This window comes from Pseudomonas sp. FG6, assembly GCF_057809015.1.
This window is the reverse complement of sequence record NZ_JBMDJD010000004.1, coordinates 1-55043: the sequence shown is the minus strand read 5'-3', so window position 1 is coordinate 55043 and position 55043 is coordinate 1. Positions and strand designations below refer to the sequence as shown.

Here is a 55043-nt window from a genome sequence, read left to right as displayed (position 1 = left end):
GTTCTGCCGCGCCTCGAAGGCTGCGGCGCGATGGGGGAACGTGCCGCGCACCACCGGATCACCGCTTTCGTTCAGTACCTGGACGTCGATGTGATATTGGCGCTTGCGCTGTTGCAGGATGTCCTGGGCGGCGTCTTCGCCCTGGCTTTCATAGGTTTGCGTCCACTCTTCGGCCAGGGTGTTGAGCCCCGGGTGGCGACTGAGAATCCACGCATCCTGGTTCAGCATGTGGCCCAGCAGGATCGAGAGCCCTGCAACCAGGGCAATGGCCAGCCAGAAGCTGGCCAGGACGCGCCAGAACAATGAACGCACGGTCAATCCTCGCAAACAAAGAAAGCCCAACGGCGATGGGCCGTTGGGCTGTGGACGCTTGCGCGCATTATTGCGCTTTTTGCGGTTGTTGCGCTTTCCAGGCCTTGAATTCGGCCCACTCGGCGCGACGTTCGGCCTGCTTTTTCTGGATTGCGTCGAACTCTTTCTGCTGTTCAGGCTTGAGCAGGCTGCGGATCTGGGCATCGACTTTTTCGCGTCGGGCCTCGATCTCGTCGTTCATGGCCTTCTGGTCGGCGGGGGACAGTTTGGCCAGGTACTTCTCTACCAGTTCACGGCGTTCGTGACGCTGTTCGCCCATGATCCGGCGGATCTGCTGACGTTGTTCGTGGGTCAGGTCCAGTTGGCCATAAGGGCCTTTGTCATGCATCTGGCCGCCGTGGTGCGGGCCTTCCATCGGTCCCATCGGCCCCATGGGGCCGGCGCCTTCGGGCATGGCCATGGCGACGGTAGGCAGGGCTGCAGCGAACATCAAGGCGATTAGGGTCTTGCGCATGGGGTGTCTCCTTATCTCATTCCCGGTCAGTTCCGGATGTGTGCAGATTACGGAGATCAAGGTCAGCGGCGGTCAGCGATGGGTAAAGCTTGGGTAAAGACGTTTGGGTGCGATGCTGACAAACAGCCTGCACAAAACCCGTGGTGAGGAAGCTTGCTGTGGTGAAACCACTTTTGTGGCGAGGGAGCTTGCTCCCGCTCGGTTGCGCAGCAACCGCAAAATCTTGGGGCCGCTGCGCAGCCCAGCGGGAGCAAGCTCCCTCGCCACAGGGTTAGCCATGTCCCTGGGGCCAGACAGTGTTCAGAGGCTGTAGTAATAGCCCCGGCTACGCAACGCCACGATCCGTGGGCGACCGTCGGGGTGGGGGCCGATCTTCTTGCGCAGGTTGCTCACGTGCATGTCGAGGCTGCGGTCGTACAGGGTGAGCTTGCGTCCCAGGGCGATCTGCGCCAGTTCCTGCTTGTCCAGCGGCTCGCCCGGTTGCTTGAGCAACGCTTCGAGCAAGCGGCTTTCGGACACGGTGAGGGTCTGTTCTTTTTCATCGATGCTGACCACGCCCCGTACCGGGCTGAAGGTCAGGTCACCCAGTTCGATCTGGGTGGATACCGCCGCCGGATGGCTGCGGCGCAACACGGCGCGCAGGCGGGCGGTCAGTTCCCGCGGGTCGCAGGGCTTGGCCAGGTAATCGTCGGCGCCCAGCTCCAGGCCGAGGATACGGTCCAGGGGCTCGCCACGGGCCGATAGCATCAGCACCGGCAACTCGGGATGATCGTTGCGCAATTGCTTGAGCAGTTCCAGGCCGCTGCCGTCGGGCAGCATCACATCCAGCACCACCGCCGCCGGAGCGGTTTCGGCCAAGGCCTGGCGGGCACCTTGGCCATCGTGGCAAGCACGGACCTGGAAGCCTTCCTGGCCCAGCCAACTGCCGAGGAGCTCACACAGCTCCTGGTCATCATCAATCAGTAACAGCTCGCTCATGACTCACTCAATTTAGCCATTGCCGACGTTGTCTACGTCCACCGCTGGCAAAGATACCGCAGAGCAGGGCCAATAGCGCTACCCCGGCACCGATGACGAACCATTGCTGTTGATCGGTCAGCAGGTGTGGCAGGGGATTTGACTGGGCTTCCTTGAGTTGCAGCTTCAAACGCTGGTTTTCCTGGCGCAACCGTGCCAGCACGGGGCTTTCACGTTCGCCGTCGGCGTTTTGCAATTGCTTGCCCAGCTCTTCGCGCTGGCGCTCGCTGTCCTTCAAGCGTTGCTGCAATTCGGCGATCTGGCTGCCGGCGCTCAGGGACAAGGGGGTCGAATGACCGCCCTCGGTGCTTTCCTCGCCATGGGCGGGAGCCCCGATCGTCAACGTGATCAATAACAGGCACAACGGACCTTTGCGCATTGCAACTCCTGAATTCCAATCGAGATTGGACAGGTTGTCGGCAGGCAAACGAGATAAATTAGCAATTGAATGCAATGAGCCTTGGCGGCTCATCGCACGGCAGGATTTACGGCAGGACTTGCTTGAATGGCTTGACCACGACATTGGCGTAGACGCCAGCTGTCACGTACGGATCGGCGTCGGCCCAGGCTTGCGCGGCGACCAGGGAATCGAATTCGGCCACGACCAGGCTGCCGGAGAAGCCCGCGGCGCCCGGGTCGTTGCTGTCCACCGCCGGGTGCGGACCGGCCAGTACGACGCGGCCTTCGGCCTTGAGCTGCTGCAAGCGCTCCAGGTGCGCGGGGCGAGCGGCCAAGCGTTTTTCCAGGGAGTTGGCGACGTCGGTGGCAATGATTGCGTAGAGCATGTCAGTCCTCGGTTTTGGGCGTAGTAGAGTCGGCATCGTGCAAGTGACGGGACAGGTAGATGCCCTGGCCAATCAGGAACAACAGCGTCATGCCCAGGCTGCCGAAGACTTTGAAGTCGACCCAGTACTCCTGGAACGTGAACGCGACGAACAGGTTGGCGGCGCCGCAGAACAGGAAGAACACGATCCAGGCGATGTTCAGCCGGGTCCAGATCAGGTCCGGCAGGCTGACGGCATGGCCCATGATGCGCTTGATCAGCGGTCGATCACCGACGAAGTGGCTGCCAATGAAGGCCAGGGCAAACAGCCAATTGACCACCGGCGCTTTCCATTTGAGGAAGGTTTCGCTGTGGAAGGCCAGGGTCAGGCTGCCGAACACGAGGCAGGCGACCAGGGTCAGCCACTGGCTTTTCTCCAGCTTGCGCTGGGACACGAACAGCGCGCCGTAGACCACCAGGGAACTGACGATCAGCACCGCGGTGGCGCTGTAGATACCGCCTACAGTCAAGGAATGGCCGGCAATGTCGACGGTGCGCGGGTCAAGTTTGTAGGCGATGAAAAACAGCAGCAGCGGGATGAAGTCGATGAATTGTTTCACAGTGGCAGCCAGAAGCAGGATGTGGCGGCATAATAACAAACATCCTTGGCCGCGATAGGGCCAGCCGATTTGAGGTAACGAACTCTCGTGAATGTTGATTTGCACTGCCATAGCACGGCCTCCGATGGCGCCCTGGCGCCTGCGGTTCTGGTGGCGCGGGCGTTCGAGCACGGCGTGCGAGTCCTGGCTCTGACCGATCACGACACCCTCGAAGGCCTCGACGAGGCCCGCAGCGCCGCCACGGCGCTGGGCATGCAACTGGTCAACGGCGTCGAGCTGTCCTGCACCTGGGGCGGCGCGACCATCCATGTGCTGGGCTATGGCTTCGATGTCGAGGCCGAGCCGTTGGTCCAGGCCATCGCGGCGTTGCGGGATGGCCGCTGGCTGCGCGCCGAAGAGATCAGTCGCAAGCTCGCCCTCAAGGGTATGCCCGGCGCGCTGGAAGGCGCCCGGCAGATCCAGCAGGAACTGGGCGACAGCGGCAACGCCCCGGCCCGCCCGCATTTCGCCGACTGGATGGTGCGCGAAGGTTTCGTCAAGGACCGTGCCGAAGCGTTTCGCAAGTGGCTGGGGGCCGGTAAGCTCGGCGACGTCAAGCAGCACTGGCCGACGCTGGAGGACACCGTCCAGACCCTGCGCGCTGCCGGGGCCTGGGTCAGCCTGGCGCATCCATGGCACTATGATTTCACCCGCAGCAAGCGCCGTCGCCTGGTCGCCGACTATATTCAAGCGGGCGGGCATGCCATCGAAGTGGTCAATGGCCATCAGCCGGCCGAGCAGGTCGGCAGCCTGGCGATCCTGGCCCGCGAATTCGGCCTGCTGGTGACTGCCGGCAGTGATTTCCATGGCCCTGGAGGCTGGTCCGAGATTGGCGAATACCGCCCATTGCCGGACGATCTGCCACCACTATGGTGTAGATTCAAACATGATCCCGTTACCGCCGCCGTCTGAACAGGTAGAACACGTGAGTCAATTTTTCCAGATTCATCCGGAAAACCCGCAAGCGCGCCTGATCAAACAGGCTGTGGAAATCATTCGTGGAGGCGGTGTGGTGGTCTATCCCACCGACTCGTCCTACGCCATCGGTTGCCAGATCGGCGACAAGAATGCCGTGGAGCGGGTCAGACGCCTACGCCAGCTGGACGACAAGCACAACTTTGCGCTGATCTGCAGCGACCTGTCGCAATTGGGGCTGTTCGCCAAGATCGACACCGGCACTTTCCGTCTGCTCAAGGCCCATTTGCCGGGGCCATATACCTTTATTCTCAATGCCACCCGGGAAGTCCCGCGGTTGCTGCTGCACCCCAAGAAACGCACCATCGGTCTGCGGGTGCCGAGCCATCCCATCGCCCTCGCATTGCTGGCCGAGCTGGGTGAGCCATTGATGAGCGTGACGCTGATCATGCCGGGTGAGACCGAACCGTTGACCGACCCCTACGAGATCCGCCAGTTGCTTGAGCATCAGGTCGACTTGATCATCGACGGCGGTTTTGGCGGCATGAAGGCCTCCACGGTCATCAACCTGGCCGACGGCGAACCGCAAGTGGTGCGGGTCGGTTGCGGCGATCCGACGCCGTTCATGGTCGAGGCCTGAATGTCGGCGGTGGAAAACGTGGAGCAAGGTGTCGACAGCCAGGCCGGTGCCCAGCAAGAGCTGCCGTTCGCCATGGTCTACGGCCAGGCGGTCATGGAAATGCCCCTGGACCTGTACATTCCGCCGGATGCGCTGGAAGTGTTCCTTGAAGCATTCGAGGGCCCGCTCGACCTGCTGCTCTACCTGATCCGCAAACAGAACATCAACATCCTCGACATCCCCGTGGCGGAAATCACTCGCCAGTACATGGGCTATGTCGAGCTGATGCAGTCGGTGCGCCTGGAGCTGGCCGCCGAATACCTGGTGATGGCGGCCATGCTCGCCGAGATCAAGTCGCGGATGCTGCTGCCGCGCTCGGCGGAGGTCGAGCAGGAAGAGGACGACCCACGGGCCGAACTGATCCGTCGCTTGCAGGAGTACGAACGCTTCAAGGCTGCGGCCGAAGGCATCGACGGCTTGAGCCGGGTCGGCCGTGAGGTGGTGGTGCCCAAGCTCGATGCTCCCGAGGCGCGAGCACGCAAGTTGCTGCCGGAGGTGAGCCTGGAAGAGCTGTTGATGTCCATGGCCGAGGTCCTGCGTCGGGGCGACATGTTTGAGAGTCACCAGGTCAGTCGCGAAGCGCTGTCCACGCGCGAACGCATGAGCGATGTGCTGGAGCGGCTCAAGGGCGGTGGTTTTGTACCGTTCGTCGAGTTGTTCACCGCCGAGGAAGGGCGTTTGGGCGTGGTCGTGACGTTTATGGCGATCCTGGAATTGGTCAAGGAATCCTTGGTCGAGCTGGTGCAGAATGAGCCGTTCGCAGCGATCCACGTGCGGGCACGAGCCGAATAACGAGCAAATCAATGAATCTGACTGAACCCCGCGAGCTGGCGCCCTTGCTTGAAGCTTTCCTGTTGGCCTCTGGAAAGCCGCAATCGATGGAGCGGTTGTTCGAACTCTTCGAAGAGGGCGAGCGGCCCGAGCCGGCCGTGTTCAAGAAAGCCTTGGCACTGTTGGGCAAGTCCTGCGAGGGGCGGGCCTTTGAGCTCAAGGAAGTGGCGTCCGGGTATCGCCTGCAGATCCGCGAGAAGTTCGCGCCCTGGGTCGGGCGTCTCTGGGAGGAACGGCCCCAGCGCTATTCCCGCGCCTTGCTCGAAACCATGGCCCTGATTGCCTACCGTCAGCCGATCACCCGGGGCGAAATCGAGGACGTGCGGGGCGTGGCGGTCAACAGCAACATCGTCAAGACGCTGCTTGAGCGTGAGTGGATCCGCGTGGTCGGCTATCGCGACGTGCCAGGCAAGCCCGCGATGTTCGCCACCACCAAGGCGTTTCTCGATCATTTCAACCTCAAGAACCTCGATGACTTGCCGCCGCTGGCCGAACTGCGCGAGCTGGAGCCCGAGCCGATGCTGGAGTTCGACGACGCGCCGGTGCCGCCGGGCTTGCAGGAACTGGCCGACGCCAGTGCCGAACCGGAGGAGCCCAAGGAGGAAACCAGTTTCCACTCGTTGCTGCAGGAGCTGGACAGCATGGAGGAGGGGCTCAAGACCGATTTCGACGACTTGCTGCGCGAAGGCCTGGGCGTTGAAGGGGAATCGGATGAGCGGCTGGAGCCTGCCGACAGCGAGGTTGAGCCTGCGCAGGAGCCTGAGGAAGACGTTCTCGGCGTCGCCGAGGCCCGGGAAAAACTGCTGGCCGCCGTCGCCGCCCTCACGCCGCCGGCACCTGAACTGAGCGACGAAGAAGCCGAAGCCCGCGCCCTGGCCGAAGCGATCGAAAATGAACGGCGCGAATACGACGATTGATCCAATGCTCCGCAAATGCCTGACGCTCCTACAGGAGTCATGTGCTTAGCGTCGCATCACCGGTCGGCGGAAAAAGCGCCGGGCGTTCGTCGATCAGCTAGTCTCTGATGCGCAATCACCTCAACGAGCGTATGATTCGCGACCCTTTGGCGATTCCTTCGCCAAACGCCCCTTTTCAAGGAACACACCGGGAGGTGCCCAGCATGAAAGACCAAGACCAGAACGACAGCCAGGAAATCGGCCCAGCCGGCGAGAAACTGCAAAAAGTCCTCGCCCGCATCGGCGTCGGTTCGCGCCGCGACGTGGAAACCTGGATCACCCAGGGCCGGATCAAGGTCAATGGCAAAGACGCCACCTTGGGCCTGCGGGTTGATATGCACGACGCCATCACCATCGATGGCAAGGTGATCAAGCGCGAAGAGGCCGCCGAAACGGTGCGCCGCGTGATCATGTACAACAAACCCGACGGCGAAATCTGCACCCGTGACGACCCGGAAGGCCGTCCGACCGTGTTCGACAAGATGCCGCGTCCCAAAGAGGGCCGCTGGATCAACATCGGTCGCCTGGACATCAACACCACTGGCCTGTTGATGTTCACCACCGACGGTGAGTTGGCCAACCGTTTGATGCACCCTTCCTACGAGATGGACCGTGAATACGCTGTGCGTGTGCGCGGTGAAGTCGACGACGAGATGATCGAGCGTTTGAAGGCCGGCGTTGTGCTGGAAGATGGCCCGGCGCGTTTCACCGACATCAAGCAGGCGCCGGGTGGCGAAGGGTTCAACCACTGGTACCACTGCGTGGTGATGGAAGGCCGTAACCGCGAAGTGCGTCGCCTGTGGGAATCCCAAGGGTTGGTGGTCAGCCGTCTGAAGCGCGTGCGTTTCGGTCCGGTGTTCCTCAATTCCGACTTGCCGATGGGCCGCTGGCGCGAAATGAGCCAGCAGGAAGTGGACATCCTGGCGGCTGAGGTCGGCCTCACGCCGGTGGCGATGCCGCAGATGACCGCCAAGAGCAAGGACAAGCTGGAGCGGATGCAGCGCAAATCCTCGCGTCCGATGGCCAAGACCGAGCGCGTGCGCACGCTGCGTCCGCCGGTTGAGGGTGCGCCTACCGGGCCACGGCCTTCGCGTGAGCCGCAGATCGAAGGCGAACGCCCGGCCCGCAAGCCAGCGCCTCGCCAGGACGGCGAACGCGGTCCACGCACACCGCGTCCGGCCAATGGTCGTACGGAGCGTGGCGAAGGTCGTGGCGCTCCGGCGGGTCGTGGTACCCCGGTAGCCGAACGGCCTGCCGAGGTGAAGCGTCCGGCCAAGCCAACGTCCAAGAAGCGCCCGGGCATCAGCCTGGTCGATCGTGATGCACCGTCGGGCAAGCGCCGCGGCGCCCCGGCAGGTTCGGGACAGCGTCCGGGGTTTGGGCGTCGTAAGCCGGAATGAGGCAGTTGTGAGCTTTTAACTGCAAGCTTCAAGAAAAACGCCAACCGTTGGGTTGGCGTTTTTTGTCGACTGTACTGATGCATCCCCTTCTCAAGGCTGCTCCTCTTTCTTGCAGCTTGGGGCTTGCCGCTTGTAGCTGCCCCTAAAGCACAAACCGCCCATCGAACATCGGCTTCTGATCCAACGCCAGCACGCCGCCTTCGAATATCAGGTCCAGGTGATGACTGCCCTTGGCACCGCCCCCCAGTCCCAGGTGCAGGCCGCAATGGCGCTCCTCGAAACCGGCATTGCGTGCATAGAGGCTCTTGACCCCTTCGTTGGTGCCGATTCCCAGCTCCTCGATACGCCGGTTGGATGGGTTGGCGTCCAGGTACTTGGTGAAGTCCTGTTCCAGGCCCGGCACATCGGTGGCGATTTTCTGGATGGTGGAGTCTTCGATCCACAGCTCCAACGGCGATTGCAGTACGCCATATTTGCGCGCGAACGGAATGGTGCCCAGGAAGGTGCCGACGAATTTCACGTGGCCATTGATGGTGTCGCTGTGGGTGGCGATTTCGCCGGGAGCCAGGTCGTAGTTGCCGATCCCATTGATGTCGGTCCACTTCTTGACATTGTCCAGCGGGGTATCGAAGTACGAGCCATGTTCATCCTGGAAGCTCAGCGTCGTCGCCTGGGACATGCGCTGGATGAGGTGGCTGTTGAGCCCGGCGATACGCTGGGGGATGACGCTGAACGTGTCGTAGAAATAGTCGCCGTAGTCCTTGAACAGCAGGGATTTCCTCCAGTTCTGCGACATCACGCCTTGCAGTGCGCGGACAAATTCCGGGCCGTCGGGACGTGGGTTGGGCAGGGTGGAGGAGTCGTAGAAGAAAATATACAGGTCACTGTCGGCAATCGCCTGGGACAGCCTTTGTGTCGGCTCGAGGTCCAGGCGCATGGCGCTGAACCGAAAGGGCGAGCCGCTGCCGGCCTGTTCGGCGATGGCGCCGGCCAATGCCTCGTAGTCAGCGGTGTGGCCGAGCAACACCTTGGCGGGCTGGACACCGGCCAGGGCGGGATGATGTTCGAGGTAGTAAAGGAAATGCGAGATGGCTCGTTGTGTGTCCATGCTTGTTCCTCCCTGAAATAGGTGGTTTCCCTGAAGACCTGCGAAGTGGCGGAGACGACCGGCCGGATCGCCTCCGCCGGGCAGTGATTACACAGGCCACATCGCCGTGCCGAATGGAACGACGGCGTCGGCTTGCATCATTTCAACGGCGGCTTCATGGGTTGGCGCTTCAAACCATTCGTCCAGTTGCAGTTCGGTTTCCAAGTCTTTGTCCAGTGTTTGCATAGTGAATCTCCTGATGACTTTTCGACTGATAACTACGGCAGTGCACCGCGATCCGGCGGGCGAAAGCTGGCCAGAAGCAGCGCCGCAGGGCTTGCCGGCGTGATGCGTGGCAAGTCGATGAAAACCTAGTCGAGGTTGTTTTGCTGTGCAAAAAAATAATTTTATTTTTTCTATCTGAACTTTTTGTTCCATTTCCAGTGGTCAATTTACTTATTTAAAAACAGCTGTCTGGGTGTTTTTTTAAATAGGTAGCTATCTACCGTCAATTTGCAGTCAGCCTTCGGAAAATTCCTACATGGAAACTTCGCGTTACGGGGTGTAACGGGATGTTGACGTTTTTGCCCGGTTTGGAGGGTCGCAAAGGCTGGAATAGGCCGTTGTAAGAAAAAGCTTCCGCCGGCCCCGCTCAAACAGGCGCGCCAGGGCTCTGGCGTGCTTGTTTCCAACCGGCGGGAAGGGTGAGATGCGCCCCATGCCTGTCGTGCAGGTGAATAATAAGAAGGAGGCGCAATGCACGCCGTAACTCAATTTCATTTCTCCCGTGATGGCGTTTTTTGCGCTACTCACTCCTGCGGCTCGCAAGGGCCTGGACCTGTTTTTGCAGCCGCCCGAGACGTTCGGGGCGGCCCCGTGCGATCCCGGCAAACGACACGCTGATCTGGTGGTGTCTGGCAGCAGGGGGTCGGCGGTGTACAATGCGCCGCGTTTTACTGTGACCCTTTGCGTACCCACGCACTTTCAAGGTTATCCGCCTTGTTCACTCCGCCACGCCATAAGCGTGTCGGGTTCGATTTCGTCACAGATAAAAACAAACAGGTGACGCATGACCGTTGTAGACAACACGCTGCCAGGCGAGCTTAAGCGCGGCCTGAAAAATCGACATATTCAACTGATCGCCCTCGGTGGCGCGATTGGCACCGGCCTGTTCCTCGGCTCGGCCGGGGTGCTGAAATCAGCCGGTCCGTCGATGATCCTGGGCTACGCCATTTGCGGCTTCATCGCCTTCATGATCATGCGCCAGTTGGGCGAAATGATCGTCGAAGAGCCGGTGGCCGGTTCCTTCAGCCATTTTGCCCACAAGTACTGGGGCGGTTTCGCCGGGTTCCTGTCGGGCTGGAACTGCTGGATCCTCTACATCCTGGTGGGCATGTCCGAGCTGACGGCCGTGGGTAAATACATCCACTATTGGGCGCCAGACATCCCGACCTGGGTCTCGGCTGCCGCGTTCTTCATCCTGATCAACGCCATCAACCTGGCCAACGTCAAAGTCTTCGGCGAGGCCGAGTTCTGGTTCGCGATCATCAAGGTTGTGGCGATTGTCGGCATGATTGCCCTGGGCAGCTACCTGCTGGTCAGCGGCCATGGCGGGCCGCAAGCTTCGCTGACCAACCTGTGGTCCCACGGTGGGTTCTTCCCCAACGGCGTGAGCGGTCTGGTGATGGCCATGGCGATCATCATGTTCTCCTTCGGCGGCCTGGAAATGCTCGGCTTCACCGCCGCCGAGGCCGACAAACCGAAAACCGTGATCCCCAAGGCCATCAACCAGGTGATCTACCGGATCCTGATTTTCTACATCGGCGCCCTCGTGGTGCTGTTGTCCCTGACTCCTTGGGACAGCCTGCTGAGCACCCTCAATGCCTCCGGTGATGCCTACAGCGGCAGCCCGTTCGTGCAGGTGTTCTCGATGCTGGGCAGCGACACCGCTGCGCATATCCTCAACTTCGTCGTGCTGACTGCTGCGCTGTCGGTCTACAACAGCGGCACCTACTGCAACAGCCGCATGCTGCTGGGCATGGCCGAACAGGGCGACGCCCCAAGGGCCCTGGCCAAGATCGACAAGCGCGGCGTGCCGGTGCGCTCGATCCTGGCCTCGGCGGCGGTCACCCTGGTGGCGGTGTTGCTGAACTACCTGATGCCGCAGCATGCGCTGGAGCTGCTGATGTCGTTGGTGGTCGCGACCCTGGTGATCAACTGGGCGATGATCAGCTACTCGCACTTCAAGTTCCGCCAGCACATGAACCAGACCCGCCAGACCCCACTGTTCAAGGCCTTGTGGTACCCGTATGGCAACTACTTCTGCCTGGCGTTCGTGGTGTTCATCCTGGGCGTGATGCTGCTGATCCCCGGCATCCAGGTCTCGGTTTATGCGATCCCGGTCTGGCTGGTGTTCATGTGGGTGTGCTATCAGGTCAAGAACAAGCGCAGTGCCCGACATGAACTGGCTGTGGCGGCTGCCAAGTAAGCTTCGTTGAAACATGACAAACCCGGCCAAGTGCCGGGTTTGTTGTTTTAGGCAAGACACAGTTCCTTTGTGGGCGCCGGCCGGGATATTCGGGGTATCCTGAACGTTCTGATAGCGGACTCTTTCCATGCTGGCCATTTCCAACACCGTGCACATCCCTGACGCCGAGATCGAGCTGACGGCCATCCGCGCCCAGGGCGCCGGCGGGCAGAATGTGAACAAGGTGTCCAGCGCCGTGCACCTGCGCTTCGACATTCCGGCCTCATCCTTGCCCGAGTTCTACAAGGAACGGCTGCTGGCCCTGCGCGACAGCCGCATCACCAGCGAAGGTGTGCTGATCATCAAGGCCCAGCAATACCGCACGCAAGAGCAGAACCGTGCCGATGCCTTGGAGCGCCTGGTCGAGCTGATCCTCGGCGCCATCAAGGTGGAGAAGAAGCGCCGCCCTACCAAGCCGACCCTGGGCTCGAAAAAGCGTCGCCTGGAGACCAAGGCCAAGCGTGGCTCGATCAAGGCCGGGCGTGGCAAGGTGGATTTCTAGGGGCTGTACTGACTGTCTGTACTGACTAGTTGTTCTCTCGCGCTTGGCGGTGCTTTGGCGCCTGCCGGTACAGGTAGAGACTCAAGGCCAATCCGCCCAGTGCTGCCAGTGCCGCGAACAGGAAGATCGAGGCAAAACCGAAGCCTGCGGCCACGGCCCCGGCCAGCGGCCCGGTGATCCCCAGCGACAAGTCGATGAACAGCGAATAAGCGCCCACTGCTGCCCCGCGACTTGAAGCCGGCACCAGGTTGACCGCTTCCACACCCAGGGCCGGAAACACCAGGGAAAAGCCAAAGCCGCTCAACGCCGCGCCCGCCAGGGCCCAATGGGCGTCCGGTGCGAGCCACAACAGCAACAGGCCCAGGGTTTCCACCGACAGGCAGGCGATTGCCACGCGAAAGCCGCCCAGACGGTTGATCAGGTTGCCGAACAGCAGGCGCGCGCCGATGAAGCTGCTCCCGAACAGGCTCAGGCACAGCACGGCGTTGTCCCAGTGTTGCGTGGCGTAGTACAGGGTGATGAACGTGGCGATGGTGCCAAAGCCGATGGAGCCCAAGGCCAGGCCACAACCGTGGGGCAGGACGCGCCCCAACACATGCATGAATGGCAACCGTTCGCCGGCGACGATGGGCGCGGCGGTTTTCGGCCACGCCAGGGCCAGCCCCAGCAAGCCCAGCAGGATGATGCTGAGGCCCATGCTCCACAGTCCCAGGTGATTGACCAGCCAGACCCCCAGCGGTGCACCGATTGCCAGTGCGCCGTAGCTGGCGATACCGTTCCAGGAAATCACCTTGGCGGTATTGACCGCACCAACCCGGCCGATGCCCCAACCAATCGAACCGGAGCCCACCAGGCTCTCGGCGCTGCCCAGCACCAGGCGACCAATCAGCAGGCTGATCAGGCTGACGTAGGGCAGATGGGGCGTCCAGGCGGCCAACAGCATGAATACGCCGCTGAACCCGCAACCAGCGAGGCCGAACATGACTGCTCGCTTGCTCCCCAGGTTATCGATGATTCGTCCGGCGTAAGGGCGGCTGAGGAGCGTGGCCAGGTACTGGACGCTGATCACCAGCCCGGCGATCACCGCGCCGAAGCCCAGGTCGCCGTGGACGTAGCCGGGTAACACGGCCAGGGGAATGCCAACGTTCAGGTAACCGATGAACGTGAAGAGGACGATGGAAACGACTTGCAGCGTGACCGCCAAAGGGCGCTCGGAATGCGACATGGGGAAAAGGTCCACGGAACAGCGGGATAGATAGGCTGCTTATGATACCGATGAGCGTAGCGGCGGGGCACGAAAAGTAAAACTATTTGCCGGGTGGTGGCTCAGCTGTCGCTGCGTCCGGCAATCAACTGCGTGGTGACCAAGGCGGCGATGGCATTTTCTTCGCTGCCGAAACGCGCCAGCAGCGCGGCTCGTTTTTCCTCTGGAAGGCGCGTCCAGACATCGACCATTTTTTCGGCGGTGCCAATGAGCACGCTGGCCTGGGCTTCGCTGAAGGGCGGGGTGTCGTCGGTCATGGTCTGGCTCGGGATTCAGGCGGTGTGGAAAGCGCATCTTAGCGCTTTCCACACAGTCTGGTCTGGTGGTGTTGGTGGATCAGTCTTCGCTGTCGGCCTGGCGGCGTTCAGTGGCTTCTTGGGGCTCGGGGTTGCGGGCTTCAGGTTGCCCGGCGGCCTGTAGCGTGGTCGTCTGCTCAGTGTCGTGCAGGCTTGGGAAGGGGAGATTTGGGATCTCGTGCATTTCGCGCTCCTCGCAAAGTCTGTGGATAGATCTGGTAGATCCGCGCTTTTACAAAGCCTGGGCAGGATACAGCAGGAGAAATGACAAAAAGACGTTTAAATCCCGCCGGGCCGACAGATGGGGTTGTCTGGACAGGTCATGTCCGCTGCCCGGCCGAAGTCTACCGTTCGTCGCGAAGGCTCAAGAACGGGGTTTGAGCGCCGATGGCGTGGACATATCCCTGCACTCGGTCGCGACACGGTGCATTACGGACAAGGAGGTCGGAACGTGTCGTTCCGTGAGCTTGGCTTTTTCCCTCCTGAGAGATCTCCTTCCGTGTTTCTACAAAAATCCTTGAGAGCCCAGATCCTTGCCTTGTTGAGCGGCAGCCTGCTGGCCATGCTGCTGATCGCCCTGGCGTCTTTCCACTTCCTTTCCAATGGTGTGCAGAACTATCGCAACCTGATCGATGGGCCAGTGCAAGCCTCGCAACTGATCGACGAGGCCAACCTGCAATTCAAGGTGCAGGTCCAGGAATGGAAGAACGTCCTGCTGCGCGGCAAGCAGCCGGCGGAACTGGATAAATACTGGAAGCAGTTCGAGGAGCGCCAGCACGATGTCCAAGGCATTCTCGGCGAGCTGATTGGCCACCAGGACCTTCCGGCCGCGATCAAGACGCGCATTGAGCGTCTGCGCGACGAGCACCGCCAGTTGGGGGCGGCCTACCAGAAGGGCCGTGACGCCTTCGTGGCCGCCGGTGGCGACGCTGCGGCGGGTGATGCGGCGGTCAAGGGCGTGGACCGTGCGGCCAGTGAGCAGATGAGCGAACTGGTGGTCGATCTGCACAAGCTGGCCAATGAACAGTCGGCGTTGATCAGTGCCGATGCCGATCGCACCATCCTGTTGGGCATCGCCGTGATGCTGGTGTCGGGCCTGTTGATCGGCCTGTTCAGCCTGTGGCTGGTCAACCGCAGCCTGGTGCAACCGATTCGCCACCTGATCGAATACGTGATGCGCCTGAGCCAAGGTCGTTTCGCCGAGCGCGTGGTCAGCCAGCGTCAGGACGAATTGGGCGACCTGGCGCTGGCCGCCAATACCCTGCGTGATTTCCTCGCCGAAACCTTCACGCGCCTGCAACGCAGTGCCACGGAACTGGACAGCGCCAGCGGCGAGCTGAGTTCCATCGCCGGCTTGATGAGCCAGGGCACCAACGAGCAGTTCGAGCGCACTGATCAGGTGGCGACGGCGATGAACGAAATGTCCGCCACCGCCCAGGAAGTGGCGCGTCATGCCGCCGATGCGGCGCGGGCGGCCGACGATGCCGACCACTCGGCGCAACAGGGTGACAAGGTCATGCAAGGGACTATCCACACCATCACCCGCATGCGTGGCGAGATCGCCAACACGGCTACGGTGATCCGTCGTCTGGAAGCCGACAGCGGGCGTATTGGCAAGGTCCTGGAGGTGATCCGCGGCATCGCCGAGCAGACCAACTTGCTGGCGCTCAACGCCGCCATTGAAGCGGCCCGGGCCGGTGAAGCCGGGCGTGGGTTCGCGGTGGTGGCCGATGAAGTACGCAGCCTGGCCCAGCGCACGGCGTCGTCGATCATCGAGATTAACCAGATCATCCAGACCGTACAGACTGGCGCGGTGGACGCGGCCCAGGCCATCGAAAGCGGGCAGTCGCGCAGCGAAGAAAGCGTGGAGCAGGTGACTCAGGCCGGCGTCATGCTCGAACGCATCACCCAGGCTGTCGAAGCGATTCGGGACATGAACCGCCAGATCGCCACGGCAGCAGAAGAACAGACCTCGGTGGCCGAAGACATTTCGCGCAACCTCACTGAAATCACCTGCATCGCCAGCACCAACCTGGAAAACGTGCAGCGCACCGAAGCCGCCAGTCGGGATCTGCACGGCGTGTCGGGGCAGTTGAATGACGTGACGGCGCGGTTGAGCGCTTGATCGCCTGTGGTGGGGGAGCTTGCTCCCTCACCGCACGCTGAACAGGGGCGCCCGGCTAGTAATCGCGCCGTTTGCGGAACGCCCACCGGCCTGCAATCAGGGTGAAGGTTGCCACCAGCGCCACCAGGATCCAGAAACCCTCGGGATCCGTGGCCAGCGGCACGCCGCCGACGTTCATGCCAAAAAAACCGGCGATGATGTTGATGGGCAGCGCCAGCACCGTGACCACCGTCAGGGTGAACAGGGTGCGGTTGCTCTGTTCGTTGAGGTTGGCAGCGATTTCTTCCTGCAACAGCTTGATCCGTTCGCTCAGCGCTGTGAGGTCGTTGATGATCAGGGCGAACTCCTCGGTCGATTTGCGCAGCTCCTTGACGTCTTCTTTCTGCAACCATTGCGGCGGGCGGTTGAGCAGGCGCAGCAACGACCCTGGCTCCAGGGCCAACAAGCGTTGCAGGCGCACCAGTACCCGGCGCTGAGCGCTCAATTCGGCGCGGTTGGTGGACAGCCGCGAGGACAGTAGCTGGTCTTCGATCTGGTCGACGCTGAGGCTGGTCCTGCGCACGATCTGGGTCAGCACTTCACCTTGGTCGCGCAGCAGATGCACCAGCAGTTCCAGCGGTGAGCGAAAGCACTCACCGGCCTTGACCGAGGAGCGCAACTTGTCGACCGAGTGCAAGGGTTGCAGGCGCGCACTGACGATCAGCCGACTGTGCACGCACACCCACAAGGTGGAGACATCCGAGGACACCAGGTTGCTGAGGTTGAACACCACATCGTTCACCACCGCCAGTAACGCCGAGTCCACATGCTCGATGCGGGTCGAGCGCGAGCCCTCGTGCAAGGCTTCGAAGAATTCCTGGGGCAAGGCCAGCTGATTTTTCATCCAGCGCTCGCAGGCGGCATGGGCCAGGTTCAGGTGCAGCCAGAGAAACTCGTCGCCGTCTTGCGGTTGTTGCAGGCATTGCAGGGCCTGGGCCGAATCGATTTCCCGCCCGCGCTCGCCGGGGCGGAAACGAAACCCGTACAGCAGGCCGAACAGGTCCGGATCGCGGTGGCTTTGGTCGATGCTGTGGTTCATGGAGTCTCGCTGGCGGGAAGTGCCTGTCGTTGCTATGACAGGTTCACTTGAGCGGCATCATCGCAAGCTTTCTTGATGGTTTTGTGACAGTTGCGCGACGCTGCCAGGCGGGCAGTGCTGTTCATGCAAAGCAAAAAAAAACGCGCAACTCGAAAGTTGCGCGGCTCTTTTAATCGATGAATCAAGTGTCTTGCTTGTTGGACAGTACTTTGCCAGTCGTTGCGTCGAAATCAACGTCGAACTCTTTGCCGTCGGCAGTTTTCAATTCGACTTCATATTCATAACCGTTGAAGTGATTGTCCAGGTCGGTGTCGGTGATGGTCGCACCCGGGTACAACTGCAAGGCTTGTTCGTTCATCGATTCCAAGGACTTGATCTTGCCTTCCTTGACCAGTTGTGGAATCTGGTCGACGCGCACATCGGCCTGGGCCAGGCCGGCGGTGAGGGTCAGGGCGGCAGCGGTGAACAGGGCAGTCAATGTTTTCATGAGAGTGTTTTCCTTGTGTCATTAAGGGTGATTCGTTCAAGTGGCCTCAGATTAAATGTGGCAACTTAATTCACCCTTAATTCGAAAAGACCTGAAACACGTGCCCGGTCAACCGCCTCCGGTTCAATAGCCGTTCTTTTCCAAAAGTTGCGCCACGCTGCCTGTCTCGGGGCGCTTGAAGTACGCAAGCAGCTCGCTGGCGCGGTTGGTGAAAATGCCATCGACGCCGGCCTCCATCACCTTCTTGAAGTCCACCGCTTCATCCACCGTGTAGACATGCACCAGCAAGCCCTGGTCATGGGTGTACTGGTTCATCCAGGGTTGCACCAGGTCCGCGTAACTCTGGCTGCCCCCGTGGGTCAGGGCTGCGGACGGCCCGGTACCGATGGCGCCCTGGGCCTTGGCGTACTGCACCCATTGTTCGAACTCCGCCTTGTCCTTGGGCGCCTGCTTGGCGTAATAGGCTGCCTTGTCCGTTTCGCCGGACTCGGCAAAAGGCACTTTCGACTTGGGCTCGATGTTGCCTTCGCCCACCCACAGCAGCAGGATCTTCGGAACACTCGGCATTTCTTTGTGCAGCAATTGCAGGCTGCTTTTCTCGAAGGTCTGCAGAACCACTTTGCCCTTGCCCTGGCCCACACCGGTGGCGCGTTTGGCCAGCTTGGACCCGGCGGGGCTCAGCCAGCCACGGTCTTGCAGCTTGTCCTTGAGGTCACGCTCGATGCCGGGAAACAGCTTCGGCTCCTTGGTTTCGATGTAAAGCCCCGGTTTGTGCAACGGGTTGCCTTCGGCAATGTCGATCACCTCATCCAGGGTCAGGATCTTCAAGCCCGTGAAGGAAGGACGCGCGCGGTCCGGGTAACTGGTGTTGAACCAACTGCCGGCGTCGAGGGTTTTGAGTTCTGCCATGGTGAAGGTGTTGGCGCTACTGTCCTTACGCTCGGGGAATTTGACCGCGACGTCCGTGGTGCGCAACAGGCTGTCGTCATGCAGGACGAACAATACGCCGTCCTTGCTGCGTTGCAGGTCCAGTTCCAGGTAGTCGGCACCCAGGTCGCGGGCCAGCCTGTAGGAGGCGGCGGTGGACTCCGGTGCGTCGAACGAGGCGCCGCGATGGGCGATGACCGCCGGGTGCGGGATGCCCTGGAGGGCTGCCAGGGCCTTGGGGCTCGGGGCCTCGGCGGCTTGTGTCTGGCCGAAGCCGAGCAACAGGCTCAGCATCAGGGCACTGCGGGTGAAGGTGACAGGCATGCTCGAAATCCTTTCGTAGGTGTGTGCAACCCCCTATCTTTTAGCAACTGAACGCGGCCGACGCTATCGTCAGGCCGACATAAACATGTGCAAAGAAGATTTTTCCCACGCAATCCCCAGCCGCTTTGCAGTACCCTTGGCCGCATCAGTTTCCCCGGCAGAGGGAAACCTTGAACCCAGTGTTCGCTTGCCCTGCGTGTAAACCATCGATCAGACGTCCCCAGAGACGCATCCATGAGGTTTACCATGAGCACCACTTCGACATTCATCTGCCAGGCCGCTGACCAGCTCAAGGGGTTCGTTGGCTTGAACCGCAAGACCGGCCAGTACATCGTGCGGTTCAGCGAAGACGCCTTCGGCATGGACGTGGCCGACGACGGCATCATCCCCACCTGCGAATTCGTCTGGACCCCGGCCGCAAACGGCACCATGGCCCTCAAGCGCGAGCGTATCCAGCTGTTGCTGGACCAGAACATCGACGACCGTCTCAACCTCACCGAACCTTTGCGGGTGTACATGGCGCGTAGCGACCTGCCGGAGATTCTGGCGATGCGGCAGTTGGTGGCGGGCTGAGTCCTGCTGAGTTGACCACCAGAGACGGCAATACCGTGGCCTACACAAAGCCCTGTGGGAGCAAGGCTTGCCCGCAATGACGATGATATGTTCAGCACAGATGCCAGCCGAACCACCGCTGTCGCGAGCAAGCTTTGCTCCCACAGAGATCGGTGGTGAAACGCGAATAGCATGGCGAGCCCAAAAACCTGTGGGCGAGCTTGCTCGCGATGACGACGGCACATTCAGCACGGATACCCGCTGACCCACCGCTGTCGCGAGCAAACCCTATAACTAGGCTGGACGGTGAAACGCATAATCCCGATCGACCCTGCACACCCGCGTATGGAAGTGGGTATACCAGGTGGAACGGCCACGCTCGCGGATCGCGCTGTGTTCGGGATGTTGCTTCCAGGCCAGGATGGCCGCTTCGCTGTCCCAGTAGGACACGGTGATGCCCAGGCCATCTTCACCGCGGGCCGATTCGATGCCGAGAAATCCGGGCTGCTCCCGGGCAAGGGCCACCATGCGCTCGGCGGCAGCGGCGTAACCCTGGTCCCCGTCGGTGCGCTGTGAGGTAAAAATCACTGCGTAATAATGGGCACTCATGGCGTTTTCCTCGCACAGGCTTGGACAAAGGCATTGACCAGCGGTGGCACACGGCCCTCCAACGCCGCACGTTCCGGTTGGAACAATGTGGCGACAAAGAACGGATGATCACGCAGTTCCACGGCCCGCAGGTCGCCGGCCGAGTCCCGGGCGACGGCGTGCAGGTGCTGGTTGAGCAAATCCTGCTCAAAATCCGGATTGACCGCAAAGCGGCAGTGATAGCCCTCGAAGGCGGTCTGCCGACCGTAGGCCTTGGCAATCAACGAATCCGCATCGAGTCGAAGGCTGTCGAAGGTCTCGATCAAGGCGCAGCTCAACGGCGTCAACAATGCGCGTTCGGCGTGGGGGCTTGTCTCGCCATGGGCCGCGTCGGCCCAGCCCATCATATTGCGGGCATATTCCATCACCGCGTGTTGAAAACCGCCGCAAGTGCCCAGGAAAGGGCGACGCTGTTCGCGGGCAAAACGAATGGCTCGCAAGGCGCCGTCTTCACTTCGATACGGGCTGCCGGGTACACACCAGATGCCATCGAACGCATTCAGTGCAGCGTCATCGATGATGAGGTCCGTCGCCAGCCACTGGAAGTGAACGTCCAGGCCGGTGTGGCTGGCGACCTGTTCAAGGGCGATGGGAATCGCCCGGTGGGCGGTGATGTGTGGGTCGTGATCGCCGACCAGGGCGATGTGCAAGGCACGCTGATTTTCCATGTGAGACTCGCCGCTTGTTGATTCCTGGTCGCCACTATAGATTGGCGTTCACGCAAGCAATATTGGCGTTTACCCAAGTGATCAATGCAGCAACGCACTATCGTCTGGACTACCCCGATCTTTCCCTGATCCTGGCGCTCGTTCGCGGCGGCTCGCTGGCCCGGGCCGCGCGCCTGTTGCATGTGGACGTGTCGACGGTCTTTCGTTCGGTACGCCGGCTGGAGTCGGCCTTGGGCCAGCCCCTGTTCGAAAAAAGCCGTTCCGGGTACTTGCCCACGAGCCTGGCCCAGGCATTGGCCGAACAGGCCGAACGCGCCGAGCAAGCCTTGGAGGCCGCGCGGGTGGGAGTGGAGCAGGGCGGTGCGGTTATCAGCGGGACGGTTCGCCTGACGTGCTCCGACTCAGTCCTGCAAGCGTTGTTGCTGCCGGCACTGGCGCGCTTCATGCCCGCTTATCCGGCGCTGGCCCTCGAACTGAGCACGTCGAACGATTTCGCCAACCTGAGCCGTCGCGACGCCGACATTGCCTTGCGATTGACCCGTACGCCGCCGGAGCACCTGGTCGGGCGAAACCTGGGCAAGGTGGCTTACCGGGTCTGTGCCAGCGCCACGTACCTGCATGCGATGAAGGCGGACGATCTGGCCACCATGGCCTGGATCGCCCCGGACGATTTTCTCCCTGACCACCCCACTGTGACCTGGCGCCGCCAGCATCTCCCCGGCGTCATGCCAGCCTATCGCTGCAACAGCATGCTCTCGGTGACCGAACTGGTGCGGGCTGGTTTGGGAGTGGCGGCGTTGCCGGACTTTCTGCTCGGCGAGCACCAGGGGCTGGTGCCGCTGGGTGAGCCGTTGGCCGGGTATGACACGGCGCTTTGGCTCCTGACCCGCCCGGATTGCCGCGCCTTGCGCTCGGTGGTGACCTTGTTCGATGAGCTGGGGCGCAACCTGCAATTGCGCGAACTTTAATCGAGCGTCGCTCGATGGGAGATGACGTCCCAGCGGTTATAGTGAGCGTCAGCTCCAGTCCAGGCAGAGAACATCACGATGACGAATTCCTCCCAACCCACTTCCGCCGCTCCAGTGGATCACCTGCGTTTTCATCGCCCTCACGCGCATCTGGCGCCGACCTTCGGCAATGATCGCTTCGCGCTGCGCGCGGAGGCGTTCGCGCGGTTCTTCGGGACGCCGACATTCCTCGGCGCCCAAACCCTGATTGTGCTGGTGTGGATGGGCCTGAACCTGGCCGGGGTCGTTCATTTCGATGCGTACCCGTTCATCTTGCTCAACCTGGCTTTCAGCTTGCAGGCGGCCTATGCCGCCCCGCTGATCCTGTTGGCGCAAACCCGCCAGGCAGCCCGGGACAAAGCCCAGGCGGAAGCCGATGCGTAACACCGCGAAGCCTTGGCGATCGCCAACAGTGAGCGGCAGGCCCAGGCGGCGCACAACACGGCGCAGTTGCTCGAATTGCTGGAGCAGAACACTCGCCTGACGGAAATGACCAAGGCATTGACCGAGCGGATCGATACCTTGACCACCGAGATGCACCAGAAGTTTGTCAGCAACCCATCGTCGCAGTGACGCTTTTCTCAGGCCAGATAACGGGCCAGAAACATGTCGAGGGCCGACTCGATCACCTGCGCCTGCTCATCCTGGGTCAGGCTTGGCTGGCCCATGGAAACCTGGGGCCAGAACGCGAACGTCTTGAGCAGCCCCTGCACCTGCTGCGCGGCAAATGCCGGGTCCACGGGTTTCAAACGGCCATCAGCCTGGGCCTGGCGGATCCAGACCGTCAGCCCCTCTTCGCGCTCCCCTATGCGCGCCACCATGTCCTGGGCCCGCTCAGGAGAATGAATCGTAGCGGCGATGGCAATACGCGCCAGGTCGAGGAAATTCTCGTCCGCCAGCATGTGCAGCTTGGCCTGCAGCAACGCCTGCAATTGCTCGCGTAGAGGCGTCTGCGAGCTGTAGGCCTTGTCCTGCTCCGCCGTAATGCTGTTCCACAACCGATTCAAGATCTCGGCAAACAGTTCTTCCTTGCTCGGAAAGTGGTTGTACACCGTACGTTTGGAAACTCCGGCCGTCGCGGCGATCTTGTCCATGCTGGTGATCTCGAAACCGCGACTGCGAAATTCGGCAATGGCGGCCTGGAGAATGGCTTCGCGTTTTCGCTCGGTAAGGCGTTGCGGTACGGTCATGGGCATTCGTCGGGTGAGAAAGGGGAAATTACACTCGGTAGTTTACTTGCTCCAGGCATTGATGCAATCTAGGAAACTACACCGAGTGGTGTAGTTGTATCCGCCCAGCGGCTTAGCGTGCCAACACGGCCATCCAGCGTCCCCTAACGGCGAGGCGCAATGGCGAAGACGTCCTTGGAGTTATCGCACCATGACCATTCCTTCTCTTGCGACCGACAGCTCGTCTGCACCGCGTTCATCCCGGCATGAACAGGGCAAGTATCACAACCACGCCTTTACCCCCCGGGAAGGTTTTGGCACCACCCTGCGGATCATCTGGAACATGATCTTCCACAAGCCGAGCACCACCCGGCCCGCGGGCGCCATCGACGTCCAACCGTTGACTCGCGCTGCGTTGCTGGCTGCGCCGGACCACAGTGTTTTCCGCCTCGGCCATTCCACTGTGTTGCTCAAGTTGCGGGGCAAGTTCTGGCTGACCGACCCGGTTTTTTCCGAGCGCGCATCACCTGTGCAATGGGTAGGTCCGAAGCGTTTTCATCAGCCGCCCATCAGCCTGGACGACTTGCCGCCCATCGAAGCGGTGATTCTTTCCCACGATCATTACGATCATCTCGACTACCAGGCCATCCTCACGCTTGCCGCCAAGGCCAAGCACTTCCTGACGCCCCTGGGCGTGGGCGACACCCTGATCAAGTGGGGTATCGAGGCCAGCAAGGTGCGTCAACTGGACTGGTGGCAGGGCACCGAGGTCGACGGCATCGAGTTCATCGCCACGCCGTCCCAGCACTTTTCCGGCCGTGGCCTGTTCGACAGCAACAGCACCCTGTGGGCCTCTTGGGTGATAATCGACGGCGCGACTCGCATCTTCTTCAGCGGCGACACCGGTTACTTCGACGGTTTCAAACGCATTGGCGAGCGCTATGGGCCCTTTGACCTGACGCTGATGGAAACCGGCGCATATAACGTCGATTGGCCCCATGTCCACATGCAGCCGGAGCAAACCCTGCAAGCCCATATCGATCTCAAGGGCCGTTGGCTGCTACCGATCCACAACGGCACGTTCGACCTGGCGATGCATGCCTGGTACGAACCTTTCGATCGCATTCTGGCCTTGGCCTGGGAGCGCAACGTTTGCATCACCACGCCACAGATGGGTGAAGCATTCACCCTGGCGCAACCGCAACGCGGACGCGCCTGGTGGTTGGATGTTGAGCCCTCGGCCTATCAGAACCAGACCGGCGTGGCCTGACACCGCAGGTGCGAAAACGCTTATTCGATCATCGCGTAATCGGGCCGCTCCATCGGATTTGGCGTCGCGCCCTTGATGTTCATGCCGCGCCCCGGTGCAAAGCCGGGGAAGAACACCAAGCCTTCGGCCTCCAGGCGAAAGGCCAGGGCCAGGCGGGTCACGTCGAGCAGCTCGCCACCGGCCTCGAAGCGCCGGATCGCCTGGACCGACACACCGGACTGACGGGACAACTCTTCGATGCTCCAGCCCAGCATGGCTCGGGCCTGTGTGCTGTGGGCAGGGGTGAATTGATAGACAGCGATGCGTTCCAGGGTGGTTTTGATTGCGAGAGAGGCCATGGGGTGCTCCAAAGCTGTGGGATTAAAAATATACTGTGTTTTTGTACAGTTGTTTTGAATCCCAATCAATCTCATTTTTTTGATTAATGACCGGCGGTTTTCTCCAGCCAGGCGCTCGGTGCGTGACCCAATATCCGACGGAACATAGTGGAAAACGCAGCGGGGCTGTCATAGCCCATATCCAGGGCTATGCGCGTTACCGAATCCCCTTCGGCTAGACGGGCCAGCGCGGCCATGACACACGCCTGCTGTCGCCACTGGCTGAAACTCAGCGTGGTCTGCCGGCTGAACAGGCGATTGAACGAGCGCAGGCTGATATGCAAATGCGCCGCCCATCCCATGGGCGAGGCATGGGCGTCGGGGTGTTCCAGAAACGCCTGGCACAGGCCGAGCAGGCGCGGATTCTTGGGCAGTGGAAGGTCCAGTGGTAGATGGGCGCTGCGCAGCAGCTCATGCAGCAGCAGTTCGATCAGCGCTCCATCGCGTCCAGCCTCGTCATAGTCCGGCGCAACCATCGGCGTCGTCGCCACATTCCTGGGAGTAGGCGGCAGCGTCATGACCGTGCCGTTGCTGCGTCGCTGCGGATTGAACATGTCCCAGGCACTTCAATGGCTAACCCGCTGAGCCTGCCGGTAGCCCTGGTCGGAACTGCTACCTACATGGCCTTGGCGAGCTTCACCGGGATAGACTTCGGCCCGTGGTTTGTCGGTTACGTCGACTTGACGGCCTTCGCTGCACTGATACTCGGCGCGCTAGCGGGGATTCGCCTGGCAACGCCGTGGATCGGACGGATACCGGATAGGCTTCATGCTTGGGTCTATATTGGGCTGTTGGTCGTTGTGATGCTGGACATATCGATACACTAGAATCCCCGTGCAGCGTTGCTTGGTGTCTTGTTGAAGGAGGGTGGCATGGCGATATCCGACAGTGACTGGAAGCATTACAACGAACTTAGCGATCTGGCGTTGGAGCGCTTTTGCCAAGGCGTTCTTTCGGATGCCCAGACGGTGGCTCAGAACGGAGCTTTATCAGCTCACGCTCGATATCGCACGCTCTACCGCCTCATGCGAGATCGAGATAAGAGCTTGGCGATGGCGTTCAACGTAGGTCGACGTCGAGACATCTCTTTATCTCTGAGATTGCTGATTGCGTACGACCTGCTGAGTGATCAGGAATTGACGATTCTGAGTGAAGAGTTACGTGAAAGGGTCTCTGACGCTGTTCGCCAACCCTTCGAGATTGAATGGGCCGACGACGCCTAGCGCCTCTCTAATTTTTTCCGAGAATTTGAATGCTGATTTTCAACTGCACCGAAGCGGCCAGCAATTTTTTCAGCCGCGTGAGCAAAGGCAAGAAAATTACCCCAGTGGGGAAACCACCATCACCTGTTATCGAGGACGATGATCCTGGTGAGTTCGACGAACAATGGTTGGTTCACGTGATCACTGTGCAACGTAAGCACGTGTTGTTCGTCATCCACGTGCAAACCCGTTACTGCATGATTTTCGCCGGTGCTAAAAAAGCCGACGTCGAAGGTTTTGTTCAGCGATTTTCCGAACGATGGATCAATGGCCTGATGCGCCACGCGGGGCAGCATGATCTTCTTCGCTGGGTCGATGACGAGCCGATGATGATGCGCTTTGAGAAAAGTTGCGGTGAGTACGTTTTTTACAAGCGTGGTCATCGCGGTGCGCAAAAGCATCTCAACGAGATTTCCTGGGTTTTTGAGGGCTGCGCCGCCGAATGGGGCACGTTACCCTCTGATGAGTTCTCTGCAGGCCGCTTCGACGGCAATATGAACGACACCCCGAGAAACAGTAAGGGACATAAGGACTATTACTACCCGGACGAAGAAATGATCGTCCACTGGTTGCGGCGTTATGGTGGCTTGGATGACTCGGCCGCCGAGGCGGCGCGTGAGCGGCGCATGGAAGTGAAACGGGAGATTTGGGCGTTTGAGCGGCAACTCGCTCAAGAGACGCAATGAAAAGGCGTAGTGCTACAGTAGGTCACTTCTCGCCCAACCCCGGCGCTTCCCGGACAATGAAGTGATCCAGGTTCTCGATATCGGCACTGAACACCCCGAACGTCTGCTCGGGTTTTTTCTTGCTCGGCACCTGCTTGAACTCCGGCGTGACGCCATAAAAGAAGCAATACAACGGCGCGTCGCTGTCGATCGCGTGCTTGATCTCTGCCAGGAACGCTTTGCGCTTGCGGTAGTTATCGATCAACTTCTTGCTCAGGTAAACGTTGACCAAGTAAGGCTTTTTCTTCGCCTCGTCCGGTTGCTTGAACCAGACCTTTGCTTCGAAATCGATGCGAAAGCTCTGGGTGTAATCCTTGATCTCCTTGATCTTGCCCCAGTAGATCAAGCCCTTGTTGTCCAGCAGGTACTCGATCTTCTTGAAGAACGATCCATAAGGCGCCGTGTGCTCGCCGATCTTCAGCGGTACGCGCTTGAGCAGGTCCTTGTCCGCGAAGTTAGACACGAAACACTCCACCGGATGGGCGAAGACGCTGGTCTTGTCGGGTGTCGAATCCTGGGCGCCATGGGCGTCATCACGGTGGGACGATAGGGTGGGCGACGTAGGCCGAGTCGCTGCTCCAGCGTCCTTCGACGGATTGGATGGCTTGCGCACGTACTGACGCCGGGTCAGCAACAATTCCGATGGAAAATGCTCCTCGCGGTCGTCATCCGTTTCCGTCTCTACACTCTCCGCACCCAACCCCGGCGTTTTCGGACTGACATAAGGACAGCCCTCGATATGCTGGGTCGTTGGCTGATTCTTGAAATGTGGCGTGCGGATGTAATTGACGTTCTTGGCGTTGAGCGTCGTCAGCCGATTGTCCTCATCAAACGCCGTCCGACAGGCGTCGTTGGGGCACTGAAAGCGCTCCTTGGCCGAATCGAATGCCATGGTCTCGTCGAAATTCAGATCCCGCACGTCATAGATCGAAAGCTTGGTGTCGAGGCTGAGGCAATAGGCGGTATCGAATTTCATCGGGGCTCGTGTCCTTGAGGGGAGGTGTATTAATACCGAAGGACGCGGCGGGCTGCACCCCTTGTTTCAACTCACCGCAAAACCTGGGGCATCGATGTTGACTGTGCCGGCCTCATCGCGAGCAGGCTCGCACCACCCTGGTCGTGGGTGTTCATCGAGCTTGTGTACAACCCAGTCTCCTGTGGCAGCGAGCCTGCTCAAGCCGGCCATCCCCTTGTGGCCTAACACCAACCCGTGGCGAGGGAGCTTGCTCCCGCTGGGCTGCGAAGCGGCCCCGGTTTTACGGACCAAACTTGGATCAGTCGGTATCATAATACCGGTTATAGTCCGATCCTCCAGATAACCGGCAATATACTGCCGGAAACAGAGAGTGGAAAACTTCGATGAGAGAGAACACCGGTGAACGGCGCAGGGAAATCATTGACGACATCGTCATGCAGCATGTGACAGGGATCGAAACCCTGGGAACCGCTATTCGCCGGCTACGGCTTGAGGTGACGGGCCTGGATCAGGAAACCTTTGCGGTCATGTGTAAGATGTCGACCAAGGCCCTGTACCAGATCGAGAAGGACAAGGGTAACCCGACCCTCAGCACCCTCGAATCCATCCTGAGGAAGTTCGGGCTGCGACTGGGGCTGACCACGGCGGCCACCAACGTTTCCGCGCCACCACTCGGGCAGCAAGCGCCTGCCTCAAAAGGGCCAGTGCGCGGCGCCAGCCCGAAACGTCAGTCCGCAAGGCGGCTCAATGGCGTGGCTATTCCGCGAGCTACTGAAAAGGCCAAGAATGACGGCAAGGGGGCGACCGAATGAGTGATGGCGCAAAGTCCCAGCGCTCTCAACCTCCTAAGCGTGCAGGGCGGGGCGAAAGGTGGTGATCACCAAAACCGGCAAGCCTTATCAGGATGTCGATACACCGCAAGTTCGCAAGCCTGGACGGTTGAAGGAGGTCATTCCGATGTCGGCGGATTCTGACAGCACCCCCGAGGACCTCATTGAGGGTTTTGAGGGCAAGCTATAACTGCCAACAAATCTTCTTGATCCGAGATTTCAGCAGGCACTTCAGCCATGCAGGTCTCGTCGAACTCCCGCATATCGACCTGGTCGATAGCGCCGATTTTCAGCAGCGCTTCGGCCGAGCTGTGAATCGACTCGAAGGCTTCACTTTTTATTTTTTCGTCATTACATATCCCCATATTTTCTTTTCCGTCCAAAAAAAGATGTTTGTCACTCAATGACCAGCCGACCAACCTTCTGATACAGCGACAAAGTGAAGGCCTCTCTGTCACTGGCAAGATGACAACGTCGATGGCAATTCGGGCAAAGCGCAACCGCGTTAGTAATGCTGTCCGAGCCTTTCTGAGCCAGATGCTTTACATGATGCACTTCAAGAAATGGCAACCCGTCCACCTCGAACGGTGCGTTCTGACCGCATCCTTCGCAAACACCTTTAGCCAACTCAGCAACCCATGCGCGGACTTTAGGATCCCGGACGTAAGACGTCGTGGTGGTACTGACTTGCTGCGGATTCGAGTTGCCTGATGGCTCGATCTTGAGCCCATTCTTTTGCAACTTGACGGTCCGGCTGATCAACGTCTTGTGGTCAGCGGTCGGAGCAGTCTCTCCGGTCCCAGGTATCACTTTATTAGCCAGCACCTTGCGGATCCGCTGAGCCACACCCGTACCAATGTTCTTGGCAGGCATGTAGCCGCTGATTCGCCGCAACCCCATCTGCTCCAACACCGCCGAGATGTTTTGCATGCGATATTCAACCGACGAGGAGCTGCGCTTGCTCAGCGGTCCGTCACGCAAAAGTTGGTTTTCCACCGACTTCCTAAAGGTCTGGCCGTTTAACTCGCGGTCCAGCATCTTCAAGTACGCATCAACCGAAGCCTCAAGCTCTTCGTCGCTCCAGCCGCTTTTTTCCTTTGGGGTATCCATACAATCGCCGAGGGTTTAAACCCTCGGACGATACTGACTGGCCATTAGCGCTGTCTACGAAAATTCCTACAGAAGAGGTGGAGCCTTCGTTCGGTGGCGTCCTACGACATTGAATGCCTAGAAACGCGAAATACCTCAAGCAACCTACGCCACCAAGGCTTGGCCGCCAATGCCCGGCCTCGGGTCCGATTGAGCAACAGATACGGCATGTCCCGAAGCCGAATCCAACCATCGTTTTGCCAATGCAGCAGACTTAAGGACATCTCCGGCCAATCCAAGATGCTTAACATCGGACGTTCAGTGTCTCTGGATGCTTGTGCGTCCCGTAATGCTGGAACCACCTGATGTGTTAGCCACTCGCGCAACAACCGATTCCCCGGAGCGTAGTGATAGACCAACAGGGCATACACACCTGATTCGCTGAGCATCAATTGCTTTTCAGGTTGGCCGTGGTAACAAATCAACAACTCGTGCCGCTGGTCTTCGTCCAGCTTGCTGACCAAACGGTCGCTCAGGTGAACGCCCATCAATTGGCCGATATCCCGAGCACAGAACCAGGGTTGGTTTTCCAAAAGAAGGCCATGGAGGTGGACGTTCAGGCGGGTGAATACTGCCGGAATGTAAGCATCAGGCATGATCGTTCTCCGACGTGTACGGAGAGCTGGCTGGTTCTTTTTTGAGCATAACGACCTCTACGTATGAAGTTAGCGGCGCGAGCCCGACGTAGAGGATGTAAGAAAAATCCCAACAAACTGTTGCCCTCCACGGAATGACGAATGTCCTTGGACAATCGCGCTCCTATGTTCGGCGATCAGCTACTACGTTGGGCGTTTCTTAGGCACCTGCGAATACGATAGGTAACGAGGCGATACAGCGTCAATGCGGACGATTCTGAGTTTCTCGTAAGGCAAAGGTAACCTGGCGGCTCCAGAGTTAAACGCAGTTTGATTCTGTAGAAAAACTAAAAACCCCGTTTTCACGGGGTTTTTAGTTAAGTCGCGGGTAGTTCAGCCCAGGATTGTTCCTTCGGAATCAATCCCAGCTCAGCGCACCACCGGTCTGATACTCAATCACCCGAGTCTCAAAGAAATTCTTCTCTTTCTTCAAGTCCATGATCTCGCTCATCCACGGGAACGGGTTCGTGGTGCCTGGGTATTCTTCTTTAAGACCAATCTGCGACAGGCGACGGTTGGCGATGAACTTGAGGTAGTCCTCCATCATTGCCGCGTTCATGCCCAGCACGCCACGAGGCATGGTGTCGCGAGCGTATTCGATCTCCAGCTGAGTGCCTTGCAGGATCATCTGGGTCGCTTCTTCCTTCATTTCAGCATCCCACAGGTGCGGGTTTTCGATCTTGATCTGGTTGATCACGTCGATGCCGAAGTTCAGGTGCATGGATTCGTCGCGCAGGATGTACTGGAACTGCTCGGCGACGCCGGTCATTTTGTTGCGGCGGCCCATGGAGAGGATCTGGGTGAAGCCGCAATAGAAGAAGATGCCTTCCAGGACGCAGTAGTAGGCGATCAGGTTGCGCAGCAGCTCTTTGTCGGTGTCCGGGGTGCCGGTTTCGAACTTCGGATCGGAGATCGAACGGGTGTATTTCAGGCCCCAGGCGGCTTTTTTCGCGACCGATGGGATCTCGTGGTACATGTTGAAGATTTCGCCTTCATCCATGGCCAGCGATTCGATGCAGTACTGGTAGGCGTGGGTGTGGATCGCCTCTTCGAAAGCCTGGCGCAGGATGTACTGGCGGCATTCCGGGTTGGTGATCAGGCGGTACACGGCCAGGACCAGGTTGTTGGCAACCAGGGAGTCGGCGGTGGAGAAGAAGCCCAGGTTGCGCATGACGATGCGGCGCTCGTCGTCGGTCAGGCCTTCCGGATCTTTCCAGAGGGCGATGTCGGCGGTCATGTTGACTTCTTGCGGCATCCAGTGGTTTGCGCAGCCGTCCAGGTACTTCTGCCAGGCCCAGTCGTATTTGAACGGCACGAGCTGGTTGAGGTCGGCGCGGCAGTTGATCATGCGCTTTTCATCGACGGCGACGCGGGCGGAAGCGCCTTCGAGTTCGGCAAGGCCTTCGGCGATGTCGAGTTTGTCGAGGGCGGCCTTGGCGCGAATGATCGCGGCCGAGTCGCTGGCCGTCACGGCGCGGGCTTCGAGGGCGGCGGCACCGCCGGCGCTGTCGAGGCGGTCCATGTTGGCTTCAGAAGCGTGGCCGGCGTTGGCGCCTTTTACGGCGACTTCGCCGTCTTCTTTGTCGAATTCGTCCCAGCTCAGCATGACGTGTCGTCTCCTGCGTGAGGGCCAGATGCCCGGTGAAGGCCTACTGGCCGCGGTGGATCTTGGAAAATCGTTTCTTGCAGCTGTCGCAGGCAACAAACAGAAAAATGTACGGACGTCCTGAAGCAGCGGCGAGCGCGAGGAGGCAAGGGCCTCTGCGTGGCTTCAGGCTGGCGTGATCCCTGTAAAGGAATATTGCAGGCCCGTTTAGGGCGGCATTATAAGGAGTTTTTTGCCTACGTGGTGCGGCGAAATAGCTCACGAAGAGGGTGGCACGTGGCATAGCCGCATGGGAACGCGGGTTTACAGGGCTTTGGCCGCTGAAGATTTTTTTTGCATGAATCGGACGGCTGGCTGTTTTGATCAAAAAACGAGCGTTTTTTGTGTTTCTACACTACATGTTGTGTTTGCTGGCGGTTTTCGGTGGCTTCAGACACAACCAGGCCCGATCGAAATCGGGCCGTGGAAAATACCAGTAATGATCAATCGGTACTGGCCGAACGGGTGTGATCGCTGCCATCGCTGGCGACTGCCGTCGGGTCGGTGTGGTCGTGACCGTTAGTGACGGGCGGGGTGCTATCCGCGATGTCCTGGCGGTGGATCGCGGCAGCGGACCCGGTGCGGTCAAAACCGTCAGCGGCGAAGGCCTGGGCGGCCAGTACGGACAGCGCAAGGGTGAGAATCAGCTTGGTTTTCATGGGGTGTGCTCCAGGTTCGTTCGGGGGGTGATCAGCCGTTGGAGCAGCCGTTGCCCATGACGCTGTAGCGCAGGATGTGGCGCTGTCCCTTGGAGTCGTCGTACTCCATTTTGGCCGGGACCACTTCGCAGACATTGGGGATTTCGCTCATGGAGATGACTTTGGCGATGTCCAGGTGAGTGGAGTAGGTGTACTCCTCAATGGCTGGTTGTTGCTGCGCAGCATCGGTCGGGGCTTCGTCTGCCATTGCGGTTGCGCAAAGGCTGCCGAGGACCAGAACCCATAAAGCTTTCATCTATTTCACCTTTCTTGAGGTCGAGTGGGGTCACGCAACCTTTTTTCGGGTTGCGTGGGGAGCAGGTTTTGGAAGTTGGATTAACGGCCTTTCGTGGGGGCTGTTGCGTTAATCATGTTTGCCGGTTGGCGGGGTGGATTTTAGGGACAGGGGCTGGGCGCAAAAAGCCGTGGTTTTGATAAACACTGTTGGTTGATCTGGTAATAATCGTTGTTGGGGGCGGTTACCACAGAGTGGGCAGTGTGGGAATGACCCTGCTTCCACAGGGTAAATGCCCGCACGCAGGGGCTTGCACGCTAGTACCGACATTTTGTAGGGACTTGTTACTACCATCGTCGAATGGTTCTATAGGCCCGCCCCGGGCTACAACGGGACCATACAAAAACAACTATTGTCACCGAGGTAAGAAAGATGAGTGCGGCTTCTGTGTATCCCGTTCGTCCCGAGGTTGCGGCCAATACGCTGACTGACGAGGCGACCTACAAGGCCATGTACCAGCAGTCGGTCGTCAACCCGGACGGCTTCTGGCGTGAGCAGGCCAAGCGCCTCGATTGGATCAAGCCTTTCACCACGGTGAAACAGACTTCCTTCGACGATCACCACGTCGACATCAAGTGGTTCGCCGACGGCACCTTGAACGTATCCTACAACTGCCTCGACCGTCACCTGGCCGAGCGTGGCGACCAGGTTGCGATCATCTGGGAAGGCGATGACCCGTCCGAGAGTCGCAACATCACTTATCGCGAACTGCACGAAGAAGTCTGCAAGTTCGCCAACGCCCTGCGCGGCCAGGACGTGCACCGCGGCGACGTGGTGACCATCTACATGCCGATGATCCCTGAAGCCGTGGTCGCCATGCTGGCCTGCGCCCGGATCGGTGCGATTCACTCGGTGGTGTTCGGTGGTTTCTCCCCTGAAGCCCTGGCCGGTCGGATCATCGACTGCAAGTCCAAAGTGGTGATCACCGCCGACGAAGGCGTGCGCGCCGGCAAGAAGATCCCGCTCAAGGCCAACGTCGACGATGCGTTGACCAACCCGGAAACCAACAGCATCCAGAAAGTCATCGTGTGCAAGCGCACCGCGGGCAACATCAAGTGGAACCAGCACCGCGACATCTGGTACGAAGACCTGATGAAAGTGGCCGGCACCGTTTGCGCGCCGAAGGAAATGGGCGCCGAGGAAGCGCTGTTCATCCTCTACACCTCCGGCTCCACCGGCAAGCCCAAGGGCGTGCAGCACACCACGGCCGGCTACCTGCTGTACGCGGCGCTGACCCATGAGCGCGTGTTCGACTACAAGCCGGGCGAGGTCTACTGGTGCACCGCCGACGTGGGTTGGGTCACCGGCCACAGTTATATCGTCTATGGCCCGCTGGCCAATGGCGCGACCACGCTGCTGTTCGAAGGCGTGCCGAACTACCCGGACATCACCCGGGTGGCGAAGGTCGTCGACAAGCACAAGGTCAGCATTCTCTACACCGCCCCGACCGCAATCCGCGCAATGATGGCTTCGGGCACCGCCGCCGTCGAAGGCGCCGACGGCAGCAGCCTGCGCCTGTTGGGTTCGGTGGGCGAGCCGATCAACCCGGAAGCCTGGGACTGGTACTACAAGAATGTCGGCAAGGAACGTTGCCCGATCGTCGACACCTGGTGGCAGACCGAAACCGGTGGCGTGCTGATCAGCCCGTTGCCGGGGGCCACGGCGTTGAAGCCGGGCTCTGCGACTCGCCCATTCTTCGGCGTGGTGCCGGCGTTGGTGGACAACCTGGGCAACCTGATCGAAGGCGCCGCCGAAGGCAACCTGGTAATCCTCGACTCGTGGCCAGGCCAGGCGCGTACCCTGTACGGCGACCACGACCGGTTTGTCGACACCTACTTCAAGACCTTCAGCGGCATGTACTTCACCGGTGACGGTGCCCGTCGCGACGAGGACGGCTACTACTGGATCACCGGCCGGGTGGATGACGTGCTCAACGTGTCCGGCCACCGCATGGGCACCGCCGAGATCGAAAGCGCCATGGTTGCCCACCCGAAAGTCGCCGAAGCGGCGGTGGTGGGTGTGCCGCACGACATCAAGGGGCAGGGCATCTATGTCTACGTCACCCTCAATGCCGGCGAAGAAACCAGCGAAGCGCTGCGCCTGGAACTGAAGAACTGGGTGCGCAAGGAGATCGGTCCGATCGCCTCGCCAGACGTCATCCAGTGGGCGCCGGGGCTGCCGAAAACCCGTTCCGGCAAGATCATGCGCCGCATTCTGCGCAAGATCGCCACGGCGGAGTACGACGGCTTGGGTGACATCTCCACCCTGGCCGACCCAGGTGTGGTGGCGCACTTGATCGAGACGCACAAGACCATGAACGTCGCCTGACGGCAGCGTGTAGCACCGAAAAGCCCCGCCCGGTATTTGCCGGGCGGGGCTTTTTCATGGGCATGTGGCACTCACTTTGTGGCGAGGGGGTTTATCTGTGGGAGCAAAGCTTGCTCGCGATGAACGATGACGCGGTTGGCCTGCACAGACGTGGCGCCTGCATCGCGGGCAAGCCTTGCTCCCACAGACCCTGCTCCACAGGTCTGGTGTTCGAATAAATATCGAGCTTCAAAGTCAGACGCTTCCGAGCGTTACCCCTGTTTCGAAATGTGTAACCAAAGGCGCCACAACGAGGCAATGGGAAACGCGAAGCGCCATTTCAGGGCTTTTTCCGGACGTTTGTGAAATAAGCCGACACGCTGTGCTTGCCGGATTAGAAGGGTTTGCGAATAATGGGCCCGCAATTTGCAGCATAGATCGGTTCCCTTTCTTTTGCTCTTGCATGAATTTGCGGGGCTGTCAATGTGCTCGGGCGGCTTTCTCGGTGCTTCTGTAATTTGTTGTCGCATTGAGGAAATATCGGCTTCGGAGCTGTCGTTAGAATGCCGATCACTCGCTCGTCGTGGCCCGTGTTGAATTGAGCATGGGCTTCCTAGGACGCAGCACCAAAAGTTCGTTTCACTCATTCGCATATTGGGCTGTTGCTCACTCTGCCGTTTTGCCCTTTACCGATGGAGTCCCAAGATGAAGAAACTTGTGCTGCTTGGCGCCCTGGCACTGTCCGTGCTGTCCCTGCCGACATTCGCTGATGAAAAGCCTCTGAAGATCGGTATCGAAGCGGCTTACCCTCCGTTCGCCTCGAAGGCGCCGGATGGCAGCATCGTCGGTTTCGACTACGACATCGGCAATGCGCTGTGTGAAGAAATGAAGGTCAAGTGCCAGTGGGTCGAGCAGGAGTTCGACGGCTTGATCCCGGCGCTCAAGGTTCGCAAGATCGACGCGATCCTGTCGTCCATGTCGATCACCGAAGATCGCAAGAAGTCTGTTGATTTCACCAACAAGTACTACAACACCCCGGCGCGCCTGGTGATGAAGGCCGGCACGCAGGTTGGCGACAGCCTGGGCGAGCTCAAGGGCAAGAACATCGGCGTGCAGCGTGGTTCGATCCACGAGCGTTTCGCCCGTGAAGTCCTGGCGCCAAAAGGTGTCGAGATCAAGCCATACGGTTCGCAGAACGAGATCTACCTGGATGTGGCCGCTGGCCGCCTCGACGGTACCGTGGCAGACGCCACGCTGCTCGATGATGGCTTCCTGAAGACCGATGCCGGCAAAGGCTTCGCATTCGTCGGCCCGGCCTTCACCGACCCGGCCTACTTTGGCGACGGCATCGGCATTGCGGTGCGCAAGGGTGATGCGCTGAAGGACAAGATCAACAGCGCGATCACCGCGATTCGTGCCAATGGCAAGTACAAGCAAATCCAGGACAAATACTTCGCCTTCGATATCTACGGCCAGTAACGACGTTCCGTCATTCCTGCGAAATGGCGCAAGCAACAGGATCCCTGCGGTTTGCGCCATTTTTTCATCCCACTTTCGAGGACCTGAATCATGTTGAAAGGCTATGGGGCCGTCATCCTCGATGGCGCATGGTTGACGCTTCAGCTCGCCTTGTCGTCCATGGCTCTGGCTATCGTCCTGGGTTTGATCGGCGTCGCGTTGCGCCTGTCGCCGGTGCGTTGGCTGGCGTGGCTCGGTGATCTGTACTCCACGGTCATTCGCGGTATTCCCGACCTGGTGCTGATCCTGTTGATCTTCTACGGCGGCCAGGACTTGCTCAACCGCGTGGCACCGATGCTCGGGTATGACGACTACATCGACCTGAATCCGCTGGCGGCCGGTATCGGCACCCTGGGGTTCATCTTCGGCGCGTACCTGTCGGAAACCTTTCGCGGTGCGTTCATGGCAATCCCCAAGGGGCAGGCCGAGGCGGGCATGGCGTATGGCATGAGTGGGTTCCAGGTGTTTTTCCGGGTGCTGGTGCCACAGATGATTCGCCTGGCCATTCCGGGCTTCACCAACAACTGGCTGGTGTTGACCAAGGCCACCGCGCTGATTTCGGTGGTGGGCCTGCAAGACATGATGTTCAAGGCCAAGCAGGCGGCTGATGCCACCCGCGAGCCTTTCACCTTCTTCCTGGCAGTGGCGGCGATGTACCTGGTGATCACCAGTGTCTCGTTGCTGGCACTGCGTCACCTTGAGAAGCGCTACTCGGTAGGCGTAAGGGCGGCTGATCTATGATCTTCGACTACAACGTCATCTATGAAGCCTTGCCGCTGTACTTCGGTGGCTTGCTGACCACCCTGAAGCTGCTGGCCTTGTCGCTGTTCTTCGGCCTGCTGGCGGCATTGCCCCTGGCGCTGATGCGGGTGTCCAAGCAGCCGGTCGTCAACATGACCGCCTGGCTCTACACCTACGTCATTCGCGGCACGCCGATGCTGGTGCAGCTGTTCCTGATCTACTACGGATTGGCACAGTTCCAGATGGTGCGCGAGAGCTTCCTCTGGCCGTGGCTGTCCAGCGCGACGTTCTGCGCGTGCCTGGCCTTCGCCATCAACACCAGCGCCTACACCGCCGAAATCATCGCCGGCAGCCTGCGCGCCACGCCCAACGGTGAGATCGAGGCGGCCAAGGCCATGGGCATGTCCCGCGCCAAACTGTACCGGCGGATCCTGCTGCCATCGGCCCTGCGCCGGGCGCTGCCGCAATACAGCAACGAAGTGATCATGATGCTGCAGACCACCAGTCTGGCGTCCATCGTGACCCTGATCGACATCACCGGCGCCGCGCGTACGGTAAACGCGCAGTATTACCTGCCGTTCGAGGCTTACATCACGGCCGGTGTTTTCTACCTGTGCCTGACCTTCATCCTGGTGCGCCTGTTCAAGTTGGCCGAGCGCCGCTGGCTGGGTTACCTGGCCCCGCGCAAGCACTGATAACGCATCGACCCGATCGACTGCTCAACGACTGACGTTTTGTGAGAACCGACCGCATGTACAAGCTTGAAGTCCAAGACCTGCATAAACGCTATGGCAGTCATGAAGTGCTCAAGGGCGTGTCCCTGAAAGCCGCCGCTGGCGATGTGATCAGCATCATCGGCTCCAGTGGCTCCGGCAAGAGTACGTTCTTGCGTTGCATCAACCTGCTCGAACAACCCCATGCCGGCAAGATCCTGCTCAACAACGAAGAGCTGAAGCTGGTGGCTGGCAAGGACGGCGCCTTGAAGGCCGCCGACCCCAAGCAACTGCAACGCATGCGTTCGCGCTTGTCGATGGTGTTCCAGCATTTCAACCTGTGGTCCCACATGACTGCGCTGGAAAACATCATGGAAGCGCCGGTGCATGTGCTGGGCGTGACCAAGGCCGAGGCGCGCGAGAAGGCCGAGCACTACCTGAACAAGGTTGGCGTGGCGCATCGCAAGGACGCTTACCCGGGCCACATGTCCGGCGGCGAGCAGCAACGCGTGGCGATTGCCCGTGCGCTGGCGATGGAGCCGGAAGTGATGCTGTTCGATGAGCCGACGTCGGCACTCGACCCGGAGTTGGTGGGCGATGTGCTCAAGGTCATGCAGGCCCTGGCCCAGGAAGGCCGGACCATGGTGGTGGTGACCCACGAAATGGGCTTTGCCCGTGAGGTGTCGAACCAGTTGGTGTTCCTGCACAAGGGCATCGTCGAGGAAAGCGGTAACCCGCGCGAAGTGCTGGTCAATCCGCAGTCAGAACGCTTGCAACAATTTTTGTCGGGCAGCCTGAAGTAATCGCTCCCGTTCAAACCTGATTCAGGTCATTCTGCGCGGCGTGCGCCAGATGGTCTAATTTGGTTGCAGCCGCTTTTGGCTTTAACACTGTTTTCGCTTCGGATTGCCCGCCATGACTGCCCATCGAATTGGTTTCCTGATTTGGCCCAGCACTAAAGCCCTGACGCTGGCGCTGGCCGAGGAGGCCTTGCGTGTCGCTCAGCGCGTGCATCCGGACGTGGTTTACGAGTTGTCGTTCTTGCAGGCTGAGCCGCCCGCCGAAGGCACCTGGCAATTGCCGGGCGAGCCCTGGGCCGGCAAGCTCGAAGGCTTGCAGAAGGTGTTCCTGTTGGCTGATGAGCCACCGACAACACTGGCGTCGCCGCTCAGCAGTGCGCTCAAGCAACTGGTGCGTGCCGGCTGTGTGATTGGTGGTTTGTCCGCTGGTGTCTATCCGCTGGCCCAGTTGGGTTTGCTCGACGGTTACCGTGCCGCCGTGCACTGGCGCTGGCAGGACGATTTCGCAGAGCGCTTTCCCAAGGTCATCGCCACCAGCCACTTGTTCGATTGGGATCGCGATCGTCTGACCGCGTGTGGCGGCATGTCGGTGCTCGACCTGTTGCTGGCGGTGCTGGCTCGCGATCACGGCGCGGAGTTGTCCGGCGCGGTGTCGGAAGAGTTGGTGGTCGAGCGTATTCGCGAGGGTGGCGAGCGTCAGCGCATCCCGCTGCAAAACCGTCTCGGCTCCAGCCACCCGAAGCTCACCCAGGCGGTGCTGTTGATGGAAGCCAACATCGAAGAGCCGCTGACCACCGATGAAATCGCCCAGCACGTATGCGTGTCGCGCCGGCAGCTGGAGCGGATCTTCAAGCAATACCTCAACCGCGTGCCCAGCCAGTATTACCTCGAGCTGCGCCTGAACAAGGCCCGGCAGATGCTGATGCAGACCAGCAAATCCATCATCCAGATCGGCCTGTCCTGCGGTTTCTCCTCGGGGCCGCACTTCTCCAGCGCCTACCGCAACTTCTTCGGCGCCACGCCGCGCGAAGACCGCAACCAGCGACGCAGCAGCAGCCCGTTTGAGCTGTCCTCGGTGCCGTCCGAGCGCGGCTAGGATTGGCGCAATACCGTTCCTGCAATACGGGAGTCCGAGGGGCGGAGCTGTGGAGCTAGATTTGTGGCGCGGGGTCTGTGGGAGCAAGGCTTGCCCGCGACGCAGGCGCCACGTTTGTGCAGGCTAACCGCGTTATCGTTCATCGCGAGCAAGCTTTGCTCCCACAGATAAATCCCCTGCCACAAGTGATAGGTCTGGCCAGGGAAATGTAGAAGCTGCTGCCTTAAACCCCTTGCCAACGTTTAAACTGCGCCTTTGCGACGGTATTTGTCGCATTGCCGTAAACCCGCGCAAAACGTGGGTTGGCGCTATAAGAAGTTGTCGCTTGGCGACAAGGCCAGGCTGAAAACTGTCCTTACAATCCCCCCATCGCTCGCCAGTTTCAGGCGGGTGTTCCTCTTCAGGAGACTCCGATGTCCGTTGAGCAAGCCGCGGTACAACGCGCCGATTTCGACCAGGTTATGGTTCCCAACTATGCGCCTGCAGCCTTCATTCCAGTGCGTGGCGCCGGGTCCCGCGTGTGGGACCAGTCCGGTCGTGAACTGATCGATTTCGCCGGCGGCATCGCAGTCAACGTACTGGGCCACGCCCATCCGGCACTGGTGGGTGCGCTGACCGAACAGGCCAACAAGCTGTGGCATGTGTCCAACGTGTTCACCAACGAACCGGCCCTGCGCCTGGCCCATAAGCTGGTCAACGCCACCTTCGCCGAGCGCGCATTCTTCTGCAACTCCGGCGCCGAAGCCAACGAGGCCGCCTTCAAGCTGGCCCGTCGTGTCGCGTTCGACCGTTTCGGCAGCGAGAAATACGAAATCATTGCCGCGCTCAACAGCTTCCACGGGCGCACCCTGTTCACCGTCAACGTCGGCGGGCAATCGAAATACTCCGACGGTTTCGGTCCTAAAATTACCGGCATCACCCACGTTCCCTATAACGACCTGGCAGCATTGAAAGCGGCGATCTCGGACAAGACCTGCGCCGTGGTGCTGGAACCGATCCAGGGCGAGGGCGGTGTGTTGCCGGCCGAGAAGAGCTACCTGCAAGGCGCCCGCGACCTGTGCGATGCGCACAACGCGCTGCTGGTGTTCGACGAAGTGCAGACCGGCATGGGCCGCAGCGGTGAGTTGTTCGCCTACATGCACTACGGCGTGGTCCCGGACATCCTCACCAGCGCCAAGAGCCTGGGCGGCGGTTTCCCGATTGCCGCGATGCTCACCACCGAAGCGCTGGCCAAGCACCTGGTGGTCGGCACCCACGGCACCACGTACGGCGGCAACCCGCTGGCCTGCGCGGTGGGCGAGGCGGTGATCGACGTGGTCAACACTCCTGAAGTGCTCGGTGGGGTCAAGGCCAAGCATCACAAATTCAAGGCGCGCCTGGAGCAGATCGGCGAGAAGTACGGCCTGTTCACCCAAGTGCGGGGCATGGGGCTGTTGCTCGGTTGCGTGCTGAACGACGCCTGGAAAGGCAAGGCCAAGGACATCTTCAACGCCGCCGAGCAGGAAGGCCTGATGATCCTGCAAGCCGGTCCGGACGTGGTTCGTTTCGCCCCGAGCCTGGTGGTGGAAGACGCTGACATCGACGCCGGCCTGGACCGCTTCGAGCGGGCAGTGGCGAAGCTGACCCAAGCCTGATTTCAGGCTTGCCTGGCTCTCCTGTGGGAGCCGGGCTTGTGTGGGAGCAAAGCTTGCTCGCGATGGATCGCCTCGGTCTTGCAGGTAGAAATCATTGCCTGCATCGCGAGCAAGCTTTGCTCCCACATTGATATTTTTTTTGTGTATCGACCCAACGGTCGACCCCTTTATTTCAAGTTAAGGAGTGACACCATGCTGGTGATGCGCCCCGCGCAAATGGCTGATCTGGGCGAGGTACAGCGTCTGGCTGCGGACAGTCCGATCGGTGTCACCTCCTTGCCGGATGACGTGGAACGCTTGAGCGACAAGATCGCCGCGAGCGAAGCCTCGTTTGCCGCCGAAGTCAGCTTCAACGGCGAAGAGAGCTATTTCTTTGTTCTCGAAGACACCGAGACCGGCAAATTGGCGGGCTGTTCGGCCATCGTCGCGTCGGCCGGTTATTCCGAACCGTTCTACAGCTTTCGCAACGAGACCTTCGTTCACGCCTCTCGCGAGCTGAAGATCCACAACAAGATCCACGTGCTCTCCCAGTGCCACGACCTGACGGGCAACAGCCTGCTGACCAGTTTCTATGTGGTGCCGGAGCTGGTGGGTTCGCCATGGTCGGAACTCAATTCCCGCGGACGCCTGCTGTTCGTCGCCAGCCATCCGGAGCGTTTCGCCGATTCGGTGGTGACCGAGATCGTCGGCTACAGCGATGAACACGGCGACTCGCCGTTCTGGGACGCCATCGGTCGCAACTTTTTCGACCTCAACTACGCCGCCGCCGAGCGCTTGTGCGGGTTGAAAAGCCGTACGTTCCTCGCTGAGCTGATGCCGCATTACCCGATCTACGTGCCGCTGCTGCCGGACGCCGCGCAAGAAGCTATGGGCCAGGTCCATCCGCGTGCGCAGATCACCTTCGACATCCTGATGCGCGAAGGCTTCGAGACCGATCACTACATCGACATTTTCGACGGTGGTCCGACTCTGCATGCCCGGGTCTCGGGCATCCGCTCGATTGCCCAGAGCCGCGTGGTGCCGGTGAAAATCGGTGAACCGGTCAAGGGGGCCGGTCGGCAATACCTGGTGTCCAACGGCTTGTTGCAGGATTACCGCGCCGTGCTGCTGGAGCTCGATTACGCGCCCGGCAAGCCGGTGACCCTGGACATGGAAGCGGCCGAGGCCCTGGGCGTCGGCGAAGGCGCCAGCGTTCGCCTGGTTGCGGTTTAACGGCCCCGCCTTACAGCTGAGTTTCGCGGGTGGCGTGAGCGACCCGTTTGAGGAGATAGCATGATCGTTCGTCCCGTACGCAGCAGCGACTTACCCGCTCTGATCGACCTGGCCCGCAGCACCGGCACCGGCTTGACCACCCTGCCGGCCAACGAGCAGCGCCTGGCCCATCGGGTCGGCTGGGCCGAGAAGACCTTTCGTGGCGAAGCCGGGCGCGCCGATGCGGACTACCTGTTCGTGCTCGAAGACGACGACGGTCGCGTGGTGGGCATCTCGGCCATCGCCGGCGCCGTGGGGCTGCGTGAGCCTTGGTACAACTTCCGGGTTGGCCTGACGGTCAGCGCCTCCCAGGAACTGAACATCTACCGGGAAATCCCGACCCTGTTCCTGGCCAACGACCTGACCGGCAATTCCGAGCTGTGTTCGTTGTTCCTGCACGCCGACTACCGCACCGGCCTCAACGGCCGCATGCTGGCCAAGGCGCGGTTGCTGTTCATCGCCGAGTTTGCGCAGTTGTTCGGCAACAAGATCATTGCCGAAATGCGCGGCATGTCTGACGACAAGGGCCGTTCGCCTTTCTGGGAAAGCCTGGGCCGGCATTTTTTCAAGATGGAATTCAGCCAGGCCGACTACCTGACCGGCGTGGGCAACAAGGCCTTCATTGCCGAACTGATGCCCAAGTTCCCGCTGTACACCTGCTTCTTGTCCGAAGATGCCCGCGCGGTGATTGGCCAGGTGCACACCGATACCGAGCCGGCGCTGGCGATGCTCAAGAGCGAAGGCTTCAGCTACCAGGGTTACGTCGACATCTTCGACGCCGGCCCGGCCGTGGAGTGCGAAACCAGCAAGATCCGCGCAGTGCGTGACAGCCAGGCGCTGGTGTTGGCCATCGGCACGCCGGGTGACGACGCCACGCCGTTCCTCATCCACAACCGCAAGTGCCTGGATTGCCGCATCACCGCAGCACCGGCACGCCTCGCCGCAGGCACCCTGGTGGTCGATCCGCTGACCGCCAAACGTCTTCAACTCAATGCTGGCGACCAAGTGCGCGCCGTCGCGTTGTCCCCCGCTCGGGAGTCGAAATAATGAAGTCGCTGTACATCGCAGGAAGCTGGCTGGAAGGTCAGGGCGACGCCTTCGAGTCGTTGAACCCGGTGACCCAGCACGTGCTGTGGTCGGGCAAAGGCGCGACAGCGACACAAGTCGAGTCGGCGGTGCAGGCCGCGCGCCAGGCATTCCCGGACTGGGCGCGGCGCTCGCTGGATGAGCGCATCCAGGTGCTGGAAGCCTTCGCTGCAACCCTGAAGAACCATGCTGACGAATTGGCCCATTGCATCGGTGAGGAAACCGGCAAGCCGTTGTGGGAAGCGGCCACCGAAGTCACCAGCATGATCAACAAGGTGGCGATCTCGGTGCAGAGCTACCGCGAGCGGACCGGCGAAAAGAGCGGCCCCCTGGGCGACGCCACCGCCGTGCTGCGCCACAAGCCCCACGGTGTGGTGGCGGTGTTCGGCCCCTACAATTTCCCCGGCCACCTGCCCAACGGCCACATCGTACCGGCGCTGTTGGCGGGCAACAGTGTGCTGTTCAAGCCGAGTGAACTGACGCCCAAAGTCGCCGAGCTGACGGTCAAGTGCTGGGTCGAAGCCGGCCTGCCGGCGGGCGTGCTGAACCTGCTGCAAGGGGCACGGGAAACCGGCATCGCCCTGGCGGCGAACCCGGGGATCGACGGCCTGTTCTTCACCGGCTCCAGCCGCACTGGCAACCTGTTGCATCAACAATTCTCCGGTCGCCCGGACAAGATCCTGGCGCTGGAAATGGGCGGTAACAATCCGCTGGTGGTGGACGAGGTGGCGGACGTCGACGCGGCGGTCTACACCATTATCCAGTCCGCGTTCATTTCGGCCGGCCAGCGTTGCACGTGCGCACGCCGCCTTCTGGTGCCGGAAGGTGCGTGGGGCGATGCCTTGCTGGCGCGCCTGGTGGCGGTCAGCTCGACCCTGGAGGTCGGTGCCTTCGACCAGCAACCGGCGCCGTTCATGGGCTCGGTGATTTCCCTGGGCGCGGCCAAGGCATTGATGGACGCGCAGAACCATTTGCTTGGCCTGGGCGCGGTGGCGCTGCTGGCCATGACCCAGCCCCTGGCCCAGGCAGCGTTGCTGACGCCGGGCATCCTGGACGTGACGGCGGTGACCGAGCGTCCCGACGAGGAATTGTTCGGGCCATTGCTGCAAGTGATCCGCTACTCGGATTTCCCGGCGGCCATCGCCGAAGCCAACAACACCCAATATGGCCTGGCTGCCGGGTTGCTGTCGGATTCGCAAGCGCGTTACCAGCAGTTCTGGCTGCAAAGCCGTGCCGGTATCGTCAACTGGAACAAGCAACTGACCGGCGCCGCCAGCAGCGCGCCGTTCGGCGGTGTCGGGGCTTCGGGCAACCATCGCGCCAGCGCCTACTACGCGGCCGACTACTGCGCGTACCCGGTGGCGTCCCTGGAAACCCCGAGCCTTGTCATGCCGGCTAGCCTGACCCCGGGCGTGAGAATGGTGTAAACCCAATCGCGGGCAAGCCTTGCTCCCACAGATGCTATGCAACTCCTGTGGGAGCAAGGCTTGTCCGCGATGGCCGCGATGCGGTTGTTACTTGATGCCTATAAAAACAGATCCTCGTGGAGCCTCGCTGATGAAATCCTTTGAAGTCAACTTTGACGGTCTAGTGGGGCCGACCCATAACTACGGCGGGCTCTCCTACGGCAACGTCGCCTCCCAGAGCAACAGCCAGCAGTCCTCCAATCCCAAGGAAGCGGCGCTGCAAGGCCTGGCGAAAATGAAAGCGCTGATGGACATGGGCTTCCAGCAAGGTGTACTGGCGCCACAGGAGCGCCCGGACGTGGCGGCGCTGCGTCGGTTGGGCTTTGCCGGCAGCGATGCCCAGGTCATCCAGCAAGCGGCGAAAGAAGCGATGCCGCTGCTGGTCGCCAGTTGCTCGGCTTCCAGCATGTGGGTAGCCAACGCCGCCACCGTCAGCCCGAGCGCCGACACTGCCGACGGTCGCGTGCATTTCACCGCCGCCAACCTGAACTGCAAATACCACCGCAGCATCGAACACCCGACCACCAGCCGCGTGCTGGGCGCGATGTTTGCCGATCAGCAACACTTTGCCCACCACGCGGCGTTGCCGGCCGTGGCGCAATTTGGCGACGAAGGGGCGGCCAACCACACCCGTTTCTGCCGCAGCTACGGCGAGGTCGGCGTGGAATTCTTCGTGTTCGGTCGCAGCGCCTTCGACACCCGCTACCCGTCGCCGCAGAAGTACCCGGCGCGTCAGACCCTCGAAGCCTCCCAGGCCGTTGCCCGGCTGCATGGGTTGAAGGAGGAGGGCGTGGTGTACGCCCAGCAGAATCCGTCGGTGATCGACCAGGGCGTGTTCCATAACGATGTGATCGCGGTGGGCAACGGCGAAGTGCTGTTCTACCACGAGGATGCCTTCCTTGAGACCGACAAGATGCTGGCCGAGCTGAGCAGCAAGCTCGCCAAGGTCGGCGGCAAATTCCAGGCGGTTTGCGTGCCGCGTTCGGCAGTGACCGTGGACGACGCGGTGCGCTCCTACCTGTTCAATAGCCAGTTGCTGTCGCGTCCCGACGGCTCGATGCTGTTGATCGTGCCGCAAGAGTGCCGCGCCAACGAGCGCGTCTGGCAATACCTGCAAGGCCTGACGAGTTCCGGCGGGGTGATTCGCGAAGTGAAGGTCTTCGACCTCAAGCAAAGCATGCAGAACGGTGGCGGCCCGGCGTGCCTGCGGTTGCGCGTGGCCCTCAATGAAACCGAACTGGCGGCCGTCAACCCAGGGGTTATCATGACCGCGCCGTTGTACGATTCGCTGACCCATTGGGTTGAGCGGCATTACCGCGACCGCATGACCGAAAATGACCTGGCGGACCCGCAATTGCTGCTCGAATGCCGCACGGCACTGGATGAACTGACACAAATCCTTAAACTTGGCGCGGTTTATCCTTTCCAGATCAATTGAAAGCGCGCGCGACCTGACTACAGTCAATGCAGGGCGCGTTGCCTTATTTCCAGACGAGAACGTAAAGACATGAGCGATACCCTGCAACTGATCCTCGAAGACAGTGACGGCACCCAGCTGGAAACCTCCTGCACCCGCGTCGCGGTGATGTGGCAAGGCAAGGAGTTGTGGATCCAGCAAGACGGCCGTGGCCAGTTGCTGATCGGTGTCGACGTCGAGGAAGACGACGAGGAATACGCCAACCTGCTGCTGCGTCCATTGGCCACCAACCTGGTCAGCCTGCAACTGGAAATGGAACCGGCCGACCTCGGCGACGACGGTCACGTCCATGGCCCGGATTGCGACCACGACCATTAAGGAACCGCCCTATGCTCGCCCTCGGCAAACTGCTTGAACTGACCCTCGCCGGTCGTGAACCGGCGGAGAAGACTCAACTGACTGTCGAAGGCGTACGGATGCGCTGGCTGAGCGAGGGCGCGCTGGAGGTCAAGCCGCCCGAGTCCCGGGACAATGGCCTGGACCTGTTGCTGTCAGCCGGTATCCACGGCAACGAAACCGCACCGATCGAGTTGCTCGATCGCCTGCTGCATGACATCGCCCGTGGGGATTTGAAGCCACGGGCACGCATCCTGTTCCTGTTCGGCAACCCCGAGGCCATACGCCGTGGGGAGCGTTTCGTCGAACAGGACGTCAATCGTTTGTTCAATGGTCGCCACGAGCTGAGCGGCGGCCCCGAGGCGCTGCGGGCATGCGAGCTGGAGCGACTGGCCGCCAGTTTCTTCAGCCTGCCGGATCGCAGCCGCTTGCACTACGACCTGCACACCGCCATCCGTGGTTCGAAGATCGAGCAGTTCGCCCTCTACCCGTGGAAGGAGGACCGTCCGCATTCACGCCGTGAACTGGCGCGCCTGCGGGCTGCCGGCATGGAGGCGGTGCTGTTGCAGAACAAGCCGTCCATCGTGTTCAGCGCTTACACCTACGAGCAGCTCGGCGCCGAGTCCTTCACGCTGGAACTGGGCAAGGCCCGGCCGTTCGGGCAGAACGACGGTGTCAATGTCAGCCGGTTGGAAAAGCGCCTGCAACAGATCATCGAAGGCAGCGAGCCGGAACTGGACGAAGGGCTGGATGGCTTGCAGCTGTTCAGTGTGGCGCGGGAAATCATCAAGCATAGCGACAGCTTCCGCCTGAACCTGCCGGCGGACATCGAGAACTTCTCGGAGCTTGGAAAAGGCTACGTTCTGGCCGAAGACATCGCCCAGACCCGCTGGGTGATCGAAGAGGAGGGCGCCCGGATCATCTTTCCGAATCCCAAGGTCAAGAATGGCTTGCGGGCCGGCATTCTGATTGTGCCGGCGACGGATGAGCACCTGATCTAAATCCCACACACAGGACCATTGTGGGAGCGAGCAAGCCCGCTCCCACAGGCGCTTTGGGCTACTTTTAGACCGCTACCGCCCGCTGCTCACCCTGACGCAACGCCCGGGTCTTGTGCAGCGTATCGGCGCAGGTCTTCGCCGCTTCCTGGCCCTTGTGCACGAAGTGATCGAAGAAAAATTTCTGGTGCTCTTCCCCCGCATGGAAGTGATGGGGCGTGAGCACCACGGAGAACACCGGCACTTCGGTTTCCAGTTGGACCTGCATCAGGCCGCTGATTACCGATTGGGCGACGAACTCGTGACGGTAGATGCCGCCGTCCACCACCAGGCCGGCGGCGACGATGCCCGCGTAGCGGCCTGACTTGGCCAGCAGCTTGGCGTGCAGCGGGATCTCGAAGGCGCCGCCGACTTCGAAGAAGTCGATATCGCTTGGCTGATAACCCTGGGCGATCATTTCGGCGACGAAACCTTTACGGCTCTGGTCGACGATTTCCTTGTGCCAGCAGGCCTGGATGAACGCGACGCGCTCGTTCGGGTGGTGTTTGGTCTTGCTGTCGATTGCAGTGGGTTGCATGTTCTGGTTCCTGTTTGTGTGAAAAACAGGGCGTCATGAATCGAAGGGGATTCGAGGGTACGCCGCGCACAAGACAGTCGCAGGCGGCCCTTGGGTGTCAATCCCGTTCTCTCTTCATCCGGACTATGACCGTCGGCCCCGGAATCACACCGGGTCTGCTGACCTTGCCGCTACACCGCAACAGCCGTGTACCGCCAAGCGCTCGCGGGCTATGCACGTTGCGTGCAATTACCGCCGGTGGGGAATTACACCCCGCCCTGAGAACGTTTTTGCCGCCACATTTCGTGATGGCGGACGATTTTTAACACACAACCCCCTGTGGGAGCGAGCCGTGGGAGCAAAGCTTGCTCGCGATAGCTGTGGGTCAGTCAACATCAACACAACCTGACCCGACGCCATCGCGAGCAAGCTTTGCTCCCACAGCACAAGGGTTTTGTTGTCCTTTTCTTCGCCCCGTCTTGATTATTCCTCGCCATGACCGCAGTAATGACCTTCGAAACGGAATTCCCGCCACCCGAACCCGAGGCCAGATGCATGAGTGTTATCGATCTTCGCAGCGACACGGTCACCCAACCTTCCTCCGGCATGCTCGATGCCATGGCCTGCGCACCGACCGGCGACGACGTGTATGGCGAGGACCCGACGGTCAATCGTCTCGAAGCCGAGTTGGCCGCGCGCCTGGGGTTTGCCGCTGCACTGTTCGTGCCCTCGGGCACCATGAGTAACCTGCTGGGGTTGATGGCCCACTGCGAACGCGGCGATGAATACATCGTCGGCCAGCAAGCCCACACCTACAAATACGAAGGCGGTGGGGCGGCGGTGCTTGGCTCGATCCAGCCCCAGCCCCTTGAAGTTCAGGCGGACGGTTCCCTGGACCTGGCGCAGGTTGCGGCGGCAATCAAACCCGATGACGTCCACTTCGCCCGCACCCGCCTGCTGGCCCTGGAAAACACCATGCAAGGCAAGGTGCTGCCGCTGGACTACCTGGCCCGGGCCCGGCGCTTTACCCAGGAACATGGCCTGGCCCTGCACCTGGACGGCGCGCGGTTGTACAACGCGGCGGTCAAGTTGAATGTCGATGCCCGGGAGATCACGCAACATTTCGACTCGGTCTCGGTGTGCCTGTCCAAGGGGCTGGGCGCGCCGGTGGGCTCGGTGCTGTGTGGCAGCGCGCCATTGATCGCCAAGGCCCGCCGATTGCGCAAGATGGTGGGCGGCGGCATGCGCCAGGCCGGGATCCTCGCGGCGGCGGGGCTGTATGCCCTGGAGCATCAGGTCCGGCGCCTGGCCGATGACCACGCCAACGCCCTGCGGCTCGCCGACGGCTTGCGGGCGGCGGGCTACGAGGTCGAGCCGGTGCAGACCAACATGGTCTATGTGCAAATCGGCGAGCGGGCCGAGGCAATCAAGGCGTTTGCCGACGAACGGGGCATCAAGCTCAGCGCGGCGTCACGCCTGCGAATGGTGACGCACATGGACGTGAGCGCGGCGCAAATAGACCAGGTGATCGCCGCTTTCGTCGAATTTTCCCGTCAATGACCCACCATCCGGGCCAATTGACAGTTTCTATCGCATAAACACGCTGTACCCCGCGCGCAGGGCCGATATAATGCGGCCCTTTGCCGTTGCTTCGTCTGTTGACGTTTTGCACAGGCCTTTGGCCGCAGCCTCCGTGGAAGAACCTAATGAAAAGCGCAGAAATCCGTGAAGCCTTCCTTCGCTTCTTCGAAGAGCAAGGCCACACCCGAGTAGCCTCCAGCTCTTTGATCCCGGGCAACGACCCGACCCTGCTGTTCACCAATGCGGGGATGAACCAGTTCAAGGACTGCTTCCTGGGCCAGGAAAAACGTGCCTACACCCGTGCGGTGAGCAGCCAGAAATGCGTGCGTGCCGGTGGCAAGCACAACGACCTGGAAAACGTCGGCTATACCGCACGTCACCACACCTTCTTCGAAATGCTGGGTAACTTCAGCTTCGGTGACTATTTCAAGCGTGACGCGATCACCTTCGCCTGGACCTTCCTGACGTCCGACAAGTGGCTGAACCTGCCCAAGGAAAAACTCTGGGTCACGGTCTACGCCTCCGACGACGAAGCCTATGACATCTGGACCAAGGAAGTCGGTGTCCCGGCCGAGCGCATGGTGCGCATTGGCGATAACAAGGGCGCACCCTACGCCTCCGATAACTTCTGGACCATGGGCGATACCGGCCCGTGCGGCCCTTGCACCGAGATCTTCTACGACCACGGCGCCGACATCTGGGGCGGCCCACCCGGCTCGCCGGAAGAAGACGGTGACCGCTACATCGAGATCTGGAACAACGTGTTCATGCAGTTCAACCGCACCGCCGATGGCGTGTTGCATCCGCTGCCAGCACCGTCGGTGGACACCGGCATGGGCCTGGAGCGGATCAGTGCGGTGTTGCAGCACGTTCACTCCAACTACGAAATCGACCTGTTCCAGAGCCTGCTGAGCGCGTCCGCCAAGGCCATTGGTTGCACCAACGACAACCAGGCTTCGCTGAAAGTGGTGGCCGACCATATCCGTTCGTGCGGCTTCCTGATTGCCGACGGTGTGCTGCCGTCCAACGAAGGCCGCGGCTATGTGCTGCGCCGGATCATCCGTCGCGCTTGCCGCCACGGCAACAAGCTGGGTGCCAAGGGCAGTTTCTTCTATCAGATCGTCGCTGCATTGGCGGCCGAGATGGGCGATGCGTTCCCGGAACTCAAATCCCAGCAGGCGCACATCGAGCGTGTGCTCAAGGCTGAAGAAGAGCAGTTCGCCAAGACCCTGGAGCAGGGCCTGAAGATCCTCGAGCAGGACCTGGCCGAGCTCAAGGGCAACGTGGTTCCCGGCGACGTGGTGTTCAAGCTCTACGACACCTACGGTTTCCCGATGGACCTGACCGGTGACATCGCCCGCGAACGCAACCTGACCCTCGACGAGGAAGGTTTCGAGCGTGAGATGGAAGCCCAGCGGGTACGCGCGCGCTCCGCCAGCTCCTTCGGCATGGACTACAACAGCCTGGTCAAGGTTGACGTGGCCACCGAATTCACCGGTTACGCCGGCACCAGCGGTTCGGCCAAGATCGTTGCCATCTATAAGGACGGGCAATCGGTCGACATCCTGAGCGAAGGCCAGGAAGGTGTGATCGTGCTGGACACGACGCCGTTCTACGCCGAGTCCGGTGGCCAGGTCGGTGACTGTGGCTATCTGCAGGCCGGCAATTCGCGCTTCGACGTGCGCGACACCACCAAGACCGGTGGCGCGTTCCTGCACCATGGCGTGCTGGCCTCGGGCAGCCTGATGATCGCCGCGCCGGTGGCGGCGCATGTCGACGCCGACGTTCGTCATGCCACGTCGCTGAACCACTCCGCCACGCACTTGCTGCATGAAGCGTTGCGCCGTGTGTTGGGCGAGCACGTCCAGCAGAAGGGCTCGCTGGTGGACAGTCAGCGCCTGCGCTTCGACTTCAGCCACTTCGAAGCCATCAAGCCTGAGCAGATCAAGGCGCTGGAAGACATCGTCAACGCCGAGATCCGCAAGAACTCCGCGGTCGAGACTGAAGAAACCGACATCGAGACGGCCAAGCGCAAAGGCGCAATGGCGCTGTTCGGCGAGAAGTACGGCGACAGCGTGCGCGTGTTGAGCATGGGCGACTTCTCCGTGGAACTGTGCGGTGGCATCCACGCCAACCGTACCGGTGACATCGGCTTGCTCAAGATCATCAGCGAAGGTGGCGTGGCCTCCGGCGTGCGCCGCATCGAAGCGGTCACCGGCGCGGCGGCCCTGGCATACCTCAATGCCGCTGAAGAACAACTCAAGGAAGCGGCCAGCCTGATCAAGGGCAGCCGCGACAATCTGATCGACAAGTTGTCGGCTGTGCTGGAACGCAACCGCCTGCTGGAAAAACAACTGGAACAGTTGCAGGCCAAGGCCGCCAGCGCAGCGGGTGACGATCTGTCGGCCCAGGCCGTGGACGTCAAGGGCGTGAAGGTGCTGGCCGCTCGCCTGGATGGCCAGGACGGCAAGGCGCTGCTGGCGCTGGTCGATCAACTGAAAAACAAACTCGGCCGCGCAGTGATCCTGCTCGGCAGTGTCCATGAGGAAAAGGTCGTTCTCGTCGCAGGCGTGACCAAAGACCTGACTGGCCAACTCAAAGCCGGTGATTTGATGAAGCAGGCTGCTGCTGCAGTGGGCGGCAAGGGCGGTGGTCGTCCGGACATGGCGCAAGGCGGCGGTACCGACGCCGGCGCACTGGACGCGGCGCTGGCCCAGACCGTGGCATTTGTGGAGCAGGGTATTTAAGGCAGTGTTCCGGGCGCGCAGTCTAGTGGCGGGCCCGGTTGCCGTTGATTGATTATTGGGCGCCCTTCATGGGCAGAGGCGGCTTTGAAATGGCTTTGATCGTACAGAAATTTGGAGGCACCTCGGTCGGCACTGTCGAGAGAATCGAACAAGTCGCCGACAAGGTTAAGAAATTCCGTGATGCGGGCGATGACCTGGTGGTTGTGCTGTCGGCAATGAGCGGCGAGACCAACCGTCTGATCGATCTGGCCAAGCAAATCAGTGGCGACCAGCAACCGGTTCCCCGTGAACTGGACGTGATCGTTTCCACTGGCGAGCAGGTGACCATTGCCTTGCTGGCCATGGCACTGATCAAGCGTGGCGTGCCGGCGGTCTCCTACACCGGTAACCAGGTTCGTATCCTGACGGACAGCGCGCACAACAAAGCGCGTATCCTGCAGATCGACGACCAGAAGATCCGCGGCGACCTGAAGGCCGGTCGCGTGGTGGTGGTCGCCGGTTTCCAGGGTGTCGACGAGCACGGCAACATCACGACCCTCGGCCGCGGAGGTTCCGACACGACGGGTGTGGCACTGGCTGCAGCCCTCAAGGCGGACGAATGCCAGATCTACACCGATGTGGACGGTGTCTACACCACCGACCCGCGCGTGGTGTCCGTGGCCCAGCGCCTGGACAAGATCACCTTCGAAGAAATGCTGGAAATGGCCAGCCTCGGTTCGAAAGTGTTGCAGATCCGCGCCGTCGAGTTTGCCGGCAAGTACAACGTTCCGCTGCGCGTCCTGCACAGCTTCAAAGAGGGTCCGGGCACCCTCATTACTATTGATGAAGAGGAATCCATGGAACAGCCGATCATTTCCGGCATCGCTTTCAACCGCGATGAAGCCAAGCTGACCATCCGTGGCGTGCCAGACACCCCCGGCGTGGCGTTCAAGATTCTCGGCCCGATCAGTGCCGCGAACATCGAAGTCGACATGATCGTGCAGAACGTCGCGCACGATAACACCACCGACTTCACCTTCACCGTGCACCGCAACGACTATCCGGCGGCTGAAGCCGTGCTGAAAAAGACCGCTGGCGAAATCGGCGCCCGGGAAGTGGTTGGCGATACCAAGATTGCCAAGGTCTCGATCGTCGGTGTCGGCATGCGCTCCCACGCAGGCGTGGCCAGCCGCATGTTCGAAGCCCTGGCCAAGGAGGGTATCAACATCCAGATGATCTCCACGTCCGAAATCAAGGTTTCCGTGGTGATCGAAGAGAAGTATCTGGAACTGGCCGTGCGCGCCCTGCACACGGCTTTCGAACTCGACGCAGCTGCCCGACAGGGCGAGTAAGCGTTGTCTGAAGGGCGCGGCTGGACCGCGCCCTTCGTTTTTTTGAATGGCGCGCCCCAAAACTGTTCTTTTGCCCGCGCTGGTCAATACTTAGGCGTGTAGGCTTCGACCGTTCCGGTTGTAGGTCCAATGCCTTTTTTTTGCAGACTTGTTGTCCCTGAACTGTATTGCGTGAGGAGAAAGGTATGCTGATTCTGACTCGTCGGTGCGCGGAAAGCCTGATTATTGGCGATGGCGAAATCACCGTGACCGTGCTCGGCGTCAAAGGAAACCAAGTGCGTATCGGCGTCAACGCACCGAAAGAGGTTGCTGTGCATCGGGAAGAAATTTACCTGCGTATCAAGAAAGAGAAGGACGACGAACCAAGCCATTAATTTTTATCGATTTTTATGTTTGCAAACGGGGATGAAGCTGGTTAATATACGCCCCGTGTTGCGGAGAGCTGGCCGAGTGGCCGAAGGCGCTCCCCTGCTAAGGGAGTACACCTCACAAGGGTGTCGGGGGTTCGAATCCCCCGTTCTCCGCCATTATTTATTTAGTGCGTCAAATCTGGCTTGTTCGGTAAGTGATTGAAATTACTGAAAAAAGCGCTTTACAAAAAGATTCGACGACCTATAATGCGCGGCAACAAATGCACTCGTAGCTCAGCTGGATAGAGTACTCGGCTACGAACCGAGCGGTCACAGGTTCGAATCCTGTCGAGTGCACCATTTAAGAGTTGTTTGCAGCAATGCAAATAACTTGGCTTCAACCAGTTGTGATCTGGTATAAAACCACAACCTGCACTCGTAGCTCAGCTGGATAGAGTACTCGGCTACGAACCGAGCGGTCACAGG

The 55043-nt window shown here is 60.5% G+C and carries 57 protein-coding genes, 2 tRNA genes, 4 pseudogenes and 1 riboswitch (1 of these 64 running past the window's edge); of the genes and pseudogenes, 36 read left to right on the top strand and 27 right to left on the bottom strand.

The annotated features are described in order from the left end of the window. The 6 genes from ACODSJ_RS03810 to ACODSJ_RS03785 form a co-directional block, all read right to left on the bottom strand. On the bottom strand, positions 1–312 hold the 5' portion of the coding sequence (locus ACODSJ_RS03810; protein WP_489100456.1) for a sensor histidine kinase. 1029 nt of this gene lie to the left of the window's left edge; the window shows 312 of its 1341 coding nt (coding positions 1–312); it begins with the start codon at positions 310–312; the stop codon falls past the left edge of the window. A 67-nt stretch (positions 313–379) separates the two neighbouring features. Then, positions 380–826, bottom strand: a complete 447-nt coding sequence (locus ACODSJ_RS03805; RefSeq protein WP_489100455.1) for a Spy/CpxP family protein refolding chaperone — start codon at positions 824–826, stop codon at positions 380–382. 300 nt (positions 827–1126) lie between these two features. After that, on the bottom strand, positions 1127–1804 hold the full coding sequence (locus ACODSJ_RS03800) for a response regulator transcription factor (protein WP_489100454.1): 678 nt from the start codon (positions 1802–1804) through the stop codon (positions 1127–1129). Positions 1805–1811: 7 nt separating this feature from the next. Further along, positions 1812–2222 carry an SH3 domain-containing protein gene (locus ACODSJ_RS03795; protein WP_489100453.1) on the bottom strand — a complete coding sequence of 137 codons (411 nt, stop codon included), beginning with the start codon at positions 2220–2222 and terminating at the stop codon, positions 1812–1814. A gap of 106 nt (positions 2223–2328) precedes the next feature. Further along, positions 2329–2628, bottom strand: a complete 300-nt coding sequence (locus ACODSJ_RS03790; RefSeq protein ID WP_489100452.1) for a YciI family protein — start codon at positions 2626–2628, stop codon at positions 2329–2331. A gap of 1 nt (position 2629) precedes the next feature. Beyond that, positions 2630–3226, bottom strand: coding sequence for a septation protein A (locus ACODSJ_RS03785; protein WP_489100451.1), 597 nt, complete (start codon positions 3224–3226; stop codon positions 2630–2632). Between the two features lie 87 nt (positions 3227–3313). Between ACODSJ_RS03785 and ACODSJ_RS03780 the strand changes: the two genes are divergently transcribed. From ACODSJ_RS03780 to rluB, 5 genes are all read left to right on the top strand, one after another. Further along, a complete protein-coding gene (locus ACODSJ_RS03780; RefSeq protein WP_489100450.1) occupies positions 3314–4177 on the top strand; it encodes a PHP domain-containing protein in 864 nt (287 codons plus the stop codon). A 13-nt stretch (positions 4178–4190) separates the two neighbouring features. Continuing rightward, on the top strand, positions 4191–4820 hold the full coding sequence (locus ACODSJ_RS03775) for an L-threonylcarbamoyladenylate synthase (RefSeq protein ID WP_489100449.1): 630 nt from the start codon (positions 4191–4193) through the stop codon (positions 4818–4820). Then, complete coding sequence (locus ACODSJ_RS03770; RefSeq protein WP_489100448.1) at positions 4821–5651, top strand: segregation and condensation protein A; 831 nt, start codon at positions 4821–4823, stop codon at positions 5649–5651. Positions 5652–5662: 11 nt separating this feature from the next. After that, positions 5663–6607, top strand: coding sequence for an SMC-Scp complex subunit ScpB (scpB, locus tag ACODSJ_RS03765; RefSeq protein ID WP_489100447.1), 945 nt, complete (start codon positions 5663–5665; stop codon positions 6605–6607). 203 nt (positions 6608–6810) lie between these two features. Further along, the gene (rluB, locus tag ACODSJ_RS03760; RefSeq protein ID WP_489100446.1) at positions 6811–8046 is read left to right on the top strand and encodes a 23S rRNA pseudouridine(2605) synthase RluB; all 1236 of its coding nucleotides are present in this window, start codon (positions 6811–6813) and stop codon (positions 8044–8046) included. Positions 8047–8188: 142 nt separating this feature from the next. On the opposite strand, the gene ACODSJ_RS03755 is transcribed toward rluB, so the two are convergent. Both ACODSJ_RS03755 and ACODSJ_RS03750 read right to left on the bottom strand, forming a co-directional pair. Continuing rightward, positions 8189–9154, bottom strand: a complete 966-nt coding sequence (locus ACODSJ_RS03755) for a CgnE/CgnB domain-containing protein (protein WP_489100445.1) — start codon at positions 9152–9154, stop codon at positions 8189–8191. 87 nt (positions 9155–9241) lie between these two features. Further along, on the bottom strand, positions 9242–9379 hold the full coding sequence (locus ACODSJ_RS03750; RefSeq protein ID WP_489100444.1) for a hypothetical protein: 138 nt from the start codon (positions 9377–9379) through the stop codon (positions 9242–9244). A gap of 823 nt (positions 9380–10202) precedes the next feature. Between ACODSJ_RS03750 and ACODSJ_RS03745 the strand changes: the two genes are divergently transcribed. After that, complete coding sequence (locus ACODSJ_RS03745) at positions 10203–11621, top strand: amino acid permease (protein ID WP_489100443.1); 1419 nt, start codon at positions 10203–10205, stop codon at positions 11619–11621. A gap of 127 nt (positions 11622–11748) precedes the next feature. Then, positions 11749–12162, top strand: coding sequence for an alternative ribosome rescue aminoacyl-tRNA hydrolase ArfB (gene arfB, locus ACODSJ_RS03740; protein ID WP_489100442.1), 414 nt, complete (start codon positions 11749–11751; stop codon positions 12160–12162). Positions 12163–12187: 25 nt separating this feature from the next. On the opposite strand, the gene ACODSJ_RS03735 is transcribed toward arfB, so the two are convergent. The 3 genes from ACODSJ_RS03735 to ACODSJ_RS03725 form a co-directional block, all read right to left on the bottom strand. Then, positions 12188–13387: an MFS transporter gene (locus ACODSJ_RS03735; protein WP_489100441.1), complete on the bottom strand. Its 1200-nt coding sequence runs from the start codon at positions 13385–13387 to the stop codon at positions 12188–12190. A 101-nt stretch (positions 13388–13488) separates the two neighbouring features. Beyond that, positions 13489–13683 carry a hypothetical protein gene (locus ACODSJ_RS03730; protein WP_489100440.1) on the bottom strand — a complete coding sequence of 65 codons (195 nt, stop codon included), beginning with the start codon at positions 13681–13683 and terminating at the stop codon, positions 13489–13491. Positions 13684–13762: 79 nt separating this feature from the next. Beyond that, complete coding sequence (locus ACODSJ_RS03725) at positions 13763–13906, bottom strand: hypothetical protein (protein WP_489100439.1); 144 nt, start codon at positions 13904–13906, stop codon at positions 13763–13765. Between the two features lie 117 nt (positions 13907–14023). Between ACODSJ_RS03725 and ACODSJ_RS03720 the strand changes: the two are divergent. Both ACODSJ_RS03720 and ACODSJ_RS03715 read left to right on the top strand, forming a co-directional pair. Further along, a pseudogene (locus ACODSJ_RS03720) lies at positions 14024–14962 on the top strand (methyl-accepting chemotaxis protein); the annotation flags it as partial. Positions 14963–15079: 117 nt separating this feature from the next. Then, positions 15080–15847: a methyl-accepting chemotaxis protein gene (locus tag ACODSJ_RS03715; protein ID WP_489100594.1), complete on the top strand. Its 768-nt coding sequence runs from the start codon at positions 15080–15082 to the stop codon at positions 15845–15847. Between the two features lie 55 nt (positions 15848–15902). On the opposite strand, the gene ACODSJ_RS03710 is transcribed toward ACODSJ_RS03715, so the two are convergent. The 3 genes from ACODSJ_RS03710 to ACODSJ_RS03700 all read right to left on the bottom strand — a co-directional run bounded on the left by ACODSJ_RS03710 (position 15903) and on the right by ACODSJ_RS03700 (position 18663). Then, complete coding sequence (locus tag ACODSJ_RS03710; RefSeq protein ID WP_489100438.1) at positions 15903–16925, bottom strand: transporter; 1023 nt, start codon at positions 16923–16925, stop codon at positions 15903–15905. A 181-nt stretch (positions 16926–17106) separates the two neighbouring features. Beyond that, a complete protein-coding gene (locus ACODSJ_RS03705) occupies positions 17107–17412 on the bottom strand; it encodes a PepSY domain-containing protein (protein ID WP_489100437.1) in 306 nt (101 codons plus the stop codon). A gap of 123 nt (positions 17413–17535) precedes the next feature. Then, positions 17536–18663, bottom strand: coding sequence for a glycerophosphodiester phosphodiesterase (locus ACODSJ_RS03700; protein ID WP_489100436.1), 1128 nt, complete (start codon positions 18661–18663; stop codon positions 17536–17538). Between the two features lie 246 nt (positions 18664–18909). On the opposite strand from ACODSJ_RS03700, the gene ACODSJ_RS03695 reads away from it, so the two are divergent. Continuing rightward, a complete protein-coding gene (locus tag ACODSJ_RS03695) occupies positions 18910–19236 on the top strand; it encodes a DUF2025 family protein (protein WP_489100435.1) in 327 nt (108 codons plus the stop codon). A 273-nt stretch (positions 19237–19509) separates the two neighbouring features. On the opposite strand, the gene ACODSJ_RS03690 is transcribed toward ACODSJ_RS03695, so the two are convergent. Beyond that, on the bottom strand, positions 19510–19824 hold the full coding sequence (locus tag ACODSJ_RS03690) for an antibiotic biosynthesis monooxygenase family protein (RefSeq protein ID WP_489100434.1): 315 nt from the start codon (positions 19822–19824) through the stop codon (positions 19510–19512). Further along, positions 19821–20531 carry a CTP synthase C-terminal region-related (seleno)protein gene (locus ACODSJ_RS03685; protein WP_489100433.1) on the bottom strand — a complete coding sequence of 237 codons (711 nt, stop codon included), beginning with the start codon at positions 20529–20531 and terminating at the stop codon, positions 19821–19823. Before ACODSJ_RS03685 ends, ACODSJ_RS03690 begins: the two co-directional genes overlap by 4 nt. A 14-nt stretch (positions 20532–20545) precedes the next feature. Between ACODSJ_RS03685 and ACODSJ_RS03680 the strand changes: the two genes are divergently transcribed. Further along, complete coding sequence (locus ACODSJ_RS03680) at positions 20546–21499, top strand: LysR family transcriptional regulator (RefSeq protein WP_489100432.1); 954 nt, start codon at positions 20546–20548, stop codon at positions 21497–21499. A 78-nt stretch (positions 21500–21577) separates the two neighbouring features. Next, a pseudogene (locus ACODSJ_RS03675) lies at positions 21578–22111 on the top strand (DUF1003 domain-containing protein). A gap of 8 nt (positions 22112–22119) precedes the next feature. Here the strand turns inward: ACODSJ_RS03675 and ACODSJ_RS03670 are convergent. Continuing rightward, positions 22120–22728 (bottom strand): TetR/AcrR family transcriptional regulator, encoded by a 609-nt coding sequence (locus ACODSJ_RS03670; RefSeq protein WP_489100431.1) that lies wholly within the window; start codon positions 22726–22728, stop codon positions 22120–22122. A 190-nt stretch (positions 22729–22918) separates the two neighbouring features. Here ACODSJ_RS03670 and ACODSJ_RS03665 point away from each other — a divergent pair, with 190 nt between their 5' ends. Next, the gene (locus tag ACODSJ_RS03665; protein WP_489100430.1) at positions 22919–23977 is read left to right on the top strand and encodes an MBL fold metallo-hydrolase; all 1059 of its coding nucleotides are present in this window, start codon (positions 22919–22921) and stop codon (positions 23975–23977) included. Positions 23978–23997: 20 nt separating this feature from the next. On the opposite strand, the gene ACODSJ_RS03660 is transcribed toward ACODSJ_RS03665, so the two are convergent. Further along, positions 23998–24315, bottom strand: coding sequence for a helix-turn-helix domain-containing protein (locus ACODSJ_RS03660; protein ID WP_489100429.1), 318 nt, complete (start codon positions 24313–24315; stop codon positions 23998–24000). A gap of 83 nt (positions 24316–24398) precedes the next feature. Further along, a pseudogene (locus tag ACODSJ_RS03655) lies at positions 24399–24827 on the bottom strand (helix-turn-helix domain-containing protein); the annotation flags it as partial. Between ACODSJ_RS03655 and ACODSJ_RS03650 the strand changes: the two are divergent. The 3 genes and pseudogenes from ACODSJ_RS03650 to ACODSJ_RS03640 all read left to right on the top strand — a co-directional run. Next, positions 24820–25181 (top strand): annotated as a pseudogene (locus ACODSJ_RS03650) (TSUP family transporter); the annotation flags it as partial. The pseudogenes ACODSJ_RS03655 and ACODSJ_RS03650 sit on opposite strands and share 8 nt — an antisense overlap. Before the next feature lie 45 nt (positions 25182–25226). Then, complete coding sequence (locus ACODSJ_RS03645) at positions 25227–25577, top strand: hypothetical protein (protein ID WP_489100428.1); 351 nt, start codon at positions 25227–25229, stop codon at positions 25575–25577. A gap of 29 nt (positions 25578–25606) precedes the next feature. Continuing rightward, entirely contained in the window at positions 25607–26302 is a 696-nt protein-coding gene (locus tag ACODSJ_RS03640) for a DUF6933 domain-containing protein (RefSeq protein WP_489100427.1), read from the top strand. Positions 26303–26324: 22 nt separating this feature from the next. Here ACODSJ_RS03640 and ACODSJ_RS03635 read toward each other — a convergent pair whose 3' ends face one another. Continuing rightward, complete coding sequence (locus tag ACODSJ_RS03635; protein ID WP_489100426.1) at positions 26325–27317, bottom strand: hypothetical protein; 993 nt, start codon at positions 27315–27317, stop codon at positions 26325–26327. A 383-nt stretch (positions 27318–27700) separates the two neighbouring features. Here ACODSJ_RS03635 and ACODSJ_RS03630 point away from each other — a divergent pair, with 383 nt between their 5' ends. Then, positions 27701–28129: a helix-turn-helix domain-containing protein gene (locus tag ACODSJ_RS03630; protein WP_489100425.1), complete on the top strand. Its 429-nt coding sequence runs from the start codon at positions 27701–27703 to the stop codon at positions 28127–28129. Between the two features lie 179 nt (positions 28130–28308). Here ACODSJ_RS03630 and ACODSJ_RS03625 read toward each other — a convergent pair whose 3' ends face one another. The 6 genes from ACODSJ_RS03625 to ACODSJ_RS03600 all read right to left on the bottom strand — a co-directional run bounded on the left by ACODSJ_RS03625 (position 28309) and on the right by ACODSJ_RS03600 (position 32530). Beyond that, a complete protein-coding gene (locus ACODSJ_RS03625) occupies positions 28309–28551 on the bottom strand; it encodes a DNA-binding protein (RefSeq protein ID WP_489100424.1) in 243 nt (80 codons plus the stop codon). After that, on the bottom strand, positions 28544–29257 hold the full coding sequence (locus ACODSJ_RS03620) for an HNH endonuclease (protein ID WP_489100423.1): 714 nt from the start codon (positions 29255–29257) through the stop codon (positions 28544–28546). Before ACODSJ_RS03620 ends, ACODSJ_RS03625 begins: the two co-directional genes overlap by 8 nt. Before the next feature lie 101 nt (positions 29258–29358). Continuing rightward, positions 29359–29892 (bottom strand): BRO-N domain-containing protein, encoded by a 534-nt coding sequence (locus ACODSJ_RS03615; protein WP_489100422.1) that lies wholly within the window; start codon positions 29890–29892, stop codon positions 29359–29361. A gap of 397 nt (positions 29893–30289) precedes the next feature. Further along, the gene (locus ACODSJ_RS03610; RefSeq protein ID WP_489100421.1) at positions 30290–31537 is read right to left on the bottom strand and encodes a ribonucleotide-diphosphate reductase subunit beta; all 1248 of its coding nucleotides are present in this window, start codon (positions 31535–31537) and stop codon (positions 30290–30292) included. Positions 31538–32019: 482 nt separating this feature from the next. Then, positions 32020–32235 carry a hypothetical protein gene (locus tag ACODSJ_RS03605; RefSeq protein ID WP_489100420.1) on the bottom strand — a complete coding sequence of 72 codons (216 nt, stop codon included), beginning with the start codon at positions 32233–32235 and terminating at the stop codon, positions 32020–32022. A gap of 31 nt (positions 32236–32266) precedes the next feature. Then, the gene (locus ACODSJ_RS03600) at positions 32267–32530 is read right to left on the bottom strand and encodes a DUF2790 domain-containing protein (protein ID WP_489100419.1); all 264 of its coding nucleotides are present in this window, start codon (positions 32528–32530) and stop codon (positions 32267–32269) included. Positions 32531–32941: 411 nt separating this feature from the next. Here ACODSJ_RS03600 and acs point away from each other — a divergent pair, with 411 nt between their 5' ends. The 13 genes from acs to astE all read left to right on the top strand — a co-directional run bounded on the left by acs (position 32942) and on the right by astE (position 47995). Further along, positions 32942–34897, top strand: coding sequence for an acetate--CoA ligase (gene acs, locus ACODSJ_RS03595; protein ID WP_489100418.1), 1956 nt, complete (start codon positions 32942–32944; stop codon positions 34895–34897). 684 nt (positions 34898–35581) lie between these two features. Beyond that, positions 35582–36355 (top strand): ABC transporter substrate-binding protein, encoded by a 774-nt coding sequence (locus ACODSJ_RS03590; protein WP_489100417.1) that lies wholly within the window; start codon positions 35582–35584, stop codon positions 36353–36355. Between the two features lie 90 nt (positions 36356–36445). Then, on the top strand, positions 36446–37135 hold the full coding sequence (locus ACODSJ_RS03585) for an ABC transporter permease (protein ID WP_025215109.1): 690 nt from the start codon (positions 36446–36448) through the stop codon (positions 37133–37135). After that, entirely contained in the window at positions 37132–37830 is a 699-nt protein-coding gene (locus ACODSJ_RS03580) for an ABC transporter permease (protein ID WP_489100416.1), read from the top strand. Before ACODSJ_RS03585 ends, ACODSJ_RS03580 begins: the two co-directional genes overlap by 4 nt. A 56-nt stretch (positions 37831–37886) precedes the next feature. Next, complete coding sequence (locus tag ACODSJ_RS03575) at positions 37887–38651, top strand: ABC transporter ATP-binding protein (protein ID WP_489100415.1); 765 nt, start codon at positions 37887–37889, stop codon at positions 38649–38651. A 112-nt stretch (positions 38652–38763) separates the two neighbouring features. Then, the gene (locus ACODSJ_RS03570) at positions 38764–39744 is read left to right on the top strand and encodes a GlxA family transcriptional regulator (RefSeq protein ID WP_489100414.1); all 981 of its coding nucleotides are present in this window, start codon (positions 38764–38766) and stop codon (positions 39742–39744) included. Positions 39745–40157: 413 nt separating this feature from the next. After that, positions 40158–41378, top strand: coding sequence for an aspartate aminotransferase family protein (locus ACODSJ_RS03565; protein ID WP_489100413.1), 1221 nt, complete (start codon positions 40158–40160; stop codon positions 41376–41378). A gap of 192 nt (positions 41379–41570) precedes the next feature. After that, positions 41571–42590 (top strand): arginine/ornithine succinyltransferase subunit alpha, encoded by a 1020-nt coding sequence (gene aruF / locus ACODSJ_RS03560; RefSeq protein ID WP_489100412.1) that lies wholly within the window; start codon positions 41571–41573, stop codon positions 42588–42590. A 60-nt stretch (positions 42591–42650) separates the two neighbouring features. Further along, on the top strand, positions 42651–43676 hold the full coding sequence (astA, locus tag ACODSJ_RS03555; RefSeq protein ID WP_489100411.1) for an arginine N-succinyltransferase: 1026 nt from the start codon (positions 42651–42653) through the stop codon (positions 43674–43676). Next, complete coding sequence (gene astD, locus ACODSJ_RS03550; protein ID WP_489100593.1) at positions 43673–45142, top strand: succinylglutamate-semialdehyde dehydrogenase; 1470 nt, start codon at positions 43673–43675, stop codon at positions 45140–45142. Before astA ends, astD begins: the two co-directional genes overlap by 4 nt. A gap of 130 nt (positions 45143–45272) precedes the next feature. Next, positions 45273–46619 (top strand): N-succinylarginine dihydrolase, encoded by a 1347-nt coding sequence (astB, locus tag ACODSJ_RS03545; RefSeq protein ID WP_489100410.1) that lies wholly within the window; start codon positions 45273–45275, stop codon positions 46617–46619. Between the two features lie 69 nt (positions 46620–46688). Then, positions 46689–46976, top strand: coding sequence for a topoisomerase II (locus tag ACODSJ_RS03540; protein ID WP_489100409.1), 288 nt, complete (start codon positions 46689–46691; stop codon positions 46974–46976). An 11-nt stretch (positions 46977–46987) separates the two neighbouring features. After that, a complete protein-coding gene (gene astE, locus ACODSJ_RS03535; protein ID WP_489100408.1) occupies positions 46988–47995 on the top strand; it encodes a succinylglutamate desuccinylase in 1008 nt (335 codons plus the stop codon). A 64-nt stretch (positions 47996–48059) separates the two neighbouring features. Here astE and ACODSJ_RS03530 read toward each other — a convergent pair whose 3' ends face one another. Next, positions 48060–48569, bottom strand: coding sequence for a 6,7-dimethyl-8-ribityllumazine synthase (locus tag ACODSJ_RS03530; protein ID WP_489100407.1), 510 nt, complete (start codon positions 48567–48569; stop codon positions 48060–48062). Positions 48570–48670: 101 nt separating this feature from the next. After that, positions 48671–48838, bottom strand: a riboswitch (FMN riboswitch). Positions 48839–49103: 265 nt separating this feature from the next. Between ACODSJ_RS03530 and ltaE the strand changes: the two genes are divergently transcribed. The 6 genes from ltaE (at position 49104) to ACODSJ_RS03500 (ending at position 54917) form a co-directional block, all read left to right on the top strand. Beyond that, the gene (ltaE, locus tag ACODSJ_RS03525) at positions 49104–50108 is read left to right on the top strand and encodes a low-specificity L-threonine aldolase (RefSeq protein ID WP_489100406.1); all 1005 of its coding nucleotides are present in this window, start codon (positions 49104–49106) and stop codon (positions 50106–50108) included. A 146-nt stretch (positions 50109–50254) separates the two neighbouring features. Further along, positions 50255–52876, top strand: coding sequence for an alanine--tRNA ligase (gene alaS / locus ACODSJ_RS03520; RefSeq protein ID WP_489100405.1), 2622 nt, complete (start codon positions 50255–50257; stop codon positions 52874–52876). 89 nt (positions 52877–52965) lie between these two features. Further along, positions 52966–54207: an aspartate kinase gene (locus ACODSJ_RS03515; protein WP_260962327.1), complete on the top strand. Its 1242-nt coding sequence runs from the start codon at positions 52966–52968 to the stop codon at positions 54205–54207. Between the two features lie 185 nt (positions 54208–54392). Then, positions 54393–54581, top strand: coding sequence for a carbon storage regulator CsrA (csrA, locus tag ACODSJ_RS03510; protein ID WP_003178872.1), 189 nt, complete (start codon positions 54393–54395; stop codon positions 54579–54581). A 62-nt stretch (positions 54582–54643) separates the two neighbouring features. Further along, a tRNA-Ser gene (locus ACODSJ_RS03505) sits at positions 54644–54734 on the top strand. A gap of 106 nt (positions 54735–54840) precedes the next feature. Continuing rightward, positions 54841–54917 (top strand) — tRNA-Arg (locus ACODSJ_RS03500). Positions 54918–55043: the final 126 nt, after the last annotated feature.

Bases quoted from the DNA above. Each gene is read 5' to 3' on its own strand.
- ACODSJ_RS03805 (WP_489100455.1), bottom strand. From the start codon at position 826: ATGCGCAAGACCCTAATCGCCTTGATGTTCGCTGCAGCCCTGCCTACC.
- ACODSJ_RS03800 (WP_489100454.1), bottom strand. From the start codon at position 1,804: ATGAGCGAGCTGTTACTGATTGATGATGACCAGGAGCTGTGTGAGCTC.
- ACODSJ_RS03795 (WP_489100453.1), bottom strand. From the start codon at position 2,222: ATGCGCAAAGGTCCGTTGTGCCTGTTATTGATCACGTTGACGATCGGG.
- ACODSJ_RS03790 (WP_489100452.1), bottom strand. From the start codon at position 2,628: ATGCTCTACGCAATCATTGCCACCGACGTCGCCAACTCCCTGGAAAAA.
- ACODSJ_RS03770 (WP_489100448.1), top strand. From the start codon at position 4,821: ATGTCGGCGGTGGAAAACGTGGAGCAAGGTGTCGACAGCCAGGCCGGT.
- scpB (WP_489100447.1), top strand. From the start codon at position 5,663: ATGAATCTGACTGAACCCCGCGAGCTGGCGCCCTTGCTTGAAGCTTTC.
- rluB (WP_489100446.1), top strand. From the start codon at position 6,811: ATGAAAGACCAAGACCAGAACGACAGCCAGGAAATCGGCCCAGCCGGC.
- ACODSJ_RS03755 (WP_489100445.1), bottom strand. From the start codon at position 9,154: ATGGACACACAACGAGCCATCTCGCATTTCCTTTACTACCTCGAACAT.
- ACODSJ_RS03750 (WP_489100444.1), bottom strand. From the start codon at position 9,379: ATGCAAACACTGGACAAAGACTTGGAAACCGAACTGCAACTGGACGAA.
- ACODSJ_RS03745 (WP_489100443.1), top strand. From the start codon at position 10,203: ATGACCGTTGTAGACAACACGCTGCCAGGCGAGCTTAAGCGCGGCCTG.
- arfB (WP_489100442.1), top strand. From the start codon at position 11,749: ATGCTGGCCATTTCCAACACCGTGCACATCCCTGACGCCGAGATCGAG.
- ACODSJ_RS03735 (WP_489100441.1), bottom strand. From the start codon at position 13,387: ATGTCGCATTCCGAGCGCCCTTTGGCGGTCACGCTGCAAGTCGTTTCC.
- ACODSJ_RS03730 (WP_489100440.1), bottom strand. From the start codon at position 13,683: ATGACCGACGACACCCCGCCCTTCAGCGAAGCCCAGGCCAGCGTGCTC.
- ACODSJ_RS03725 (WP_489100439.1), bottom strand. From the start codon at position 13,906: ATGCACGAGATCCCAAATCTCCCCTTCCCAAGCCTGCACGACACTGAG.
- ACODSJ_RS03715 (WP_489100594.1), top strand. From the start codon at position 15,080: ATGAGCCAGGGCACCAACGAGCAGTTCGAGCGCACTGATCAGGTGGCG.
- ACODSJ_RS03710 (WP_489100438.1), bottom strand. From the start codon at position 16,925: ATGAACCACAGCATCGACCAAAGCCACCGCGATCCGGACCTGTTCGGC.
- ACODSJ_RS03705 (WP_489100437.1), bottom strand. From the start codon at position 17,412: ATGAAAACATTGACTGCCCTGTTCACCGCTGCCGCCCTGACCCTCACC.
- ACODSJ_RS03700 (WP_489100436.1), bottom strand. From the start codon at position 18,663: ATGCCTGTCACCTTCACCCGCAGTGCCCTGATGCTGAGCCTGTTGCTC.
- ACODSJ_RS03695 (WP_489100435.1), top strand. From the start codon at position 18,910: ATGAGCACCACTTCGACATTCATCTGCCAGGCCGCTGACCAGCTCAAG.
- ACODSJ_RS03690 (WP_489100434.1), bottom strand. From the start codon at position 19,824: ATGAGTGCCCATTATTACGCAGTGATTTTTACCTCACAGCGCACCGAC.
- ACODSJ_RS03685 (WP_489100433.1), bottom strand. From the start codon at position 20,531: ATGGAAAATCAGCGTGCCTTGCACATCGCCCTGGTCGGCGATCACGAC.
- ACODSJ_RS03670 (WP_489100431.1), bottom strand. From the start codon at position 22,728: ATGACCGTACCGCAACGCCTTACCGAGCGAAAACGCGAAGCCATTCTC.
- ACODSJ_RS03665 (WP_489100430.1), top strand. From the start codon at position 22,919: ATGACCATTCCTTCTCTTGCGACCGACAGCTCGTCTGCACCGCGTTCA.
- ACODSJ_RS03660 (WP_489100429.1), bottom strand. From the start codon at position 24,315: ATGGCCTCTCTCGCAATCAAAACCACCCTGGAACGCATCGCTGTCTAT.
- ACODSJ_RS03645 (WP_489100428.1), top strand. From the start codon at position 25,227: ATGGCGATATCCGACAGTGACTGGAAGCATTACAACGAACTTAGCGAT.
- ACODSJ_RS03640 (WP_489100427.1), top strand. From the start codon at position 25,607: ATGCTGATTTTCAACTGCACCGAAGCGGCCAGCAATTTTTTCAGCCGC.
- ACODSJ_RS03635 (WP_489100426.1), bottom strand. From the start codon at position 27,317: ATGAAATTCGATACCGCCTATTGCCTCAGCCTCGACACCAAGCTTTCG.
- ACODSJ_RS03630 (WP_489100425.1), top strand. From the start codon at position 27,701: ATGAGAGAGAACACCGGTGAACGGCGCAGGGAAATCATTGACGACATC.
- ACODSJ_RS03620 (WP_489100423.1), bottom strand. From the start codon at position 29,257: ATGGATACCCCAAAGGAAAAAAGCGGCTGGAGCGACGAAGAGCTTGAG.
- ACODSJ_RS03615 (WP_489100422.1), bottom strand. From the start codon at position 29,892: ATGCCTGATGCTTACATTCCGGCAGTATTCACCCGCCTGAACGTCCAC.
- ACODSJ_RS03610 (WP_489100421.1), bottom strand. From the start codon at position 31,537: ATGCTGAGCTGGGACGAATTCGACAAAGAAGACGGCGAAGTCGCCGTA.
- ACODSJ_RS03605 (WP_489100420.1), bottom strand. From the start codon at position 32,235: ATGAAAACCAAGCTGATTCTCACCCTTGCGCTGTCCGTACTGGCCGCC.
- ACODSJ_RS03600 (WP_489100419.1), bottom strand. From the start codon at position 32,530: ATGAAAGCTTTATGGGTTCTGGTCCTCGGCAGCCTTTGCGCAACCGCA.
- acs (WP_489100418.1), top strand. From the start codon at position 32,942: ATGAGTGCGGCTTCTGTGTATCCCGTTCGTCCCGAGGTTGCGGCCAAT.
- ACODSJ_RS03590 (WP_489100417.1), top strand. From the start codon at position 35,582: ATGAAGAAACTTGTGCTGCTTGGCGCCCTGGCACTGTCCGTGCTGTCC.
- ACODSJ_RS03585 (WP_025215109.1), top strand. From the start codon at position 36,446: ATGTTGAAAGGCTATGGGGCCGTCATCCTCGATGGCGCATGGTTGACG.
- ACODSJ_RS03580 (WP_489100416.1), top strand. From the start codon at position 37,132: ATGATCTTCGACTACAACGTCATCTATGAAGCCTTGCCGCTGTACTTC.
- ACODSJ_RS03575 (WP_489100415.1), top strand. From the start codon at position 37,887: ATGTACAAGCTTGAAGTCCAAGACCTGCATAAACGCTATGGCAGTCAT.
- ACODSJ_RS03570 (WP_489100414.1), top strand. From the start codon at position 38,764: ATGACTGCCCATCGAATTGGTTTCCTGATTTGGCCCAGCACTAAAGCC.
- ACODSJ_RS03565 (WP_489100413.1), top strand. From the start codon at position 40,158: ATGTCCGTTGAGCAAGCCGCGGTACAACGCGCCGATTTCGACCAGGTT.
- aruF (WP_489100412.1), top strand. From the start codon at position 41,571: ATGCTGGTGATGCGCCCCGCGCAAATGGCTGATCTGGGCGAGGTACAG.
- astA (WP_489100411.1), top strand. From the start codon at position 42,651: ATGATCGTTCGTCCCGTACGCAGCAGCGACTTACCCGCTCTGATCGAC.
- astB (WP_489100410.1), top strand. From the start codon at position 45,273: ATGAAATCCTTTGAAGTCAACTTTGACGGTCTAGTGGGGCCGACCCAT.
- ACODSJ_RS03540 (WP_489100409.1), top strand. From the start codon at position 46,689: ATGAGCGATACCCTGCAACTGATCCTCGAAGACAGTGACGGCACCCAG.
- astE (WP_489100408.1), top strand. From the start codon at position 46,988: ATGCTCGCCCTCGGCAAACTGCTTGAACTGACCCTCGCCGGTCGTGAA.
- ACODSJ_RS03530 (WP_489100407.1), bottom strand. From the start codon at position 48,569: ATGCAACCCACTGCAATCGACAGCAAGACCAAACACCACCCGAACGAG.
- ltaE (WP_489100406.1), top strand. From the start codon at position 49,104: ATGAGTGTTATCGATCTTCGCAGCGACACGGTCACCCAACCTTCCTCC.
- alaS (WP_489100405.1), top strand. From the start codon at position 50,255: ATGAAAAGCGCAGAAATCCGTGAAGCCTTCCTTCGCTTCTTCGAAGAG.
- ACODSJ_RS03515 (WP_260962327.1), top strand. From the start codon at position 52,966: ATGGCTTTGATCGTACAGAAATTTGGAGGCACCTCGGTCGGCACTGTC.
- csrA (WP_003178872.1), top strand. From the start codon at position 54,393: ATGCTGATTCTGACTCGTCGGTGCGCGGAAAGCCTGATTATTGGCGAT.